At 71.8% G+C, this 57,671-nt stretch carries 53 protein-coding genes; 29 read left to right on the top strand and 24 right to left on the bottom strand.

Annotated elements, in window-relative coordinates:
* The 4 genes from DEJ06_RS11070 to DEJ06_RS11085 form a co-directional block, all read right to left on the bottom strand.
* On the bottom strand, nt 1-651 hold a 651-nt coding region (locus tag DEJ06_RS11070; RefSeq protein ID WP_111039378.1), incomplete at its 3' end, for a DedA family protein.
* Nucleotides 652-744: 93 nt separating this feature from the next.
* The gene (locus tag DEJ06_RS11075) at nt 745-1,629 is read right to left on the bottom strand and encodes a glycosyltransferase family 2 protein (RefSeq protein ID WP_111039319.1); all 885 of its coding nucleotides are present in this window, start codon (nt 1,627-1,629) and stop codon (nt 745-747) included.
* Nucleotides 1,626-3,119, bottom strand: a complete 1,494-nt coding sequence (rfaE2, locus tag DEJ06_RS11080; RefSeq protein ID WP_110863763.1) for a D-glycero-beta-D-manno-heptose 1-phosphate adenylyltransferase — start codon at nt 3,117-3,119, stop codon at nt 1,626-1,628. The genes DEJ06_RS11075 and rfaE2 overlap by 4 nt, the downstream gene beginning before the upstream one ends.
* Complete coding sequence (locus DEJ06_RS11085) at nt 3,116-4,633, bottom strand: aldehyde dehydrogenase (protein ID WP_111039320.1); 1,518 nt, start codon at nt 4,631-4,633, stop codon at nt 3,116-3,118. The genes rfaE2 and DEJ06_RS11085 overlap by 4 nt, the downstream gene beginning before the upstream one ends.
* A gap of 134 nt (nt 4,634-4,767) precedes the next feature.
* Between DEJ06_RS11085 and DEJ06_RS11090 the strand changes: the two genes are divergently transcribed.
* Nucleotides 4,768-5,856: a glycosyltransferase family 9 protein gene (locus DEJ06_RS11090; protein ID WP_111039321.1), complete on the top strand. Its 1,089-nt coding sequence runs from the start codon at nt 4,768-4,770 to the stop codon at nt 5,854-5,856.
* Nucleotides 5,857-6,413: 557 nt separating this feature from the next.
* On the opposite strand, the gene DEJ06_RS11095 is transcribed toward DEJ06_RS11090, so the two are convergent.
* From DEJ06_RS11095 to DEJ06_RS11125, 7 genes are all read right to left on the bottom strand, one after another.
* On the bottom strand, nt 6,414-7,118 hold the full coding sequence (locus tag DEJ06_RS11095) for an SDR family oxidoreductase (RefSeq protein WP_027465581.1): 705 nt from the start codon (nt 7,116-7,118) through the stop codon (nt 6,414-6,416).
* 62 nt (nt 7,119-7,180) lie between these two features.
* Nucleotides 7,181-8,614: a PfkB family carbohydrate kinase gene (locus DEJ06_RS11100; RefSeq protein WP_258372422.1), complete on the bottom strand. Its 1,434-nt coding sequence runs from the start codon at nt 8,612-8,614 to the stop codon at nt 7,181-7,183.
* Nucleotides 8,611-9,234 (bottom strand): SIS domain-containing protein, encoded by a 624-nt coding sequence (locus DEJ06_RS11105; RefSeq protein ID WP_111022892.1) that lies wholly within the window; start codon nt 9,232-9,234, stop codon nt 8,611-8,613. Before DEJ06_RS11105 ends, DEJ06_RS11100 begins: the two co-directional genes overlap by 4 nt.
* The gene (locus DEJ06_RS11110) at nt 9,231-10,559 is read right to left on the bottom strand and encodes a glycosyltransferase (RefSeq protein ID WP_111039322.1); all 1,329 of its coding nucleotides are present in this window, start codon (nt 10,557-10,559) and stop codon (nt 9,231-9,233) included. Before DEJ06_RS11110 ends, DEJ06_RS11105 begins: the two co-directional genes overlap by 4 nt.
* Nucleotides 10,556-11,557: a glycosyltransferase gene (locus tag DEJ06_RS11115; RefSeq protein WP_111039323.1), complete on the bottom strand. Its 1,002-nt coding sequence runs from the start codon at nt 11,555-11,557 to the stop codon at nt 10,556-10,558. The genes DEJ06_RS11110 and DEJ06_RS11115 overlap by 4 nt, the downstream gene beginning before the upstream one ends.
* Before the next feature lie 87 nt (nt 11,558-11,644).
* Nucleotides 11,645-12,724, bottom strand: coding sequence for a glycosyltransferase family 9 protein (locus DEJ06_RS11120; RefSeq protein ID WP_111039324.1), 1,080 nt, complete (start codon nt 12,722-12,724; stop codon nt 11,645-11,647).
* On the bottom strand, nt 12,721-13,278 hold the full coding sequence (locus tag DEJ06_RS11125) for an HAD-IIIA family hydrolase (protein WP_111039325.1): 558 nt from the start codon (nt 13,276-13,278) through the stop codon (nt 12,721-12,723). Before DEJ06_RS11125 ends, DEJ06_RS11120 begins: the two co-directional genes overlap by 4 nt.
* Nucleotides 13,279-13,378: 100 nt before the next feature.
* On the opposite strand from DEJ06_RS11125, the gene DEJ06_RS11130 reads away from it, so the two are divergent.
* From DEJ06_RS11130 to DEJ06_RS11140, 3 genes are all read left to right on the top strand, one after another.
* Nucleotides 13,379-14,362, top strand: a complete 984-nt coding sequence (locus tag DEJ06_RS11130; RefSeq protein WP_111039326.1) for a glycosyltransferase family 9 protein — start codon at nt 13,379-13,381, stop codon at nt 14,360-14,362.
* 50 nt (nt 14,363-14,412) lie between these two features.
* Nucleotides 14,413-14,769 carry a PRC-barrel domain-containing protein gene (locus DEJ06_RS11135; RefSeq protein WP_027465587.1) on the top strand — a complete coding sequence of 119 codons (357 nt, stop codon included), beginning with the start codon at nt 14,413-14,415 and terminating at the stop codon, nt 14,767-14,769.
* A gap of 186 nt (nt 14,770-14,955) precedes the next feature.
* The gene (locus DEJ06_RS11140) at nt 14,956-15,912 is read left to right on the top strand and encodes an SGNH/GDSL hydrolase family protein (protein ID WP_146245837.1); all 957 of its coding nucleotides are present in this window, start codon (nt 14,956-14,958) and stop codon (nt 15,910-15,912) included.
* Here the strand turns inward: DEJ06_RS11140 and DEJ06_RS11145 are convergent.
* Nucleotides 15,869-16,738 (bottom strand): universal stress protein, encoded by an 870-nt coding sequence (locus DEJ06_RS11145; RefSeq protein ID WP_111030082.1) that lies wholly within the window; start codon nt 16,736-16,738, stop codon nt 15,869-15,871. The two genes, DEJ06_RS11140 and DEJ06_RS11145, sit on opposite strands and share 44 nt — an antisense overlap.
* Nucleotides 16,739-16,914: 176 nt before the next feature.
* On the opposite strand from DEJ06_RS11145, the gene DEJ06_RS11150 reads away from it, so the two are divergent.
* Nucleotides 16,915-17,394 carry an NUDIX domain-containing protein gene (locus DEJ06_RS11150; protein WP_258372421.1) on the top strand — a complete coding sequence of 160 codons (480 nt, stop codon included), beginning with the start codon at nt 16,915-16,917 and terminating at the stop codon, nt 17,392-17,394.
* Nucleotides 17,395-17,602: 208 nt separating this feature from the next.
* Complete coding sequence (locus DEJ06_RS11155) at nt 17,603-19,690, top strand: collagen binding domain-containing protein (RefSeq protein ID WP_111039328.1); 2,088 nt, start codon at nt 17,603-17,605, stop codon at nt 19,688-19,690.
* Between the two features lie 911 nt (nt 19,691-20,601).
* Here DEJ06_RS11155 and DEJ06_RS11160 read toward each other — a convergent pair.
* Nucleotides 20,602-21,963 (bottom strand): MFS transporter, encoded by a 1,362-nt coding sequence (locus DEJ06_RS11160; protein WP_111039329.1) that lies wholly within the window; start codon nt 21,961-21,963, stop codon nt 20,602-20,604.
* Between the two features lie 229 nt (nt 21,964-22,192).
* Entirely contained in the window at nt 22,193-22,843 is a 651-nt protein-coding gene (locus tag DEJ06_RS11165) for a hypothetical protein (RefSeq protein WP_146245838.1), read from the bottom strand.
* A 354-nt stretch (nt 22,844-23,197) separates the two neighbouring features.
* On the opposite strand from DEJ06_RS11165, the gene DEJ06_RS11170 reads away from it, so the two are divergent.
* Entirely contained in the window at nt 23,198-23,413 is a 216-nt protein-coding gene (locus DEJ06_RS11170; RefSeq protein WP_027465592.1) for a hypothetical protein, read from the top strand.
* On the opposite strand, the gene DEJ06_RS11175 is transcribed toward DEJ06_RS11170, so the two are convergent.
* Together DEJ06_RS11175 and DEJ06_RS11180 are read right to left on the bottom strand one after the other, a co-directional pair.
* Complete coding sequence (locus tag DEJ06_RS11175; protein ID WP_111039331.1) at nt 23,410-24,147, bottom strand: membrane protein insertase YidC; 738 nt, start codon at nt 24,145-24,147, stop codon at nt 23,410-23,412. The genes DEJ06_RS11170 and DEJ06_RS11175 overlap by 4 nt on opposite strands.
* 61 nt (nt 24,148-24,208) lie before the next feature.
* On the bottom strand, nt 24,209-24,502 hold the full coding sequence (locus tag DEJ06_RS11180) for a hypothetical protein (protein ID WP_110863747.1): 294 nt from the start codon (nt 24,500-24,502) through the stop codon (nt 24,209-24,211).
* Between the two features lie 66 nt (nt 24,503-24,568).
* Here DEJ06_RS11180 and ybaK point away from each other — a divergent pair, with 66 nt between their 5' ends.
* The 17 genes from ybaK to DEJ06_RS11265 all read left to right on the top strand — a co-directional run bounded on the left by ybaK (nt 24,569) and on the right by DEJ06_RS11265 (nt 43,202).
* Nucleotides 24,569-25,054: a Cys-tRNA(Pro) deacylase gene (gene ybaK / locus DEJ06_RS11185; protein WP_071244681.1), complete on the top strand. Its 486-nt coding sequence runs from the start codon at nt 24,569-24,571 to the stop codon at nt 25,052-25,054.
* A gap of 96 nt (nt 25,055-25,150) precedes the next feature.
* Nucleotides 25,151-27,757: an ATP-dependent Clp protease ATP-binding subunit gene (locus tag DEJ06_RS11190; protein WP_111039332.1), complete on the top strand. Its 2,607-nt coding sequence runs from the start codon at nt 25,151-25,153 to the stop codon at nt 27,755-27,757.
* Between the two features lie 830 nt (nt 27,758-28,587).
* Nucleotides 28,588-28,821, top strand: a complete 234-nt coding sequence (locus DEJ06_RS11195) for a hypothetical protein (RefSeq protein ID WP_146245839.1) — start codon at nt 28,588-28,590, stop codon at nt 28,819-28,821.
* Nucleotides 28,822-29,055: 234 nt separating this feature from the next.
* The gene (locus DEJ06_RS11200; RefSeq protein WP_111039334.1) at nt 29,056-29,598 is read left to right on the top strand and encodes an adenine phosphoribosyltransferase; all 543 of its coding nucleotides are present in this window, start codon (nt 29,056-29,058) and stop codon (nt 29,596-29,598) included.
* Nucleotides 29,599-29,721: 123 nt separating this feature from the next.
* Complete coding sequence (gene thrS, locus DEJ06_RS11205) at nt 29,722-31,743, top strand: threonine--tRNA ligase (protein WP_181436744.1); 2,022 nt, start codon at nt 29,722-29,724, stop codon at nt 31,741-31,743.
* Nucleotides 31,743-32,393 (top strand): HIT domain-containing protein, encoded by a 651-nt coding sequence (locus DEJ06_RS11210; RefSeq protein WP_258372420.1) that lies wholly within the window; start codon nt 31,743-31,745, stop codon nt 32,391-32,393. The genes thrS and DEJ06_RS11210 overlap by 1 nt, the downstream gene beginning before the upstream one ends.
* Before the next feature lie 13 nt (nt 32,394-32,406).
* A complete protein-coding gene (gene pdxS / locus DEJ06_RS11215; protein WP_071403847.1) occupies nt 32,407-33,327 on the top strand; it encodes a pyridoxal 5'-phosphate synthase lyase subunit PdxS in 921 nt (306 codons plus the stop codon).
* Nucleotides 33,317-33,928, top strand: coding sequence for a pyridoxal 5'-phosphate synthase glutaminase subunit PdxT (gene pdxT / locus DEJ06_RS11220; RefSeq protein ID WP_111030092.1), 612 nt, complete (start codon nt 33,317-33,319; stop codon nt 33,926-33,928). The genes pdxS and pdxT overlap by 11 nt, the downstream gene beginning before the upstream one ends.
* A 119-nt stretch (nt 33,929-34,047) precedes the next feature.
* Nucleotides 34,048-34,815 carry a YebC/PmpR family DNA-binding transcriptional regulator gene (locus DEJ06_RS11225; RefSeq protein WP_017887357.1) on the top strand — a complete coding sequence of 256 codons (768 nt, stop codon included), beginning with the start codon at nt 34,048-34,050 and terminating at the stop codon, nt 34,813-34,815.
* 2 nt (nt 34,816-34,817) lie between these two features.
* Nucleotides 34,818-35,465 carry a crossover junction endodeoxyribonuclease RuvC gene (gene ruvC, locus DEJ06_RS11230; RefSeq protein ID WP_035808297.1) on the top strand — a complete coding sequence of 216 codons (648 nt, stop codon included), beginning with the start codon at nt 34,818-34,820 and terminating at the stop codon, nt 35,463-35,465.
* Nucleotides 35,462-36,082, top strand: coding sequence for a Holliday junction branch migration protein RuvA (ruvA, locus tag DEJ06_RS11235; RefSeq protein ID WP_071403844.1), 621 nt, complete (start codon nt 35,462-35,464; stop codon nt 36,080-36,082). Before ruvC ends, ruvA begins: the two co-directional genes overlap by 4 nt.
* A complete protein-coding gene (ruvB, locus tag DEJ06_RS11240; protein WP_111039335.1) occupies nt 36,079-37,122 on the top strand; it encodes a Holliday junction branch migration DNA helicase RuvB in 1,044 nt (347 codons plus the stop codon). The genes ruvA and ruvB overlap by 4 nt, the downstream gene beginning before the upstream one ends.
* Nucleotides 37,123-37,212: 90 nt before the next feature.
* Nucleotides 37,213-37,614: a preprotein translocase subunit YajC gene (yajC, locus tag DEJ06_RS11245; RefSeq protein WP_111039336.1), complete on the top strand. Its 402-nt coding sequence runs from the start codon at nt 37,213-37,215 to the stop codon at nt 37,612-37,614.
* Between the two features lie 91 nt (nt 37,615-37,705).
* Nucleotides 37,706-39,457 carry a protein translocase subunit SecD gene (gene secD / locus DEJ06_RS11250; protein WP_111039337.1) on the top strand — a complete coding sequence of 584 codons (1,752 nt, stop codon included), beginning with the start codon at nt 37,706-37,708 and terminating at the stop codon, nt 39,455-39,457.
* Nucleotides 39,457-40,461 (top strand): protein translocase subunit SecF, encoded by a 1,005-nt coding sequence (secF, locus tag DEJ06_RS11255; RefSeq protein WP_071403841.1) that lies wholly within the window; start codon nt 39,457-39,459, stop codon nt 40,459-40,461. The genes secD and secF overlap by 1 nt, the downstream gene beginning before the upstream one ends.
* On the top strand, nt 40,461-40,808 hold the full coding sequence (locus DEJ06_RS11260) for a rhodanese-like domain-containing protein (RefSeq protein WP_111039338.1): 348 nt from the start codon (nt 40,461-40,463) through the stop codon (nt 40,806-40,808). Before secF ends, DEJ06_RS11260 begins: the two co-directional genes overlap by 1 nt.
* 69 nt (nt 40,809-40,877) lie before the next feature.
* A complete protein-coding gene (locus tag DEJ06_RS11265; RefSeq protein WP_228513657.1) occupies nt 40,878-43,202 on the top strand; it encodes a bifunctional (p)ppGpp synthetase/guanosine-3',5'-bis(diphosphate) 3'-pyrophosphohydrolase in 2,325 nt (774 codons plus the stop codon).
* 138 nt (nt 43,203-43,340) lie between these two features.
* Here the strand turns inward: DEJ06_RS11265 and DEJ06_RS11270 are convergent, their stop codons facing one another.
* The 3 genes from DEJ06_RS11270 to deoC form a co-directional block, all read right to left on the bottom strand.
* On the bottom strand, nt 43,341-43,913 hold the full coding sequence (locus DEJ06_RS11270) for a type IV toxin-antitoxin system AbiEi family antitoxin (protein WP_181436743.1): 573 nt from the start codon (nt 43,911-43,913) through the stop codon (nt 43,341-43,343).
* A 193-nt stretch (nt 43,914-44,106) separates the two neighbouring features.
* Nucleotides 44,107-45,060: an ROK family protein gene (locus tag DEJ06_RS11275; RefSeq protein ID WP_111039382.1), complete on the bottom strand. Its 954-nt coding sequence runs from the start codon at nt 45,058-45,060 to the stop codon at nt 44,107-44,109.
* A gap of 133 nt (nt 45,061-45,193) precedes the next feature.
* Nucleotides 45,194-45,925, bottom strand: a complete 732-nt coding sequence (gene deoC / locus DEJ06_RS11280; protein WP_111039340.1) for a deoxyribose-phosphate aldolase — start codon at nt 45,923-45,925, stop codon at nt 45,194-45,196.
* Between the two features lie 43 nt (nt 45,926-45,968).
* Between deoC and DEJ06_RS11285 the strand changes: the two genes are divergently transcribed.
* The 4 genes from DEJ06_RS11285 (at nt 45,969) to DEJ06_RS11300 (ending at nt 50,133) form a co-directional block, all read left to right on the top strand.
* Nucleotides 45,969-47,501 carry an SDR family oxidoreductase gene (locus tag DEJ06_RS11285; protein WP_258372419.1) on the top strand — a complete coding sequence of 511 codons (1,533 nt, stop codon included), beginning with the start codon at nt 45,969-45,971 and terminating at the stop codon, nt 47,499-47,501.
* On the top strand, nt 47,498-48,082 hold the full coding sequence (locus tag DEJ06_RS11290; protein WP_071403838.1) for a GDSL-type esterase/lipase family protein: 585 nt from the start codon (nt 47,498-47,500) through the stop codon (nt 48,080-48,082). Before DEJ06_RS11285 ends, DEJ06_RS11290 begins: the two co-directional genes overlap by 4 nt.
* A gap of 158 nt (nt 48,083-48,240) precedes the next feature.
* Entirely contained in the window at nt 48,241-48,531 is a 291-nt protein-coding gene (locus DEJ06_RS18620) for a DUF6804 family protein (RefSeq protein ID WP_051596789.1), read from the top strand.
* Between the two features lie 48 nt (nt 48,532-48,579).
* A complete protein-coding gene (locus DEJ06_RS11300) occupies nt 48,580-50,133 on the top strand; it encodes a stealth conserved region 3 domain-containing protein (RefSeq protein ID WP_111039343.1) in 1,554 nt (517 codons plus the stop codon).
* A gap of 588 nt (nt 50,134-50,721) precedes the next feature.
* Here the strand turns inward: DEJ06_RS11300 and DEJ06_RS11305 are convergent.
* From DEJ06_RS11305 to DEJ06_RS11325, 5 genes are all read right to left on the bottom strand, one after another.
* Nucleotides 50,722-51,681 (bottom strand): phosphodiesterase, encoded by a 960-nt coding sequence (locus tag DEJ06_RS11305; RefSeq protein WP_111039344.1) that lies wholly within the window; start codon nt 51,679-51,681, stop codon nt 50,722-50,724.
* Between the two features lie 167 nt (nt 51,682-51,848).
* On the bottom strand, nt 51,849-53,537 hold the full coding sequence (locus DEJ06_RS11310) for a ubiquinol-cytochrome c reductase cytochrome b subunit (protein ID WP_071403835.1): 1,689 nt from the start codon (nt 53,535-53,537) through the stop codon (nt 51,849-51,851).
* Nucleotides 53,537-54,601, bottom strand: coding sequence for a ubiquinol-cytochrome c reductase iron-sulfur subunit (locus tag DEJ06_RS11315; RefSeq protein WP_027465615.1), 1,065 nt, complete (start codon nt 54,599-54,601; stop codon nt 53,537-53,539). The genes DEJ06_RS11310 and DEJ06_RS11315 overlap by 1 nt, the downstream gene beginning before the upstream one ends.
* A 33-nt stretch (nt 54,602-54,634) precedes the next feature.
* Nucleotides 54,635-55,444 (bottom strand): cytochrome c, encoded by an 810-nt coding sequence (locus DEJ06_RS11320; protein WP_071403834.1) that lies wholly within the window; start codon nt 55,442-55,444, stop codon nt 54,635-54,637.
* A 21-nt stretch (nt 55,445-55,465) separates the two neighbouring features.
* Entirely contained in the window at nt 55,466-56,104 is a 639-nt protein-coding gene (locus DEJ06_RS11325) for a heme-copper oxidase subunit III (RefSeq protein WP_027465617.1), read from the bottom strand.
* Between the two features lie 70 nt (nt 56,105-56,174).
* On the opposite strand from DEJ06_RS11325, the gene trpD reads away from it, so the two are divergent.
* Entirely contained in the window at nt 56,175-57,230 is a 1,056-nt protein-coding gene (gene trpD / locus DEJ06_RS11330; RefSeq protein WP_111030102.1) for an anthranilate phosphoribosyltransferase, read from the top strand.
* Nucleotides 57,231-57,671 lie beyond the last annotated feature (441 nt).

Raw genomic sequence — 57,671 nt, forward strand, 5'->3', positions numbered from 1 at the left:
GGCGGGGGCGGGGGTGGCAGCGGCAGTGGCAGCAGCAGCGCGGGCCTCGCGGGCTTCGCGCCTGCGGCTGATGGTACCGAGCACCCGGTCGACCGCGATCCCGAGCCCGGCGGCGACCACCATCGACACCAGGGCCGCGACGATCGGTTCGTGCAGCACGCTCGACGCGGCCAGGGCGATGCCGATCGACACCGCCGACCACGCCAGACCCGCGATCGCGCTGATCGCCAGGAACCGGCGGTAGGGCAGGCCGGTCGCTCCGGCGGTCATGTTGACCGCGACCCGGCCGACGGGGATGAAGCGCCCGGTCAGGATGAGGCTGGCGGAGCGGCGCTGCATCTGCCGCTCGGCGAACGCGAAGGCCGCCGCGATCCGTGGTCGCTTCGAACGGGCCAGCCGGGCGAACCCGATCCGGCGTCCGATCCAGTACGCGATCGAGTCGCCGGCGATCGCTCCGAGGGCGGCGGCGACGAGCACCACGGCGAGGACGGGCTGCCCGGACGTCGCGGCGATCGCGGCGATCGCGACCAGGGCGGACTCGCTCGGCACCGGCGGGAAGAAGCCGTCCACCAGGCACAGTACGAAGAGGACGACGTAGACGAGCGGGCTCGCGGCCAGCTCGACGACGAGCGGGGTGATCTGGTCGAACACGGGGTGCTCCCTCCCGCCGACGGAACTCGTCGACGAGGACGACGCTACGGAGCCGACGTGCCGCGGCCATCCCGCGGCGGTCTCGACCACCCCCTACCGCGGTATGACGTTCCCGTCCGCGAAGACCACGTCGGGTGCGTCCACACGGCGGTCGACGACGGTGGTCGGGGCCTCCAGGTGCACGGCACCCGAGGGCATGATGCCCGCACCGCCGAACCGTTCCATCACCCGCCACTGCGCGACGACGTCCTCGCCGGCGTGCTCGGGCGGCAGGGTGTCCCAGAACCGGAAGCCACCGACCTCCTCGAGCGCACGGCGGTCGTAGAGCGCGCAGGCACCGACCCACGCGACGCGGTAGGGCACCCACTCGCCGGGGTGCAGGTCGAGGTCGGCGGCGACGTGCGTCGGGTTCGCGGCGTTGTGCAACGACCAGCGGTCGAAGCCGGGGGTCCCGCGGCGCACCACCTCGGGCACGACGGGGCCGTCCCACCGTTCGAACACCGAGGTCTCGTGGGGGCGTCGGTCCTGCAGGTACGACAGGCCCTGCACGGCGCTGCCGACGAACCCGCAGCCCAGGGTGTGCAGCGCGTCGAGCATCCGCGCGATCGACCCCGGCTCGAGCCAGACGTCGTCGTCGAGGAACAGCACCGCGGCTGCCTCGGCGTGGTCGAGCAGGAACTGCCGGTGCTCTGCCAGGCCGCGCCGTTCCGGGTGGGTGAGGAGCGTGACGGGCCGGCCCTGCGCCTCCAGGACGCGGAGCATCGCGGCGACCGCCGGCGCGCTGGCGGCGTCTCCGTCCGCGGACTGGTCGCTCAGCACGACGCGCAGGTCGACCTCGGTCTGGGCGGCGAGGCCGGCGAGCGTCGTGGCGAGCTCGGCCGGCCTGCCGACGGTCGGGATGAGCACGTCGACGTCGACCGTGCTCGTGTCCGCTGGATCGGGGGCCTTCGCCCAGGACCCGGACCAGCGGGCGGTCACGGTGCCGGGTCCGGTTCGGGCCGCGCAGCGGCTTCGCGGATCCGGCGCACGACGGCGCTGGTGGAGTGCTCGGGCACGTAGTCGACCATGACGACCTCGCCGCCGTAGCCGCGCACGACCTCGGTCTCGGTCAGCATCTCGGGGGAGTAGTCCCCGCCCTTGACGTAGACCTCGGGGCGCAGCCGCTCGATGAGCGGGATGGGGGTGTCCGTCGCGAACACCGTCACCAGGTCGACGCAGGCCAGCGCGGCGAGCACACCGGCGCGGTCCTCGGCCGGGTTGATCGGCCGCTCCGGGCCCTTCAGCCGGCGCACCGAGTCGTCGTCGTTCAGGGCGACGACGAGCAGGTCGCCCAGGTCACGGGCCTGGCGCAGGTACGTGGTGTGCCCGCGGTGCACGACGTCGAAGCAGCCGTTCGTGAAGACCACGCGGCGGCCGGCCTGGCGAGCGGCCTCGACGGCGGTGGCGAGCTCGTCGTGGTCGACGACGGTCGCCGCCGGGGCGGTCACCGAGTCGAGCAGGGCGGCGGCGGTGCAGACGGACGTGCCGGCCTCGCGGACGACGACGTCGGCAGCGGCCTGGGCGACCGCGACGGCGTCGCGCAGGGGTGCCTGCACGGCGAGGGCGACGGTCGCGGCGGCGCAGAAGGTGTCGCCGGCACCGGAGGCCTGCTGCTCCGAGGCGGGCGTCGCACGCGTGCGGAACCCCTGGTCGGAGCCGGGCTCGAGCAGCACGGTGCCGTCGCGGTCGAGCGTGACCACCGCGGCCCGGGCCCCACTGCGGGCGAGCACGTCGGCACGGGCCGCGACGACGGTGCCGACGCGGTCCGCGCCGGTGCCGAGCTCCGTGCCGAGCAGCGCGGCGGTCTCACCGGCGTTCGGCGTGACGAGGTCGGGGTGCAGCGCTGCCCAGCGGGTCAGGTCGTGCGCGTCGACCACGACGGCGCCGGGGCGGTCACGGTCGAGCATCGGCACGACGTCCTCGGCGCGGACGCCCAGGCCGTAGTCGCACACCACGGCGGCGTCGGCGCACCGGATGGCACGGGCCACCGAGCGGGCGAGACGTTCGCCGTGCTCGGCGGTCGGGGTCGCGGCGAGCTCGTCGACCCGGACCACGACGCGGTCACCGCCGACCACGCGCGACTTCGTCGTGGTGCGGGCACCGGGGATCTCGACCAGGAACGACGTGTCGACGCCGGCTGCCTCGAGCCGCTGGCGCAGGACGTCACCGGCCTCGTCGTCGCCGATGAGCCCGACCATGCGGACCCGGGCTCCGAGGGCGCGGGCGTTCACGGCCGTGTTCGCCGCGCCGCCCGGCACCGCGATGGTCTCGGTGACGCGGACGACGGGGGCCGGGGCCTCACGGGAGACCCGCTCGGCCTCGCCGACGGTCCAGCGGTCGAGGATGCAGTCGCCGATGACGACGACGAGGGGCTCGCGGTCGTCGATCGTGGCGACGAGGTCACGGACCAGCCGGACGTCGGCGGTCATCGGGTGCCTCCCACGGTGTCGGCGCTGCCGGCGGTGGCGCCGGCAGCGGCTGCCGGGCCGGTGTCGGTGGCGGTGCTGCTGGTGGCTGCGGTGCTGCCGGCTGCTGCGGTCGACGGCTCGGCGGTGCGGCGCGGCGGTGCGGCCTCAAGGTGCACCACCGTCGTGGTCGTCATCTCGTCGAGCAGGTGCGGGCCGTACCCGAACCCGGCGCCCGAGGCGCCGCGGGGCTGGGCGCTGCCGCCCGGAGCGCCACCGAACACGGCGTTCACCTTGACGGTGCCGACGGGCAGTTCGGCCGCGGCTCGGAGCGCGTGCGCGGTGTCGTTCGTGAGCACCGTGGCCGCGAGGCCGTAGCGGTCGGCCGCGGCGAGCCGGAGGCCCTCCGCGAAGTCCGACACGACGCGCACCGGGGCGATCGGGCCGAAGGTCTCCTCGGTCAGCACGAGCATGTCGTCCGTGCAGTCGGTCAGGACGGTCGCCGGGTAGAACGATCCGAGCCCGCCGGGCGTGACGCCACCGGTCCGAACCGAGGCGCCGCGGGCGATCGCGTCGTCGACGTGGTGCTGCACGAGCTCGCGGAGCCGGTCGTCCACGAGCGGCCCGAACTCGGCGGCGGGTGCGGCCGTGCGGCGCTCCGCCTCGGCGACGAGCGCGGCGACGAAGGGCTCGGCGACGTCCTGGTGCACGTACACCCGCTCGACGCTGGTGCAGATCTGTCCGGTGTTCGCGAACGCGCCCAGGGCGACCTGTGCGGCGGCCCACTCCGGGTCGACGTCGGCGTCGACGATGACCGGGTCGTTGCCGCCGTTCTCGCGGATGACGTGGGCGCGGGTGGTCGCGGCCACCTCGCTCAGGCGGTCACCGGTCGCGGTCGACCCGACGTGCGCGTAGACGTCGATGCCCTCCTGCGCCAGGAGCAGCTCGCCGGTGGTCGCGTCGCCGTCGACCCCGATGAGCACGCCGTCCGGCAGGACCTCGGCGAGCAGCGCGTTGAGTCGGGCGAAGGTCGCCGGGCAGCGTTCGCTGCCCTTGTGCACCACGGTGTTGCCCGTGACGATCGCTGCGCCGAGGATCCCGCAGGCCACGGCGACCGGGTCGTTCCACGGCGTCAGGGCGAGCACCACGCCGCGCGGGTGCGGCACCGACCAGTCGGCGGCACCGAACTGCCCGCGCAGGGCCTCACCACGGTGCACCGGCCCGAGCTCGGCGTACTGCACGAGCGTGCCGATGCCGGCCTCGACCCCACCGAGGGCGTCGCCGGGCACCTTGCCGGTCTCGCGGGTGTTCAGGTCCGCCAGCTCCTGCGCGTGCGCACGGAGGTGCTCGGCCGCGGCGTGCAGCAGGGCACCGCGCTCGGCCGGCGCGGTCCGGGCCCAGGCACCGGCAGCGGCACGGGCGCGGGCGACGGCGTTGCGGACGTCGTCCTCGGTCGAGCGGCGCACGGTGGACGCGATCGATCCGTTCACGGGGTCGGTCACCACGAGGTCGTCGGCGGCGGGGGGTGCGATCGTCATGGGGTCCTTCCGGAGGCGGGCGGGGCCTCACACGGTGCTCGTGCTCCGCTGTGTGCGGTCACGGCATCGCGCTTCTCGTCCATCCGGGGCCGCTGCTGGACGTCCGGACGGGTCCGACCGGTAGACGTGGAGCTGTGCAACAGATCGGTGTGGGCGGAGAACGGTTCGACGGGGTCAGCGAGATCGCGGTGCTCCGCGGCGGGGGACTGGGCGACCTGATGTTCGCCCTCCCGGCGGTCGAGGCCCTGGCCGCCGCGTACCCCGGAGCCCGGATCACGCTGCTCGGGGCGCCGTCCGCGCGGCCGGTGCTCGAGGGCCGGAGCGAGGCCGTGCACGCCTACGAGGAGCTCCCCGTCGTGCCAGGGGTCCGGGACTCCGGCGAGGGCGCACCGACCGAGCAGGACTTCTTCGAGCGGCTGCACGGGCGCTTCGACCTCGCGGTGCAGCTGCACGGCGGCGGCCGGAACTCGAACCCGTTCCTGCTCCGGCTCGGGGCCCGTCACACCGTGGGCACCGCCACCGAGGACGCCGAGGTCCTGGAGCGCTGGGTCCGCTACGTCTACTACCAGCACGAGGTCGTCCGGGCGCTCGAGGTGGCCTCGCTGGCCGGTGCCGAACCGGTCACCCTCGACCCGCGACTGCACGTCCCCAAGGCCACGCGGGCCGGGGTCCGACAGCGCCTCGGCGTGCGGGGACGGCTCGTCGCGATCCACCCCGGCGCCACCGACCCGCGTCGCCGCTGGAGCCCCTCGCGCTTCGCCGAGGTCGCCCGTGCCCGGCTCGCCGCCGAGGACGACGTGGTGCTCGTGGGTGACGACTCGGACGTCCCGGCGTCGTCCGCCATCGTCGCGTCGCTGCCGCCCGAGTTGCGGGAGCGCGTGCACGACCTCACCGGGTCACTGCCGCTGCGCGAACTGCCCGACGTCCTGGCCGCCGCCGACGTCATGGTCGGCGACGACTCCGGCCCGCGGCACCTCGCCGTCGCCGTGGGCACCCCGACCGTCGGGGTGTTCTGGTTCGGCAACGTGATCAACGCCGGGCCGTTCGACCGCGGTCGGCACCGCGTGCACCTGTCCTTCGTGACGCAGTGCCCGGTGTGCGGCACCGACGTCACCCAGGTCGGCTGGACCGCCGAGCGGTGCGAGCACGACCCGTCCTACGTGGACCAGGTCGAGCCGGAGGCCGTCCTCGCCGACGTCGAGGACCTGCTCCGCACGCTCTGACGAGCCTCGCACCGTGCGAGCTTCGGTCTCGTGCGCGCGCCGTCACCCCGTGCGCGGTTGCCCGCTGCGTGCGGCGCTGCAAGCGCGCACCCAGCCGTCAACGCTGCACCAGGCGACGCACCGCGTACCGTGCACGGGACCCGGCACGCGGACAGACGGGAGGCGCGCTGCCAGCCTGCAACGCGCCTCCCGGCCGCACCGTGCGCACGCCGTCGCCCCGTGCGCGGTTCACCGCTGCGTGCGGCGCTGCAAGCGCGCACCCAGCCGTCAACGCTGCACCAGGCGACGCACCGCGCACCGTGCACGGAACGCGACCGGACGCCGGACGGGAGGCCCGCTGCCAGCCCGCAACGCGCCTCCCGGCCGCACCGTGCGCACGCCGTCGCCCCGTGCGCGGTTGCCCGCTGCGTGCGGCGCTGGAAGCGCACACCCAGCCGTCAACGCTGCACCAGGCGACGCACCGCGCACCGCGCACCGTGCACGGGACCCGGCACGCGGACACACGGGAGGCGCGGTGCCAGCCGGCACCGCGCCTCCCGTCCGTCAGCGGCGAGCGGCTACGGCCAGCTCGGCTCCGTCGCCGGCATGATCGACAGCTCGCGGATCTCGCAGCCGGCCGGCTGCGACAGCGCGAAGATGATCGAGTTCGCGACGTACTCCGGCTCGATGAGCTGCGCGTCCGGGCCCGGCTTGTACTGCTCGGTCCGGTCGGCGAAGAAGTTCGTGCGCATCCCGGCGGGGATGATGTTGGTCACGCCGATGCGACCGGCGGTCTCGGCGGCCAGCGCCTGCGAGAACCCGCGGACGCCGAACTTCGACGCCGAGTACGCGGTGCCGTCGCCGACGCCGCGCAGGGCGAGCGACGAGGAGATGGTGACGACGCGGCCGTGCGTGGCCTCGAGGGCGGGCAGGGCGGCGCGCACGGTCGAGGCGGTGCCGATCAGGTTGACGCCGACGATCTGCTCCCACTTGCCGGACGAGATCGCGTCGATCGGGGCAGGGGTGTCGATGCCGGCGGCGGTGACGACGGCGTCGAGGCCACCGTGCCGCTCGGCGGCGTCACGGACCGCCTGCTCGACGGCATCGGTGTCCGAGACGTCCACGGCGACGGCGTCGACGCCCTCGGGGACGGCGTCGATCCGCAGGTCGAGGACGATCGGGGTGCCGCCGGCCTCGGTGACGGCGGCCACGACGGCGGCTCCGAGTCCGGAGGCGCCGCCGGTGACGAGGACGCGGCCGATGGGGGTGGTGGGGACGGGCATGGATGTCCTTTGCGTAGTGGTGCGGGAAGTGGTCGAGCGGGTGTGGAGCGGCGAGCGGACGCTCAGCCGACGCGTTCGATCGCGGCGGCGAGCCGGGTGGTCGAGCGGCCCGGGTGGAACGGCACGGTGACGACTCGGCCACCCCACTCGGCGAGGGTCGCCGTCTCGGGCAGTTCGCTCGCGGTGTAGTCGCCGCCCTTCGCCCAGACGTCCGGGCGGAAGCGGCGCAGGGCCTCGTCGGGGGTGGACTCGTCGAACACCACGACGGCGTCGACGCAGTCGAGTGCCAGGAGCAGCTCGACCCGGTCGTCCTGGGTCATGATCGGCCGGTCCGGGCCCTTCAGTGCGCGGACCGACGAGTCCGAGTTGAGGCACACGACCAGGCAGTCGCCGAGTGCACGGGCGGCCGACAGGGTGCGGGCGTGCCCGGCGTGCAGCAGGTCGAAGCAGCCTCCGGTCGCGACGACGGTTCCGCCGGCGCTTCGGACGTCGTGCACCAGGCGCATGGCGTCCCGGTCGGCCCCGGGCACGGCGAGCGGCGCGGGGCCGTCGTCGGCGAAGAGCGCGGTGACGCCACCGGCGGCCAGGTACTCGGACGCGGCGACCACGCCGGCGGAGACGGCCTCGGGGACGTCCGCGCCGGACGCCAGTGCGACGGCGACGCCCGCGGCGAGCCGGTCGCCAGCACCGCAGGGGTCCCCGGCGCTGACGGACGGAGCCGGCACGAAGCGGCTGTCACCCTGGGCGTCGGCGAGCAGCGCACCGCGGTCACCCATCGTCACGGCGACGGCGCCGGCCTGCCACTGCTCGACGAGCCGGGCGGCGGCGACGGTCGCGAAGGGCACACCGTGTCCCTCGACGTCGGTGAAGCGTCGCGCCTCGGCAGCGTTCGGGGTGGCGACGGTGGTGCCGGGGACGGGGGCGGCGCCCTTGGGGTGCGGGTCCCAGACCACCGGCAGGCGCTCGGCCGCACGGGTGAGGGCGTCACGGAGTGCCGGGGCAGCGGCGACCCCGCGGCCGTAGTCGGCGACGACGATCGCGTCGACGCCGTCGAGGGCTGCGGTCATCGCGTCGGAGGCCTCGGGCACGGGCGGGGTCGCGCAGCCCTCGTCGATCCGGACGAGGGCGTGGTCGACGACGCGCACGCGGGTCTTCACGGGGGTCGGGACTCCGGAGGGCCCGGCGACGATCGTGACCTCGGGGAGCAGGTCGCGGATCTCCTGGGCACGGCCGTCGTCGCTCAGGACGGTGACCAGGGTGACGTCGTGGCCGTCGCGGGCGAGCATGGTCGCGACGAGTCCGGCGCCACCGGCACGGCGGTCGTCGGTGGCGACGTCCACCACGGGGACGGGGGCGTCGGGGCTCAGACGCTCGCTCGTGCCGGACACGTCGACGTCGAGCAGGGTGTCCCCGACGACGGCGATGCGGAAGCGCGGGGCGGCGGCACGGCCACCGGCGGCCCCGGAACGCGGTGCGACGGCAGCGGGCCCGCTCATCGACGGCCCCCGCGACGCAGCGTCGGCTCCATGGCCTTGCAGAGCGCGTGCACCAGGACGAGCTGCGCCTCCTGCACGTTGGCGGACGGCCCCTCGATGCAGATCGCGTCGTCGACCAGGTCGGCGAGTGGGTTCGGCCCGGACCCGGTCAGCGCGAGGGAGCGGGCACCTACGGCACGTGCGGCCTCGGCGGCCCGCAGCAGGTTCGGGCTCTTGCCGCTCGTCGACAGCAGCACGAGGACGTCGCCGGCCCGGGCGTGCGCCGACACCTGCCGCGCGAACACCTGGTCGTAGCCGTAGTCGTTCCCGATGGCGGTCACGGCGGAGGTCTCGGCGTGCAGCGAGATGGCCGAGTACGCCGGCCGGTCGCCCTCGAAGCGGCCGGTGAGCTCGGACGTCAGGTGCTGCGCCTCGGCAGCGGAGCCGCCGTTGCCCGCGGCGAGCAGCCGACGCCCGGCGACGAGCCGCCCGGCGATGTCGTCCGCCCACTCGGCGATGTGGTCCTTGTGGTCGACGAGGGAGGCGATCACGGGGACCGACGCCGCGACGTGGTCGACGACGACGCGGGCGCTGTCCGTGACGGCGCGGTCCTCGAGCCCGGTCTGCTGGTCGATGGTCATCGTGCGGTCCTCTCCGTCGACTGCGCGGCGCGGGTGACCCGGCCGGCGTGGGTGGTGCGCGAGCGGCCGGCAGCGGGCCCGGTGGTGCTGGCGGACGACGTCGTGCCGGCGAGCAGGCGCTCGTAGACGCGCTCGCTGTCGGCCGCGACCTTCTGCCAGGTGTAGCGGGACTCGGCGCGCTGTCGACCGGCACGGCCGTACGCCTCGCGGCGCTCCGGGTCGTCGAGCAGTGCGCCGACGGCCTCGGCGACCGCGGTCTCGTCGCGCGGCGGCACGTGCAGGCCGGTGGCGTCCTCGACGACGGTGTCGATGAGCCCGCCGACGCTCGACGCGACCACCGGGCGGCCGCAGGCCATCGCCTCGAGCGGCACGATGCCGAACGGCTCGTACCAGGGGGCGCAGACGACGACGTCGGCGCTGCGGTAGACGGCGGGCATGTCGTGCTGCCCGAGCTGCCCGCGGAACGTCACGTGGTCGCGCACGCCGAGCGACCGGGCGAGTGCGTCGAGGCGCTGGTACTCGGGGTCGTCCACCAGGTCGGCACCGGCGACACCGGCACCGCCCACGACGACGAGTTCGACGTCACGGCCCTGTTCGACGAGCGCGGCGAGTGCGGCGATCGTCGTCCCGACGCCCTTCCGCTGCACGAGTCGTGAGGCGGTGAGCACCCGGAGCGGACGGTCGCGCTGCTCGACGGGGCCGTCCGGACGGAAGAGCGACACGTCGACGCCGCACGGCACCACGGAGATGCGGTGCAGCGGGACACCGAGGGCCTTGAGCTCGAACGCCTCGTCCGAGCAGGTCGCGACGACCTGGTCGACGCTCCGGCCGACGGCGGGTTCGACCCACTCGCGCTCGGCTGGGCTGGTGTCCGCGGCACCCTGGTGCCGGCGCTTCACGACACCCAGGGCGTGGAAGGTCTGCACCACCGGGATCCGCACCCCACCGGTCCGGGCCTGCGCCTGCGTCACCGCGTCGAGGGCGGCGTGGCCCGACATCCAGAAGTGCGCGTGCACCACGTCGGGACGGTCGAGGAACCACTCGGCGGCGAGCACCGACGCGAACGTCCCCATGAACGGGAACAGCTCGTCCTTCGGCACGGCACGCGCGGGACCGGCGTCGACGTGCACGACGTCCACACCGGGGCGCAGGGGCACGCGGACGGGCTGCGACGCGTCGTCGCGTCGCGTGTAGACGGTCACGTGGTGGCCGCGGTCGGCCAGTGCACCGGACAGTTCGGCGACGTGGACGTTCTGCCCACCGGCGTCGACCCCGCCGAGCACGGCGAGCGGACTCGCGTGCTCGGACACCATGGCGATCTTCATCGCAGGCTCCCTTCGAGCGCGGCTCCCGCCGCACGGTTCCGTCGCGCACCGCGCGCGACGGCGTCGTCGAGCAGGTCGTCCCAGTCGGCCAGGAACCGACCGAGCGCGTGCCGTGCGAGCACGGCCTCACGCGCCACGAGCCCCCGTCGGCGCGCCTCGTCCGGGTCCTCCAGCAGCAGCCTGGAGGCCCGCACCAGCTCCTCGACGTCGGTCGCGATCGCCCCGGCCTCACCCGGGACCGTGCGGGCCGCGTCCGTCGTCGCGAGCACCAGGACCGGCATGGCCATGTGCATCGACTCGATGAGCGACAGGCCGAGCGAGGTCCAGCGGTTCGGGTGCACGTAGGCCCGCCGTTCGGCCAGCGCCGCGTGCATGGGGTCGGCCTTGACGTCGCCCTGCGCGAGCACGCGGTCGCCGAAGCCGAGCTCCGGCAGGCGTTCGGTACCGATGCCCCAGACGTCGACCGGGGCGACCTCGGCGAAGCGGGGGAGTAGGTCGGTGCCGACGACACGGTTGCGCCGGACGGGTTCGTTGATGACGACGCCGAGGCGCTCGAGCGCACCGGTGTACAGCGGGCCGGGGTCGACGACGCCGTGCTCGACGACGGTGGTCCGGGTGGTCCCGCAGTCCCACATCAGGGCGTTCCAGTGCGTCACGTGCGCGATCGTCAGGTCGTCGCGGTCGCGCATCGGGTGCAGGCTGTTCGGCACGTCGACCCGGGGGGCGTTGTGCTCCACGAAGACGATCGGGACGTCACGGCCACCGAGCAGACGACGGGCTTCCTCGAGCTCCTCGGTGCGCTGCAGGACGACCACGTCGACCTCGGCCTCGGCGATGTCGGCCGGGTCGATCTCGATCGCGGAGTCCGGCCAGGCGCGCCCGCCGCGGCCGAGTCCCCAGGCGTCGCGCGCCGGGGTGGTCGGGATGAGGTACTCGTGCTGGCCGCGGACGAAGGCGTCCATCCAGCCGCCGTGCACGTGCCACACGAGGATCCGCATGCAGGGCCTTCCGGTCGGTGTCGATGGGGTCGCTCCCCACCGCCGCCGGAGCAGCAGGAGAAGGAGCAGGAGAAGCAGTGGCGCACGCTACGCAGCGCCTTCTGGGCCGCCCCGCAGACTTCTCCGGTCAGTCCGCGAAACGCGGTCGAGGAGCCGCTCGTGGGCCTCCAGGACGTCCGCGATGCGCACTCCGGACAGGCACGGGTGGCCGGGGACCGGGCACTCGCGAGCTCGGCTGAGCCGGCACGGTGCGGCCTGGTCGCCGAGCAGTTCGACGAGCGGGGCGTACGGCGCCCACTTCACGGCGGGGACGACCGGCGAGAACAGACTCACGATGGGCGCCCCGACGGCCGCGGCGAGGTGGGCCGGACCGGTGTTCCCGACGACGACGACCTCGGCGCCGGCGAGGACGGCCGCGAGTTCGGCGGGGCTGGTGCGGCCGCCGAGGTCGATGCCGGTGTCGCCCGCCACGGCGGCGGTCAGTGCGCGTTCGCCGGGGGAGCCGGTGACGACGACGGGGACGCCGCGCTCGGCGTAGGCGGCGACGAGCGCACGGTGGTGGGACTCCGGCCACGACCGTGCCGGGACGCTGGCTCCGGGGTGGACGACCACGTAGCGGTCGAGGCCGGCCACGGGCGGGGGCAGGACGGCGTCGTGGCGCACCGCGAGCCTCCCGTCGTCGTCCGGCGGCAGCCGGAACCCGGCCGCCTCGGCGATCCGCAGCGCGCGCTCGGGCTCGGGGAGGTCCTCGGGCAGGTCCTCGCCGGGGCGCAGCCGCACGTCGAGCAGCGACCCGGGGTGGTCGACCGAGGCCCCGGAGACCCGAGGGACCCCGGCCAGGCGCAGGAGCAGCGCGAGGGGCAGGGGCGACTGGTGGAAGGACGTCAGGACGACGGCCTCGTCGGGCTGTTCCTCGGCGACCAGCGCGCGGAACTCGGCGAGCAGGGCGTCGTCGATCGGGCGTGCGGTCTCGGTGACCCACGGTGCCGCCCACACCCGCACCCGGTCGATGCCGGGCAGCAGGTCGGCGGCCGGCGCCCCCTGCGGTCCGCACAGCATCGTCACGTGCGCGGCACCGGCGGCGACCGCGCGCACCGCGGGGCCGGCGACCAGGACGTCGCCGAAGGAGTCGAGCCGGGCGACGAGGACGCGCCGACCCGCGCTCACGCCCGGTCCGCCACGCTGCCGACGTGCTCGAGCACCAGGGTGACGGCCTCGTCCAGGTCCGCGGCGACGGTGTCGGCCTCGTCGATCTCCTGACGGCGGGTGCGCGGGGTGGGCACGAGGATCCCCTGCGCGCCGGCGTTCCGGGCAGCCTGCACGTCGGCGCCGATGTCACCGACGACGACGATCGACTCCGGCGGGATGCCGAGCCGCTCGGCGGCGTCGAGGACCATCCCGGGCCGGGGCTTCCGGCAGGCGCAGTCGTCGCCGGCGTCGTGCGGGCAGACGCACCATACGTCGAACGGGCCGACGAGCTCGTCGACCCGGGCGTTGGTGGCGTCGACCTGTTCGCGCGTGGCCATGCCCTTCGCGATCACCGACTGGTTCGTGACGACGCCGAGCTGCAATCCGGCGGCACGCGCCCGGTCGACGGCGCGGCGGGCACCGGGGACGGGGACGACCAGGTGCGGGTCGGCGTTGTACGGGACGTCCACCACGAGGGTGTCGTCGCGGTCGAGGAGCAGGCCGCGGATGACGCGGTCCGGTGCGAGGGCCATGCTCCGTGACTACCGGTCCACGGCCGGGGACCGCCCCAGGAAGAGCCGCGGAGCGCGGTCCCGGCAGGACCGTCAGCGTGTCGGGTCTACCGTCGCGGCGGTGACCGCCCTCGAGAACCTGCCCGACCCCGACGGACGCCCGGAACTGCTCGTCCTCCGTGCCATCAAGCTCGGCGACCTGCTCGTCGCCGTCCCCGCACTGCACGCGCTCCGCCGCGCGTTCCCCGACCACCGCATCACCCTGGCCACCACGGCGTGGCTGGCGCCGGTCGTCGAACTCGTGCCGGCGGTGGACGTCCACCTGGCCCAGCACGGTCTCGACCACCCGATCGCGGTGCCGCACGGTGCCGTCGACATCGCCGTCAACCTGCACGGCGCCGGCCCGGAGTCCTCGGACCTCGTCGCCGCGCTCGCCCCGCGCCGGGTGATCGGGCACGCCGACCCGACCCACGACTACGAGGGCCCGGAGTGGCCGGACGACGTGCACGAGCGCGACCGCTGGGCGGACCTGCTCACGTGGCACGGCATCCAGGCGGACGCCACCGAGGTGCACATCGACCGCCCCGCCGAGCCGCCGGTGGTCGCCGACGCGGCCGTCGTGCACGTGGGCGCCTTCCACGGTGCGCGGCACTGGCCGACGGACCGCTTCGCCGACGTGGTGCGCGGACTGCGTGCGCGCGGTGCCGACGTGGTCCTGACAGGAGGCTCGGACGACGTCGTGCGCGCCCGTGCCGTCGCCGACGCGGCTGGCCTGGCGCCGGAGGCGGTCCTGGCCGGCACCCTGGATCTGCAGGCCTTCGCCGCGGTGATCGCCGCGGCGCGGCTCGTCGTCACGGTCGACACCGGCGCTGCGCACCTGGCGACCGCGTACGGGGTGCCGTCGGTCGTGCTGTTCGGCCCGGCCCCGCCCGAGGCGTGGGGCCCGCCGTCGACCGGCCCGCACATCGTGCTCACCGACGCCTCGGTCCGTCGCGGCGACGTCTTCGCCGAGGACCCGGACCCGGCGATCCTGGCCGTGACCGCGGACGACGTGCTCGACGCGGTGGACCGGCTCCGGGTGACCGCTCAGGCGGCCGGGCGGTAGCGTCGACCGAGAGCCACCCGGACCTGCCGGACGCTCGGAGGGAGTCCTTCGTGTTCGAAGCCGCGAACATCCGTGACTGGATCGGTCTGCCGGTCGTTGACGAGGCCGACGACAAGGTCGGCACGCTCGAGAGCATCTACTACGACACCGCCACGTCCGAGCCGGCGTTCGGTGCCCTGACCACCGGCATGGTCGGGTTCCAGAAGCTCGTCTTCGTCCCGCTGTTCGGCGCCACCGTCGCCCCGAAGCACCTGCGTGTGACGTTCCCGAAGAAGCTCGTCAAGGACGCCCCGTCGATCTCGACCGATGGCGAACTCGACGCCGCGACCGAGCCCGAGCTGTTCCAGCACTACGGGCTGGAGTACCGCACCGGCAGCGGTGGCGAACGCCGACTCGGACGCCGCTGAGCCCGTCCCGCCCCACCCGACCGACCCCACCCGACCGACCGATCCGCCGCACCCGCCCGGAGGCCGCAACTGCTCCGCACCGCCCGTACGACGCTGCTCGCCGCCCTGGCGGCGGTCGCCGTCGTCGGGCTGGTGGTGGCCGGGGTCGCGGCACCGGGGCCGGTGGAACCCGCGTCGGCCGCGCCGATGTGGCCCGTCCCGCAGCCCTACCCGGTGCCGGACGACCCCACCGAATCGCTCGCCGGCCTCCCGCCCGGCAGCGAGTACGTCGCCCTCGGTGACTCGTACTCCGCCGGCTACGGCCTCGGCGACCGGACCCGGCTGCCCACGAGCGCGTGCGTGCAGTCGGCCCGTGACTACCCGCACCGGCTCGCGGCGCGGTTCGGCCTGGACCTGACCGACGTCACGTGTGCGGGCGCCACCAGCGAGGACGTCACGACCGGACACCAGTTCACGGGCGTCCCCCCGCAGATCGAGTCGCTGTCGTCGCGCACCCGGCTCGTGACCCTGACCATCGGCGGCAACGACGCGGACCTGTTCGGCACCGCCGCGTCGTGCCTGGCGATCTCGGCCGACGGCCCGGTGTTCTCCGGACGTGACGCGCCGTCGTGCGAGAGCACGCTCGTGCAGGACGGTGAGGACCAGCTCAGCGTGAAGATCCAGTCGCGGGTCGCGCTCGGGATCGCCGACACCCTCGCAGCGGTGCAACGGGCCGCGCCGAACGCCGTCGTCGTGTTCCTCGGGTACCCGGCGATCTTCCCGGACGCCGAGCACACCCCGGCGAAGGGCTGCTTCCGCTCGGCGCTCGACCTCGGCACGCTCGCGGGATCGTTCCCCTCGGACACCTTCCCCTTCACCGACGACGACGTGGCGTACCTGCACGGCGTGCAGGAGGAGCTCGACGCGGTGTCCGCATCCGCCGCCGACGCCGCCGGGGTGCGGTTCGTCGACGTCCTCGAACGCACCGAGGCCCACTCGGCCTGCGCCCCGGCGGACGAGCGCTACGTCGCCGGCGTCAGCCTGACCGGCTCGAGCGACCTGCGACGGATCGACCTCAAGGCCGGCGCCCTGCACCCGAACGGTCGCGGTGTCGCGTACCTCACCGACCAGATGGCCGACGCGATCCGGGAACTCGCCGGCTGACCCGTCCGGACCCCGCGCTGTCCGTGTGGGCCGCCGGAGGGACGACGCACACCGGAGCCGCCGTCTCGCGGACGACGTCGTGGAGCAGTGCGCCGGACAGCACCCGCACGTGCCCCCGTCCGAGCACCACGAGCGACGCCCGCCGGGTGCGCGATGCGATGGCGTGCCCCGGGTGTCCCTCCACGAGCAGCGGCCGGATCCGCACCGCCGGGAACCGCGCGGTCAGGTCCTCGGTGACCCGCTGCAGCAGTTCGGCGTTCCGGGCGCGCCACCGCAGGGGATCCTCGGCGAAGTCGGTGAGCCCGGTCCGGGTCAGCACGGGCATCTCCCACGCCCGGAGCAGCGTCAGTCGTCGGTGCAGCCGGACGGCCTCGGCCACGGCGATCGAGACGGCCCGTTCGTCGATCGGTTCCTCGACGGCCAGCACCACGTCGCCGTCGATCGGGTGCGGGCCCTCGGGGACGATCACGGTCGGCACGGCCGCACGGACCGCGACCCGCGCCGGGTCGCCGCCGGCGGTCGAACCCCGTCGGCTCCGGAAGGTCCCGATCACCAGGAGGTCACCGCCGTCCGACTCCTCGACCAGGGCGGTGGCGAACGGCCCCGCGTGCCGGTGCACCTCGACGGTCACTCCGGGCAGGGCGGCGCGCGCGGCCTCGGCCAGGCGGTCGGCCACCGGTCCGGGGCCCTCGATCGCCGGGTCGGCACCGATGATCCGGATCCGCTCGATCCCGCTGTCCGCGCGGGCGGCGATCCACCGCAGCGCCTCGTCGTGCGGCATCGCGGCGTCCGCGGCCAGCGTCACCGTCGTCCATCGTTCGTCCATCCCGATCGGCCTCCTCCATCGCAGGTCCTCCGGGGGCGTCACACGGCGCTCCGTGCGACACACGGTACTCCCGGCGCGGACGTGGGGAACCGGCGGTGGAACCGGGCACGTCGGGTGGTGCGCGGCGCGTGTGTGGTGATCCGGGCCTCCCGGCCGGGTCTGCGTAGTCTCGGGACGTGGTCGTGAGCGCCGGACTGTTGCTGCACCGGACCGGTCCGTCCGGGCCCGAGGTCTTCCTCGCGCACATGGGCGGACCGTTCTGGCGGAGCCGGCCGCGTGGCTGGTCGATCCCGAAGGGGCTGGTCGAGGCGGGCGAGGAGCCGCTCGGCACCGCGCTGCGCGAGTTCGCCGAGGAGATCGGCGTGCCCGCACCGGTGACCGCGGCCGACCTGACCGACCTGGGGGAGTTCCGGCAGGCGTCGGGCAAGCGCGTGCGGGTCTTCGCGGCACGGGCGTCGGGGTTCTCGGTCGACACCGTGCGGAGCAACACCGTGCGGCTCGAGCTGCCGCGTGGGTCGGGGCGGTTCGTGGAGGTACCCGAGGTGGACGACGCGCGGTGGGTCGGCCTCGACGAGGCGCGGGAGCTGGTGGTGGCCGGCCAGGTCGCTGCGCTCGACGCCCTGGTGGCGCTCGGTTGGGGTGCTGGCGGTTCCTGACGCGCCGTTCGGTTTGGTCGAGGGGTCACGAACTGTCGTCCGGCGGCCCTCCAGCCGACACTTCTCGGCCACCCGGCGACCGGCACGCGGCAGGTCGTGACCACTCGGCGAGACCTTCTCGGCTGTGTCGGACACCGGACACGAGCCGCGCCCGCTGGATAGTCTGAGGGGGTGTCGGGTTCTCCGGCGCCACAGCAGGGGAGTACACATGCGGCGCTGGCGCGCGGTCACGGCTGGGCTGACGGCCCTGGCACTCGGAGCAGGACTCGCGATCGGCGGCGCGACGAGTGCGTCGGCGGAGCCGGTCGGCAACTGGGGGACCTTCACCCTCAGCGGAGCGAGCCGGGCCTACACCGGCACGATGACGCTCGCCGGGTTCCCCGAGACGACCTTCACGTCGGACTCCCGGCAGTCGACCGTCGTCAGCGGGGCATCGACCTGGCAGTCGGCGTCGACCCCGTCGGGCGCGGTCTACGGGACGAGCCGCGGCAAGACCTACATGAACCAGCGGCCGAACGTCGACTCGCCCACGACCGGCGCCTCGACGACCACCTACACGTTCGCCGAGCCGACGCCGGGTGCCCAGAGCTGGTCGTTCGTGCTCGGCGACGTCGACGCCGATCGGGCGACCATCTCGGCCACCGTCTCCGGGGGCGGTGCCGCGACCGCGGAGCAGCTCGGCTACGTGAGCTCCTACAACTCGTGCTCGGCCGCCGTCGCCGGAGGGCCGTCGTGCACCGCCGACCCCGACGGTACGACCGGGCAGGACCTGCCCTCCTGGGACCCCGCCACCCGGACCCTCACGGGCAACACCGGCGCGGTCGACACCGCCGGCGCCACGGCCTGGTTCACGCCGACCGTCTCGCTCACCAGCCTGACGATCACGTACCAGCAGCGCAGCGGGTTCCCGGTGTACCAGACCTGGTTCGCCAACCGCACCGCCGCGATCACCGGCACGGCGACCCTCGACGGAGCGCCGATCCCCGGGGCGATCGTCCGCGTCACCGCTCCGCGCGGCACCGTCTACACGACGACCACCAACCCCGACGGCACCTACGCGTTCCCGCAGCTGCCGGTCATCGCGAACTACCGCGTCGAGATCACCCCGCCGGACGGGGCCGAGGGTCCTGACCAGCCCACGAGGGTCTCCCTCGCCCAGGCAGGCTCACCGGGCGGCGTGGACCAGCAGGCCGACTTCGCGTTCACGTCGCCGGAGGACACCGTGTCTGTCATCGGCACCGTGGTCGACGAGGACGGCCGACCGGTCTCGAACCTCGAGGTCGTCATCACCGACCCGGACTCCGGGGACGTCCTCGTCGACACCACGACGAACAGCGACGGCGTCTACACCGGCTCGGACCTGCCGGCGGACACCGACCTCGACGTGTCCGTCGCCGACGAGCCGCCCGTGACCATCACGACCGGCGACGGCGACGTGGCACCCGCGGTCCCCGACGAGATCGACGCCCCGGCCGCCGTCGTCGCGACGGTCGCGGGTGTGGTCTCGCTCGACGGTGCACCCGTGCCCGCCGGCGCAGTGGTCGAGCTCGTCGACGGCGCAGGCGCCGTGGTCGCATCGACGGTGACCGATGCCGACGGTCGCTACGTCTTCGTCACTGCGGCGGGCACGTACACCGTCCGGACCGATCGACCGGAGCCGGGGGCGACCGGGGCGACCTCGAACACCGGTGTGACGGCCGTCGCCGGCGAGCGTGCTGCGTCCGACCTGCCGTTCGCCTCCGCCGCCGCAGCCGCCGAGGTCACGACCGACCAGCCCGGCACGGTCGTCGACACGAACGGCGAACCCGTTCCGGACGTCGAGGTCGTCGCGACTCCGACGGACCCACAGTCCGGCGAACCCGTGTCGGTCGTGACGAACGACGACGGTGCGTTCGACCTGACCGGCCTGGAGCCCACGACCGAGTACGTCGTCTCGGTCGACGTCGAGGGGGCAGAGACGGCGACCGTCGTCACCCCGGAGTCCGGGGCTGCGACGCCGCTGGCGTTCGTGGTGCGGGCCGCGGCGGGTCCGGCGCCGGCTCCAGCTCCGTCGCCGTCGCCGTCGCCGAGTGGCTCTCCTTCGGCGGCTCCGACCGGCCCCGCTGCCGGCTCGGGCTCTGGCTCCGCGCCGGTCTCGGGCCAGGGCGACGCGGGGGACGGTGGACCGCTGGCGTACACGGGCGCGGACCTCGGGCCGGGGCTCATCGCCGCCGGGGTGCTCGTGCTGCTCGGTGCGGCGCTGCTGACCTACCGCGCGGTGCGCAACCGCCGCCGCACGGACCACCTGCAGGACTGACCGGGCTGCGGCCGGGGTGGCGGCGGCCGCGGTCGCGGTCGCACAACACGCCGCCCGCGGCCGCCGAGGGGCCACGAACCGTCGCCCGCCGACCCGTCAGACGACAGTTCGAGCGACACCGACGCCCCGCCAACGGCATGTCGTGACCACTCGGCGCCGGGCCGCCCGCCTCCACCGCGGTCGCACAACACGCCGCCCGCGTCAGCCGAGCGGCCACGAACCGTCGCCCGCCGACCCGTCAGACGACAGTTCGAGCGACACCGACGCCCCACCAACGGCATGTCGTGACCACTCGGCGCCGGGCCGCACGCCTCCGCGGCGGTCGCACAACACGCCGCACGCGTCCGCCGAGGGGCCACGAACCGTCGCCCGCCGACCCGCCAGACGACAGTTCAAGCACACCCGGCGCCCCGCCAACGGCATGTCGTGACCACTCAGCGCCGGGCCGAACGTCCCCGCCGCGGTCGCACAACACGCCGCCCGCGTCTGCCGAGGGGCCACGAACCGTCGCCCGCCGACCCCGCAGACGACAGTTCAAGCGACCCCGACGCCCCACCAACGGCATGTCGTGACCACTCGGCGCCGGGCCGCACGCCCCCGCCGCAGTCGCACAACACGCCGCCCGCGTCCGCCGAGGGGCCACGAACCGTCGCCCGCCGACCCGTCAGACGACAGTTCGAGCGACACCGACGCCCCGCCAACGGCATGTCGTGACCACTCGGCGCCGCGCCGAACGTCCCCGCCGCGGTCGCACAACACGCCGCCCGCGTCCGCCGAGGGGTCAGAAACCGTCGCCCGCCACCCCTGCAGACGACAGTTCGAGCGACCCCGACGCCACGCCAACGGCATGTCGTGACCACTCGGCGAACGCCCCCACGAACGCGCCCGCGGCCCCCGCCCCGCGCCAGCCCCTAGCGCGTCCGCGGCCGCCGCACCGAACCCGTGACGACGCCGATCGACCCCGTGACCGTCTGGATCGCCCGCCCGACGACCGGCACCGACGTGGTGACGACCGCGAGCGACGACGTGATGGCCTCGATGGACGAGGTCGACAGGTGCTCCTGCGCGTGCGAGTGCACCGGGAACCCACGGCGCGCCAGCACGACGACCCCGAGCGCCCCGACCAGCACCGCGGCACCGGCGAACGGCAGGTACTGCAGCCCGACGATCCCGAGGGCCTGCCCGCCGAACGCCGCGCCACCGGCGATGCCGATGTTCGACGCGCCGTTGACCAGCGCGCCGGCGATGTCGGGGGAGACGCCTCCGGCACGGATCGCCGCGGCCATGAAGAGCGTGCCGGTCGTGCCGTTCGCGGCCATCCAGACGCCCGCGACGACCATCGTCCCGATCAGGGAGCCGTGCACGAACGGCATCGTCGCGAAGGCCACGACCATCACGGCGACCGAGGCGATCAGCGTCTGCCGGGGCGCACGGTCGACGAACATGCCGGCGAGCCAGAGCCCGACGACACCGGTGCCACCGAGCACGAGCAGCGCCCCGCTGACCATGCCGGCGTCGAGCCCGGCGTCGATCGCGTACGGCCCGATGTAGGTGTAGACGACGTAGTGCCCGCCGAACAGCAGCATGTCGGCGATCACGACGGACAGCAGTCCGGTGCGCGCCCAGGCCTTCGGCGACCCGATGTGCGGCGACGAGGCACCGCGGACGGCGGGCAGGAACAGCAGGGCGACGACCGCGAGTGCCGCTGCGGCGACCCCGACGGAGAACACGGCCTGGCGCCAGCCGATGTGCTGCGCGACCCAGGTCGCGACGGGCACACCGAGCACGAACCCGAGCGAGCTGCCCGAGTACACGAACGCGATCGCGCGCCCAGCCAGCCGCGGTGGCACGATCCGGGTGGCGTACGCCGAGGCGACCGAGAAGAACAGCGCGTGCGCGATGCCGCCGACGACGCGTCCGGCGCAGACGACCGCGAAGGACGGCGCGAACGCGACCATCAGGTTCGACACGGTGTAGCCGACGAGCGTGGCGACGAGCACGGTCTTGCGGGGCAGCTTCGCGGTGAACGCGGTGAGCGGCAGCGCGAGGAGCGCGACGGCCGCGGCGTACACGGTGATGACGATGCCCATGGTGGCCTCGGTCACGCCGAGGTCGGCGCTCATCGTGCCGAGCAGCCCGACGGGCATGAGCTCGGTGGTGATGGCGAAGAACGTGGCCAGTCCGAGCACGGCGATGCCGACGATGGACTGGCTGGTGACGGTGATCGGCCGCGTGTGGGTCGACACGGCCGAGGTGGTGGTGTTGGTGGACACGCTGCTGACCTCCTCCGAGGCACGGTGGAGCGCGCGACGATGCCGATCGTTCTGACGGCGGTGACCGGGAGGGTCTGCGGGGCGCGCTCGCTGGCGGATGTGGATGATGTGGGTACGACTCCACGACGAGTGCGCTCATCCAGTGTTGCACGATGGAACGACTCTCGCGAGGGCATCCAGCAAATACATCGGAGCGCTCCAACGAAACACTCAGGTACTGATCGCCCGCTCAGTACTCGTTCGTCACCCGGCCCTGGACCCCGCCGCCGCGCAGCTCGATCGTCAACGTGCCGCTCCTGGACTGCGCCGACATGGACACCGATCCGTGCAGCGCCGCCTGCCGCGGGAAGCACGCCGTCGACGACTCGATGCGGTCCGCCGTCGCCACCAGGCAGATCGTCGACCGGTCCGTCCCGATCCCGGCCCAGACGTTCCAGGGGGTCTCGGCGGTCCCGCCGTCGAGCGCCCGGTTCGTGAAGACCAGTCGCGTCGTGTGCAGGCTCACCGGCGCAGCGACCGGCCCCGGCAACTGGTCGGCGTACGTCTGCGGGACGTCGAGCAGCTGTTCGAGCGTGATCGTCCCCGCCGTCGGCGTGACGCTCGGCGCTGCGGCGACGTCGGGCTGCGCGGTCCCGACGAGCGTCCCGGCGGCGAACGCGACGCCCACCGCCGCAGCCGCGCCGCCCGCGATCCAGGCGCGTGGTCGCTCCGTCCACAACCACCGCCGCCACCGGGTCCGTCCGGTCGGCTCGGCCTGGAGGCCCGGCTCGTCCCCGCCGTCGCCCCGCGCGTCGTCGACGTGCTCGCCCCCACCGCCGTCGGTCGCCTCCGACACGTCGGCGCCGGCAGGCACCGCCGCCGCGCTGGCGGGGAAAGACACGGGCACCGCGTCAACGGGCAAGGACACCGGCACGGGCCCTGGACCCGACCGCGTCACGGACGGGACGGACGTCCGGACCGGACCCGGGCCTCCCGGCAGGAGATCCCGCGCCGTCGCGACCGCACGTGTGCGGGGTCGTCGTCCGCGTTCCAGGTCCTGCAGCGCGATCCGGGCGCGCGCCGCGTCCGCCGGGCTCGATCCGGATCCCCAGGCGACGGCCTCGAGCCGTGCCCGTTCCGCTGCCACGTCGTCGTGGGCCATGCGCACTCCCGCTCTGCCGGTCGCGTGGACAGGTCCATCGTGGCACCGCCGAGCCGTGCGCGCGCACCCAGAACGAGGGAGTAGGCGTGGTGCATGAGCACCGACCCCATGCCGCAGCACGACGCCGACGCCGAGACCCTCGAGCCGCTGAGCCACGACACCCAGTCCGGCGAGGCCGACTACGTCGCGACCAGCCCCGGCGGCGCCGGCACGGAACGTCACGTACCGACCGCCGACGAGGAGCAGGGCCGCGGCACCGAGTACGACCCGGTCGACCAGGGACCGCAGCAGGAGGGCCAGGGCGGCTAGCGGACCACCCGTCGCAGCACGGCGCGTTCGCCGGAGGTCCAGGCCGCACTCGTCACGACGTACAGAGCGGCGGCGAGCGGTGCGATCGCCGCGAACACGACCGTGACGAACGGCACGTACCGACCCACGGCGGCGGTCGCGGCGGCGCCGGGGACGCCCGGCTCCGGTGCCGGCACCGGGTTCCAGTGCGCGTTGGACCGGCGGCTGAGCTCGACGACGACCGCGAGCACCGCGAGCAGGACCAGCACCACCCAGGCGTGCACCCACAGCGGCGACGTCAGGGTGACGACGAGCGAGTGGCCGAGCGGGACCCCGACGAGCGTCGCCTCCAGCAGGGCGTTTGTGGTGCCGCCGATCGAGGCGTGCGTGAACAGGGCGTAGACGAGCGACACGACGGGTGCCTGCGCCAGGACGGGCAGGCAGCCGGCCAGCGGCGAGACCTTCTCGTCGGTGTACAGCTGCTGCATCGCCCGCTGCAGGCGCTGGGTGTCGCGGCCGTACCGCTTCCGCAGCGCCGCGAGCTGGGGTGCGAGGCGCCGGCGGTCCCGCTCGGCCCGCACCTGCAGCACGGACAGCGGGACGAGCACCATGCGGACGGCCAGGGTGAGGAGCACGACGGCGATCGCCGCGGCGAACGAGCCGGCCACGGGGGAGAGCGCCGCGGTGAGGGCGGTGACGAGGTCAGCGCCGCCGTGCAGCAGCGGGCCGACGAGGGGCAGGGTGGACAGGTCCATGACGGTTCCGATCGGTGGTGGGTCAGCGGGGTGCGCGAGCGGCCCGGCCACCGGTCGGTGGTCAGGCCGGGGTCGCGACCCCCGGTGCCCGTGAGCGGACGTGGCCGTCGGCGTCGGGGTGGCTCCACCCGATCCGGGTGACCAGGTCGGGTACCGCCGACCGGTCCGACACGGACGCCGATCCGACCCCGAGGACGGCCGCGAGCACCGCGACGAGCAGCCGGGCGACGACGACGGTCACGGCGACCGCGGTCAGCCCGAGTGCCGCCACGGCCAGCAGGGGCAGTACCCCGGCGGCCGGGTCGCCGAGCACCAGCGCGGCGGTGGCGCGGAGCAACAGCAGGACGGCGGTCATGGTCCGTTCAGCGTAACGCCCGCGTGCCGTCGAGGACCGGAAGGTGCGGCGGGGGAGGATCACGGCATGACCGCAGGTTCGCCGAGCACCCCAGCGACCGTCGCGCTCGAGGCGGCCGGGGTCCCGTACACGCCGCACGTGTACGAGCACCACGAGAGCGCCACCAACTTCGGAGAAGAGGCGGCCGCCGCCCTCGGGCTGCGCGAGGAGCAGGTCTTCAAGACCCTCGTCGTCTCCGTCGACGGCACCCTCGCCGTCGCGATCGTGCCGGTGGCGAACCGGCTCGACCTCAAGGCGATCGCCGCCGCGGTCGGGGGCAAGAAGGCGACGCTGGCCGATCCCGCCCTCGCTGAGAAGCGTACGGGCTACGTCGTGGGCGGCATCAGCCCGGTCGGCCAGAAGACCCGGCTCCGCACCGTGCTCGACGAGTCGGCGCTGTCGTACGCGAGCATCTTCGTGTCCGGCGGACGTCGCGGCTTCGACGTCGAGGTGGCACCGACCGACCTCGCACGGATCACCGAGGCGGTCGCCGCACCCATCGCGCGGACCTGAGTCGAGTCGCCGCAAGTTTTTTCGGCACCCGGGAATGACCCGGGCCCTCCTGCGTTGCATTGAGTCGAAGGCACTCAAGTTCCCCAGGAGGTCCCTTTGCCAGAGACGTTCGGCCCGACCGGTAGCAACGACTCGTTCGACGAGTTCCTCGCCCGCCTGCTCGCGGCACAGCGCACCGGTGACCAGCAGCGCGTCCGCGCGTTCGGTCGACCGGTCGACATCACCCGGCTGCTCAGCCGCCGGACCCACGAGCTGCTCCAGCACACCGCCGAGTACGCGGTCGCGCAGGGGCAGCGCGAGATCGACGCACTGCACATCCTGCACGTGCTCGTCCGCACCGAACCGTTCGACGCCGTCGTGCGTTCCGCCGGGGTCGACCCCCAGCGACTCGCCGAGGAGATCGAGCAGCGCCTGCCGATGGCGCACGAGCCGCTGGCCGAGCAGACCGGCCGCCCGGCACTGACCGGCACCGCCCAGCGCATCCTCGTCGAGGCGACGCAGGCAGCGCGGGGCTTCGGCAGCACCTACACCGACCCCGAGCACGTCTTCTTCGCGCTCGTGATGGACCAGGAGACCGTGACCGGCCAGCTGCTCGCCAGCGCCGGGATCACCCCGCAGGTCATGCAGGACTACGCCCAGCAGGCCGCGGCAGCAGCACGAGAGGGGCGCCCCATGCCAGGAACGAACGACGCCGTCGGCACCGACCAGGCCACCGACAGCGACACCCCGACACTCGACCAGTTCGGCACCGACCTGACCGAGCGCGCCCGTGACGGGCACGTCGACCCGGTGATCGGCCGCGCCGACGAGATCGAGCAGACCGTCGAGATCCTGCTCCGTCGCACCAAGAACAACCCGGTGCTGATCGGTGAGCCCGGCGTCGGCAAGACCGCGATCGTCGAAGGCCTCGCCCAGCGCATCGTCGACGGTGACGTCCCCGCCCTGCTGCAGGGCAAGCGGGTCGTCGCACTCGACCTGCCCGGCATGCTCTCCGGCACCCGCTACCGCGGCGACTTCGAGGAGCGCCTCACCAAGGCGATGGACGAGATCGCGTCGCACGCCGACGAGCTCATCGTCTTCGTCGACGAGCTCCACACCGTGGTCGGCGCCGGTGGCGGCGGCGAGGGCGGTTCGATGGACGCCGGCAACATCCTCAAGCCCCGGCTCGCCCGCGGCGACCTGCACCTGGTCGGCGCGACGACGCTCAACGAGTACCGCCGGATCGAGAAGGACGCCGCGCTCGAGCGCCGGTTCCAGCCCGTCACGGTGGGGGAGCCGAACGTCGAGGACGCCGTCGCGATCCTGACCGGCCTCGCCCCGCGCTACGAGGAGCACCACGGCGTCGCCTACACGCCCGAGGCACTCCGCGCCGCCGTCGAGCTCTCGCACCGGTACGTGACCGACCGACACCTGCCGGACAAGGCCATCGACCTCATCGACCAGGCCGGTGCACGCCGTCGCCTCGCCCTGTCGGGCGACGTCGACGTCGAGGCTCTGCGTGCCCAGGTCGCCGACCTGACGGCCCGCAAGGACCGCGCGGTCGCCGAGGAGCACTACGAGGAAGCGTCCGACCTGCGCGACGAGATCGTCGGACTGGAGGCCCGGATCACCGCCGCCTCGTCGGCGGACGCCCGCCGCCCCTCCATTCCGGAATCCGCGGACACGTCGATCACGGAGGCCGACATCGCCGCCGTGGTGTCCCGCGCCACCGGGATCCCGGTGACCCGCCTCGGCTCGGCCGACAAGACGCGGCTCGCCGCGCTCGAGTCCGAGCTGCACGACCGCGTCGTCGGCCAGGATGACGCCGTGCGGGCGATCGCGAAGGCGGTGCGGCGCAGCCGGACCGGCATGGGTGACCCGCGTCGTCCGGTGGGCAGCTTCCTGTTCCTCGGCCCGACGGGCGTCGGCAAAACCGAACTCGCGAAGGCCCTGGCGTCGTCGCTGTTCGGTGACGAGTCCGCCATGCTCCGCTTCGACATGAGCGAGTTCGGCGAACGCCACACCGTGTCCCGCCTGGTCGGTGCCCCTCCCGGGTACGTCGGCTACGACGAGGCCGGCCAGCTCACCGAGCGTGTCCGTCGCAACCCGTACTCGGTGATCCTGCTCGACGAGGTCGAGAAGGCCCACCCGGACGTCTTCAACCTGCTGCTGCAGGTCCTCGACGACGGCCGGCTCACCGACGGGCAGGGGCGGACGGTCGACTTCCGGAACACCGTCGTCATCATGACGTCGAACATCGGCTCGGAGTTCCTGGCCTCCCGCTCGGGAGCGCTCGGGTTCTCCCCGGTCGGCGCGACGGACGGCTACGCCGAAGACGACCTGCGGGCCCGCGTCATGGGCAAGCTGCGCGAGGCGATGCGGCCCGAGTTCATCAACCGCATCGACGAGATCGTGCTGTTCCGCAAGCTCGACCGGTCCCAGATCGCGTCGATCGTGTCGCTGCTGCTGCAGGACACGGCGCTCCGGCTGGTCGCCCAGGACATGCTCCTGTCGGTGTCCGACGCGGCGGTCGACTGGCTCGCCGAGCACGGGTACGAGCCGGAGTACGGCGCACGCCCGCTCCGTCGGCTCATCCAGCGCGAGGTCGACGACCGCATCGCGACCCTGGTGGTCGAGGGTGGGGTCACCGCGGGTGACACCGTGCGGATCGACGTCGAGGGCGATGCCCTGACGGCGAGCGTCGCGGAGCACGCGGCGGTCTAGTCCGGTCGCACGCACACGAAGGCCCGGTACCGATTCGGTACCGGGCCTTCGGCCCGCGCGGACAGCCGCGGTGCGCGCCGCCGCCGCCGCGCTCCGTGCGTGCTCCGTCACACGGTGCGAGGTTGCCCGCACCGTGCGCGCCTGCCATCCCGCACCGAGCGCGCAGGCTGCCACCGGCCCGCGGACGACGCACGGTGCAGCCGGGAGGCCCGGCACCGGTGTGCGACGGGAACTCGGCACGCAGCCTGCTCGTCGCCACGAGAACACCAACCTCGCACCGTGATCAGCCTGTTCGGGAATGCAATTCCGGATGTTTTCCGGAAAAGGGGTTGCGCTCGGAATTGCGGTGCCGATAGTGTTCACTCGTCGCGAACGGTCGAACATTCGACCCGGACGACTCCGCCAGCTCGAGACCGAAAGGGGGCCGACCATGATGATCTCCGCAACCACTCCGTTCCGTGGAATCCGTGGACGCGTCGGTACCCCGTTCCGCGTCCGCTGACCCGGGGCGTCCCACTCTCCTGACACCTGTGCCTCCGGGCACCGTGCGCTGAGCCGATCAGGCTCGCGCAGCACCGGTTCGTTCGTCTGCTGAACGGTTCGTTGACTCGTCGATGCGTGCCGTCCGATCTGCGCGGACGACGCCGGAAGAATGTCGGTGGACAGTGCGACGCTCTCGGTGTCGACGAGCATTCCGCGATCGTTGTCCGAACATTTCCGGACCATCCCGGAGTGCATTCTCACGCATTCATTTCCTGCTGCCCGCAACCCGGGCGGATTCGTCCTGCCCGACACCCGGGCAGCTCTGCCGTGCCCTGAAGGGGAACACCGTGTCCACGAAGACCACCACCCGTCCACCCGATACCCGCGCGGTGCGCCGCCGGGTCTCACCCGCCGACCGCATCGCACTCCGAGTCGGGATGTCGCTCATCATCTGGAGCCGACGCACCCGCAAGGAGCGGCCCGAGGTCGACCTCGCCACGCTGGCCCGCATGGAGCGCGAACGCCAGCAGCGCGAGGCCGACTGGATCACCCAGGGCGCCGCCATGCGGATGTGGCGCTGACCCGCGGCGCTGCGTCGCTGTCCTCGGCGTCACGCGCGCACCGTGCGTCGTTCCGAAGCCCGTGCGGACTGAACGGCTCGGTGCGAGGAAACAACCTCGCACCGAGCCACCTTCGGCGAACCGTCCGACGGAACCCGCACCGTGCCGCGAACGGTTGGCCCCGCACGAGGCGACCACCCTCGCACCGTGCGCCGACGTGTCGGACGCACCCCGGGCCTCCCGTACCGTTGGCGGGTGACCGAAACCGCAGCTGCACTCGTCGAACGCCTCACCGCCCTCGTACCGGACTTCCCGAAGCCGGGGGTGCTCTTCCGTGACGTGACGCCCGTGTTCTCGGACGCCGTCGCGTTCGGCCGCGTGTGCGAAGCACTCGCGGCACCGTTCGCGGTCGGAGCCGGGTTCGACGCCGTCGCCGGCATCGAGGCCCGCGGCTTCGCACTGGCCGGGGGCATCGCCACCCAGCACCAGGTCGGCGTGCTCACCGTGCGCAAGGCGGGGAAGCTCCCCGGCGAGGTCCTCAGCGAGCAGTACGCGCTGGAGTACGGCGAGGCCGAACTCGAACTGCGCCCAGGCCAGCTGCCGGTCGGCACGCGGGTGCTCGTCGTCGACGACGTCCTGGCCACCGGCGGGACCGGCGCTGCGACCATCACGCTGCTCGAACGCGCCGGGTACCAGGCCATCGGCTTCGCCGCCCTGCTCGAGCTCGACGGCCTCAACGGGCGTGAGCGTCTCGAGCCGCGCCTGCCCGTCGCGACGCTCGGCGCCGTCCCGGCCTGATCACGGGCAACCGCGCGGTCGGGGCGGCATCCGTTCTCTCCACAGGTGCGTCCCCGGCGTCCGCACGCGAGCACGTCTCGCACTAGTCTTGACGCACCATTTCGATCGAGGAGTCCCATCATCGTGACCGAGTCAGTCGCACCCGCGCCCGCCGAGCTTCCCCAGGCACCCGAGCCCCGGACCGCGACGACGACCACGACCGGCACCGAGCTCTTCGACGGTGAGCGCGGTATCGTCGCGATCCGTGTCGACGGTGTCCTGAAGGACCTCGCGGCGGACGTGCAGGCCGGCGAGACCGCCGAGGCCGTCACCCTGCAGGAGCAGGACGGGCTCGACATCCTCCGCCACTCTGCCGCCCATGTGCTGGCGCAGGCCGTGCAGCAGATCAACCCGGACGCCAAGCTCGGCATCGGGCCGCCCGTCACCGACGGCTTCTACTACGACTTCGACGTCGCCGAGCCCTTCACCCCCGAAGACCTCAAGGCGATCGAGAAGGGCATGGACCGCATCGTCAAGCAGGCCCAGCGCTTCCGTCGCGTGGTCGTCACCGACGAGCAGGCACGCGAGCTGATGGCGGGGGAGCCCTACAAGCAGGAGCTCATCGGCCTCAAGGGTGCAGCGTCCGACGGTGACTCCGGCGAGAGCGTCGAGGTCGGTGCCGGCGAGCTCACCGTGTACGAGAACGTCGACCCGAAGTCGGGCGAGGTGCTCTGGCAGGACCTCTGCCGCGGCCCGCACGTCCCGCACACCCGCTGGATCGGCAACGCCGCCAAGCTCATGCGCGTCGCCGCCGCGTACTGGCGCGGCTCCGAGAAGAACCCGCAGCTGCAGCGCATCTACGGCACCGCCTGGCCCGACAAGGACCAGCTCAAGGCGTACCTCGTGCGCCTCGAGGAAGCCGCCAAGCGCGACCACCGCAAGCTCGGCGCCGAACTCGACCTGTTCTCGTTCCCCGACGAGATCGGTTCCGGCCTGGCGATCTTCCACCCGAAGGGCGGCATCATCCGCCGCGAGATGGAGGACTACTCGCGCCGTCGGCACGAGGAGAACGGTTACTCGTTCGTCTACACGCCCCACATCACCAAGGGCGACCTGTTCGAGACCTCCGGGCACCTCGGATGGTACAAGGACGGCATGTTCCCGGCCATGCACATGGACGAGGCAAAGGACGAGGACGGCAACGTCACCCGGCAGGGCGCCGACTACTACCTCAAGCCGATGAACTGCCCGATGCACATCCTGGCGTACCGGTCGCAGCCCCGCTCCTACCGCGACCTGCCGCTCCGGATGTTCGAGTTCGGCACGGTGTACCGCAACGAGAAGTCCGGCGTCATCCACGGCCTCACCCGCGTGCGCGGCCTGACCCAGGACGACGCGCACATCTTCACCACGCAGGAGAAGATGAAGGAGGAGCTGACCACGACCCTCGCGTTCGTGCTCTCGCTCCTGCGCGACTACGGCCTCGACGACTTCTACCTCGAGCTGTCGACGAAGGACCCGGAGAAGTACGTCGGTGACGACGAGGTCTGGGACGTGGCGACGGAGACGCTGCGCCAGGTCGCCGAGGAGTCCGGTCTCGAGCTCGTGCCGGACCCGGCCGGCGCCGCGTTCTACGGCCCGAAGATCTCCGTGCAGGCCCGCGACGCCATCGGACGCACCTGGCAGATGTCGACCGTACAGCTCGACTTCAACCTGCCCGAGCGCTTCGGCATCGACTACACCGCGGCCGACGGCTCGCGCCAGCGTCCGGTGATGATCCACCGCGCGCTGTTCGGCTCGATCGAGCGCTTCTTCGGGGTCCTCACCGAGCACTACGCGGGCGCGTTCCCGGCGTGGCTGTCGCCCGTCCAGGTCGTCGGCATCCCGGTCGCGGCCGAGTACGGCGACTACCTCGACGAGGTCATCGCGAAGCTCCGCGCCCACGGCGTCCGCGCCGAGGTCGACCACTCGGACGACCGCATGCAGAAGAAGATCCGCACGCACACCAAGGCGAAGGTGCCGTTCCAGCTCATCGCCGGTGGCGACGACCGCGATGCCGGCGCCGTCAGCTTCCGCTTCCGCGACGGCCGCCAGGACAACGCGGTGCCCGTCGACGAGGCCGTGGACCGCATCCTCACCGCGATCCGCGAGCGCGCGCAGGTCTGATGGCCCTCCCAGGAGGCCCGGAGCAGGCCGGTGGCACCGGTCACGTCGACGACGTGGCCGGTCCCGCCGCCGCGGGCTCCGAAGGCGCGGACACCGATCCGCTGGTGATCCGCGACGCGGCCACGGGCGCAGCCGTCCCGGACGCGTTCCAGCGGCTCTGGAACCCGCACCGGATGGCCTACATCGACGCCGGCCGCGAAGGCCGGGGACGCGGGCACGACGACGACTGCCCGTTCTGCGAAGCCCCGCGGAAGTCCGACGAGGACGCCCTGATCGTGGCCCGGGGCGAGCACGCCTACGTGCTGCTCAACCTGTTCCCGTACAACAACGGGCACCTGCTCGTCTGCCCGTACCGGCACGTCCCGCTCTACGACGAGGCGACGCCGGACGAACTGCGCGAGATCGGCGAGCTGACCCAGACCGCGATGCGGGTCCTGCGCGAGGTCTCGCACTGCGACGGCTTCAACATCGGCATGAACCAGGGCGAGGTCGCCGGTGCCGGCGTGGCCGCACACCTGCACCAGCACATCGTCCCGCGGTGGCAGTCGGACGCGAACTTCTTCCCGATCATCGCCCGGACGAAGTCCATGTCGCAGTTGCTCGGCGAGACCCGTCGACTCGTCGCCGACGGGTGGCCCCGGGCGCACTAGACTGGTCGGCATCATGAGCGACAGCACCAGCACCTCCGGCACCCCTGGCACCTCGATCACCGGCTCCGACCGCGTCAAGCGCGGACTCGCCGAGATGCTCAAGGGCGGCGTGATCATGGACGTCGTCGACGCCGAGCAGGCCCGCATCGCGGAAGAAGCCGGTGCGACCGCCGTCATGGCCCTCGAGCGCGTCCCCGCTGACATCCGTGCGCAGGGCGGCGTCGCCCGCATGTCCGACCCCTCGATGATCGAGGAGATCATCGCCGCGGTGTCGATCCCCGTCATGGCGAAGGCCCGGATCGGCCACTTCGTCGAGGCGCAGGTGCTGCAGGAGCTCGGCGTCGACTACATCGACGAGTCCGAGGTGCTGTCGCCGGCCGACTACCTCAACCACATCGACAAGTGGAAGTTCACAACCCCCTTCGTCTGCGGTGCCACCAACCTGGGCGAGGCGCTCCGTCGCATCACCGAGGGCGCGGCCATGATCCGTTCCAAGGGCGAGGCCGGCACGGGTGACGTGTCCGAGGCCACCAAGCACATCCGCACCATCACCAAGGAGATCGCGGCGCTCCGCAACCTGCGTGACGACGAGCTCTACGTCGCCGCCAAGGAGCTCCAGGCCCCGATCGACGTCGTGCAGGAAGTTGCCCGCACCGGCAAGCTCCCCGTCGTCCTCTTCACCGCCGGTGGTGTCGCCACCCCGGCCGACGCCGCGATGATGATGCAGCTCGGCGCCGACGGTGTCTTCGTCGGTTCCGGCATCTTCAAGTCCGGCGACCCGGCAGCGCGTGCCGCCGCGATCGTCAAGGCGACGACCTTCCACGACGACCCCAAGGTCATCGCCGAGGTGTCCCGTGGTCTGGGCGAGGCGATGGTCGGCATCAACGTCGCCGACGTCCCCGCACCGCACCGCCTCGCCGAGCGTGGCTGGTAGTCCGACGAGCGGCGCTCGGCCCCGCATCGGGGTCCTGGCGCTGCAAGGTGACTTCCGCGAGCACATCGCCTCGCTGACCGAGCTCGGCGCCGACGTGGTGCCGCTCCGTCGCCCCGAGGAGATCGAGACCCTCGACGGCGTCGTGATCCCCGGGGGCGAGTCGAGCGTGATGGACAAGCTGTCCCGCGCGTTCGGCGTCGCCGAGCCCCTCGCCGACGCGATCCGCGGCGGCCTGCCCACCTACGGCACCTGCGCCGGCATGATCATGCTGTCGTCGCGGATCACCGACGGCATCAGCGGCCAGCAGACCCTCGACGTGCTCGACACCACCGTGCGCCGCAACGCGTTCGGTGCGCAGAACGACTCGTTCGAGATCGACATCCCGATGCCCGACCTCGGAGAGGCCCCGGTGCACGCGGTGTTCATCCGGGCCCCCGTCGTGGAGCAGCGCGGCGACGACGTCCACGTCCTCGGTGCGCTGCCCGACGGCCAGGTCGTCGCCGTGCAGCAGGGCAACGTCATCGCGAGTGCGTTCCACCCCGAGGTCGCCGGCGAGGACCGCTTCCACCGCCGGTTCCTCGACCTGGTGCGCAGCGCCTGAGGCGTGACCGTCCACCCGCCGCACCGACGGGACGGAAGCCGCGCCGCGCCTCCAGGCCGGTGTTCGGCCCACAGGGCCGCTAAACTGAGCGGGACTTTCCGCAAGACGCAAGGAGAACCGTGTCCGGGCATTCCAAGTGGGCAACGACCAAGCACAAGAAGGCGGTCATCGACCAGCGCCGTGCCAAGTCGTTCGCCAAGCTGATCAAGAACATCGAGGTCGCCGCGAAGATGGGCGGTGCCGACATGTCCGGCAACCCGACCCTGGTCGACGCCGTGCAGAAGGCGAAGAAGACCTCGGTCCCCAACGACAACATCGACCGCGCCGTCAAGCGCGGTGCGGGTCTCACGGGCGAGACCATCGAGTACACGACGATCATGTACGAGGGCTACGGCCCCAACGGCGTCGCGATGCTCATCGAGTGCCTCACGGACAACAAGAACCGTGCCGCGGCCGAGGTCCGGACGGCGATGTCGCGCAACGGCGGCACCATGGCCGACCCGGGCAGCGTCGCCTACAACTTCTCGCGCAAGGGCGTCATCTCGGTCACGAAGACCGACGGCCTCGACGAGGACACCGTGATGACCGCGGTGCTGGACGCCGGTGTCGAGGACGTCATCGACCAGGGTGGCGGCTTCGAGATCATCACCGAGGCCAGCGACCTGGTCGCCGCCCGCACCGCCCTGCAGGACGCCGGCATCGACTACGACTCCGCCGACGCCGAGTTCGTGCCCGGCCTCAAGGTCCCGGTCGACGCCGAGACCGCCCGCAAGGTGTTCCGCCTGATCGACGCGCTCGAGGACTCGGACGACGTGCAGAACGTCTACTCGAACTTCGACATCCCCGCGGACGTCCAGGCCGAGCTCGACGAGGACGAGGGCGAGTAACCGTGCTCCGTGTGCTCGGGGTGGACCCCGGGCTCACCCGGTGCGGCGTCGGCGTCGTCGAGGTCGCACCGAACCGGCGCGCACGGCTCGTCCACGTGACGGTCGTGCGCACCCCGCCGGACATGCCGCTCGAACAGCGGCTGCTCCGCATCGCCGACGGCATCGCCGCCGAGATCGACGAGCACCACCCGGATGCGGTCGCCGTCGAGCGGGTGTTCGCGCAGGCGAACGTCCGCACCGTGATGGGGACCGCGCAGGCGGCCGGCCTGGCGCTGCACGCCGCGGCCGCCCGCGGCCTGCCCGTCGGCCTGCACACCCCGTCCGAGGTCAAGGCCGCCGTCACCGGCTACGGCAACGCCGACAAGCGTCAGGTGCAGACCATGATCGCGCGCGTTCTCGGTCTCGACGAGGCCCCGAAGCCGGCCGACGCCGCCGACGCGCTCGCGTTGGCCGTGTGCCATGCCTGGAGGCTCGGATCACCCGACGCCGCCGGCTCGCGTGCCACGAACCTCACCCCGGCACAGCGTGCCTGGCGGGACGCCCAGGGCGGCACCGTCGACTCGCCGCTGGCCCGCGCGGCCGCCGCCGCGGCCCGCCCGCAGCGTGGCAGGTCGGCGTCGTCGGTGGGCGGCCCTAGGCTCGGAGCATGATCGCGAGTCTCCGGGGCACCTGCATCGACATCGCCGGTTCGGCCGTGGTGATCGAGGTCGGGGGAGTCGGGTACGCCGTCACCGTGACCCCCGCACACGCGCTGACGATGCGCCACGGTTCCGAGGTGTTCGTGCGGACCGCCATGATCGTGCGCGAGGACGAGCACCTGCTCTTCGGGTTCGAGTCGACCGACGCCCTGCAGGTGTTCGACCTGCTCCGCGGGGTCTCCGGCGTCGGCCCGAAGTCCGCGATGGGCGTCCTGGCCCACATGGACCCGGCGCAGATCGCGAACGCCGTCGCGAACGAGGACGACGGTGCCTTCCGCAAGGTCTCCGGCATCGGCCCGAAGACCGCCAAGCTCATCATCGTCGCGCTCTCCGGCAAGCTCGTGGCCTTCGAGCAGGCAGCCGTGGTCGCGGCAGCACGGGGGACCGCAGTGCACCCCGCCGCGGTCGACGTCGTCTCGGCGCTCATCGGCCTCGGCTGGCGCGAGGACGCGGCACAGTCCGCGGTCGACGACGCCGTCGCCAACGAGCCCGGTGCCGCCGCGATGGGCACCCAGGCCCTGCTCCGCGCCGCCCTCGGCGCCCTGCGACCCGCGGCAGCCGGCCGGTGAGCGGCATCACGTCCGCCGGCGCCGAGTCGCCGGAGGAACTCGCGTTCGAAGGTGCGCTCCGTCCGCGCTCGCTCGACGAGTTCGTCGGGCAGCGCAAGGTCCGCGGGCAGCTCGACCTGCTCCTCAAGGCCGCGGGCATGCAGGAGCGCACGCCCGACCACATCCTGATGGCGGGTCCTCCCGGCCTCGGCAAGACCACGCTCGCGATGATCGTCGCGCACGAGACCGGCCGACCGCTGCGCATGTCGAGCGGGCCGGCGATCCAGCACGCCGGTGACCTCGCCGCCGTGCTGTCGTCCCTGGTCCCGGGCGAAGTGCTGTTCATCGACGAGATCCACCGCATGGCCCGCTCGGCAGAAGAGATGCTCTACCTGGCGATGGAGGACTTCCGAATCGACGTGATGGTGGGCAAGGGTGCGGGTGCCACGAGCATCCCGCTCGACCTCGCACCGTTCACGCTCGTCGGCGCCACCACCCGGGCTGGCCTGTTGCCGAACCCGCTGCGCGACCGCTTCGGGTTCACCGCCCACCTCGAGTTCTACGAGAAGGACGAGCTCGAGCAGGTCCTGATCCGTGCGGCCCACCTGCTCGAACTCGACATCGACCGGACCGCCCTGCGCGAGATCGCCGGACGCTCCCGCGGCACCCCGCGCATCGCGAACCGCCTGCTCCGCCGGGTGCGCGACTACGCCCTCGTGCACCGCACCACCGACGGCATGGCCGCGGTCCAGGGTGCACTCGACCTGTACGACGTCGACGAACTCGGGCTCGACCGGCTCGACCGGGCCGTGGTCGAGATCATGCTGACCCGGTTCGACGGGGGCCCGGTCGGTCTGAACACCCTCGCCGTCTCCGTCGGCGAGGAATCCGAGACGATCGAGTCGGTCGTCGAACCGTTCCTCGTCCGGGTCGGTCTCGTGACGCGCACGCCCCGTGGGCGCATCGCCACACCACGTGCGTGGCGGCACCTCGGCCTCACCCCGGGACAGGCCGACGGCGGGCAGCCGGGGCTCTTCGACGACCAGGACACCGACGACTGAACGCCGATCAGTCGAGTGACATGCCACGGACACCGGCGTGCCCTAGACTGCTACGGCCCGAAACCGAGCAACCAGAGAAGGCAACGCATCATGGGTCAAGAAGTCATCCTCATCGTCATCGTCGTGGCGTTCGCGGCCTTCATGTTCTACAACAGCCGCAAGCGCAAGAAGCAGCAGGCCGAACTCGTGGACAAGATGGTCCCGGGCGCCAAGGTCATGCTGTCCTTCGGCCTCTACGGCACGCTCCTCTCCGTGAACGAGGAGAAGGTCACCGCTGACGTCGAGATCGCACCGGGGACCATCGTCACCGTGCACCGCCAGACCCTGTCGCGCGTCGTCGACGACAACGCGTCCGACGTCGAGACCACCACGACCACCGAGGACGAGCCGAAGCCCGTGGCCGAGCTCAACGGTGAGCCGGTCTACGGCGAGCGTGTCGACACCGACCGCGTCGACGAGACCGACGTCACGAAGCGCAAGTCCGACGACTGACGCCCTCGGCCGCCGGGTCGTCTGACCCGGCGGCTTCCCTCTGCCGTCGCACGGTGTGCCGACGGTCCTGAACAGAAAGACGAGACGACCGGTGGCACGATCGACACCCGTCAAGAAGGCGCTGCGCTCGCTCACCTGGTTGGTGATCCTGATGGCGATCCTCGCCGGCGTGAACACCGCCGCGTCGATCCTCGCCGGCTCTTCGAAGGACGACACCGACAAGTGGTACCAGGGCGCGAGCTGGGTGCCGGAGCTGGCTCTGGACCTGCAGGGCGGCACGCAGCTGACCCTCGCGGCGCAGAACACCGAGGGCGACTCCGTCACCTCGCAGCAGCTGCAGCAGGCGGTGAACATCATCCGCCAGCGCATCGACGCCACCGGTGTCTCCGAGTCCGAGATCAACACCCAGGGCGCGAACAACATCGTCGTCTCGATCCCGGGTCGCCCCGACAAGGCCACGATCGACCGCATCGAGGCCGCAGCCAAGCTGACCTTCCGCCCGGTGCTCTTCACCGAGGCCGCGACGAACTCCGCCGTCGGTGACGACGGCAAGGACACCGCATCGGCCACGCCGTACTCGCCGCCGGCCTCGCTCGCCGCGACGCCGAGCGCGAAGCCGACGAACGCGAGCGACCTGAACTGGGTCACGCCGAAGTTGCAGGACCTGTACACCAACTACAACTGCGCCGCTCCGGACGACGTCACCACGGCGCCCGACGACGAGCCCCTGGTCACGTGTGACCAGGACGGCGCGGGGAAGTACATCCTCGGTCCGGTCGAGGTCTCAGGTGCCGACATCAGCAACGCCACCTCGGGTCTCGCCACCGACTCGCAGGGCACGTCGACGGGCCAGTGGGCCGTCAACCTGACGTTCAACGGCGAGGGCTCGAAGGACTTCCGCACCGTCACGAACCGTCTCGTCTCGCTCCAGCAGCCGCAGAACCAGTTCGCGATCGTGCTCGACGGTTCGGTCATCACCGCACCGACGACGAACTCCGCGATCACGAACGGCAAGGCGCAGATCACCGGCTCGTTCACGGCCGAGTCGTCGAAGACCCTGGCGGACCAGCTCAAGTACGGTGCGCTGCCGATCAACTTCCAGGTGCAGTCGAACGAGAACATCTCCGCGACGCTCGGCACCGCGCAGCTCATCGGTGGCCTCGTCGCCGGCCTGATCGGTCTGATCCTGGTGATCATCTACTCGGTCATCCAGTACCGGGCCCTGGCGTTCGTCACCGTGCTGTCGCTCGGGATCGCCGCCGTGCTCACCTACCTGGTGATCGCGATCATGTCGTGGCGCGTCGACTACCGCCTCTCGTTGGCGGGTGTGGCGGGTCTCATCGTCGCCATCGGCATCACGGCGGACTCGTTCATCGTCTACTTCGAGCGCATCCGTGACGAACTCCGTGACGGCCGTGCCCTCGAGAGCGCGGTCGAGTCCGGCTGGAAGCGTGCCCTCCGCACGATCCTGGCGTCGGACGCGGTGAACTTCCTCGCCGCCGTGACGCTCTACGTGCTCGCGGTCGCCGACGTGAAGGGATTCGCGTTCACGCTGCTCCTCACGACCCTCATCGACATCGTGGTGGTCGCGCTCTTCACCCACCCGATGATGCAGCTCATCGCCCGCAGCCGGTTCTTCGGCGAGGGGCACCGGTTCAGCGGTCTCGACCCGGCAGCACTCGGTGCCGTCTACCGGGGGCGCGCACAGTTCCGCGCACCCGTCGTGGACGGCAAGCGCCAGCGCAGTGCCGGTGAGGCACAGCGCCGACAGACGATCGCGGAGCGGAAGGCCCAGCAGGCCTCCGGCGACAACGGCTCGACGCCGGACGGGAAGGACGACTGATGGCCAGCTTCAGCCAGTTCGGCAGCGACCTCTACACGGGGAAGCGGTCGTACGACATCATCGGGCGCCGGAAGACCTGGTACCTCATCGCCCTCGCGATGATCCTGATCTCCCTGGTCACCCCGTGGCTCCGTGGCGGGTACCAGCTCGGCATCGAGTTCACCGGCGGCTCGGAGTTCACGATCTCCGACGTCAAGACGCTCGACCAGAACATCGCCACCGAGACCGTCGAGGACGTCGTCCCGGAGTCGATCCCGCGCGTCTCGCAGCTCGGCACGCACGGCATCCGGGTCCAGACCGGGCAGCTCACCGACCGGCAGACGACCGAAGTGCAGGACGCCCTGGCGAAGGCCTACGACGTCCCGGAGAGCCAGGTCGCCGCGACCTTCATCGGCGCGACGTGGGGTGCCGACGTGCTCGCGCAGGCCATCCGTGGTCTCGTGATCTTCCTCGCCCTCGCCGCGGTCTTCATGACGCTGTACTTCCGCACCTGGAAGATGTCGCTGTCCGCGATGGCGGCGCTGCTGCACGACCTGCTCATCACGGCCGGTGTGTACGGCATCGTCGGGCTCGAGGTCACGCCCGCGGCGGTCATCGGCTTCCTGACGATCCTCGGGTACTCGCTCTACGACACCGTGGTGGTCTTCGACAAGGTGCGTGAGAACACCGCGCAGGAGTCGATCCGGACGTTCAAGCAGTCAGTCAACCTCGCGGTCAACCAGACCCTCGTCCGATCGATCAACACCTCGGTCGTGGCACTGCTGCCGGTCGCGGCGATCCTCTTCATCGGGTCGTACGTGCTCGGCGCCGGTACGCTGCGCGACATCTCGCTCGCACTGTTCATCGGCATCATCGTCGGCACCTACTCGACGATCTTCATCGCGTCGCCGATGTACGCGCAGCTGCGCGAGAACGAGCCGAAGATCAAGGAGTCGGACGCCAAGAAGACCGCGGCGGCCGAGAAGCGCCGGCGTGAGGTCGACGCAGCGGAGGCGAACGTCTGATGCCCATCGAGATCCAGGAGATCGACGTCGCCGAGGCCCAGCGCCGCATCGACGCCGGAGCCCGCCTGTTCGACGTCCGTGAGCAGGGGGAGTGGGACGAGGTCCACGCTCCCCAGGCCACGCTCGTGCCGATGTCGGAGTTCGTGGACCGCTGGCAGGAGATCGACGGCGGCGACCAGCCGGCCATCATCGTCTGCCACTCCGGCGGCCGTTCGTCGCGCATCGTCGCGGCGCTCGAGCAGTCGGGGGTCCGGGCCGTCAACCTCTCCGGCGGCATGCTCGCCTGGGAGCAGGCGGGGGCACCGGTGGAGCGCGACGCCCAGGGCGAACCGCGTCACGGGCACTGACCGGGGACGCGTAGTCTTGTCGGATCGAGCTCGGATCGAGCTCTCGGACCGAGTCCTGGGAGGCGCATCATGACGGACACCCGCGAAGAGCCGTCCGCGCCGAGCCGCCCGGGTTCCGCCCCGCGGCCCTCGAGCCCGATCGGTCCGAACACCACCGGCAACCTCGGTTCCCTCCGCTCGCTGCTGCCGCGCCTGTTCTCGCGCGCCCAGCCGGCCGGCGCCGTGGACACACTGATCCGCACGGTCCGCTCGCACCACCCCAAGGCCGACGTGACGCTCATCGAGCGGGCGTACTCGGTCGCCGAGCGCGCGCACGACGGGCAGAAGCGCAAGTCCGGTGAGCCGTACATCACGCACCCCGTCGCGGTCGCGCAGATCCTGGCCGACCTCGGCATCGGCACGATCACCATCGCGGCCGCCCTCCTGCACGACACGGTGGAGGACACCGACTACCAGCTCGATCAGCTGCGAGCCGACTTCGGCGACGAAATCGCGATGCTCGTCGACGGCGTCACGAAGCTCGACAAGGTCAAGTACGGCGACAGCGCCCAGGCCGAGACCGTCCGCAAGATGGTCATCGCCATGTCGAAGGACATCCGCGTCCTCGTCATCAAGCTCGCCGACCGCCTGCACAACGCCCGCACGTGGGGCTTCGTCGAGTCGACCTCCGCCACGCGCAAGGCGAAGGAGACGCTCGAGATCTACGCGCCGCTCGCGCACCGGCTCGGCATCCAGATGATCAAGCTCGAGCTCGAGGACCTGTCGTTCGCCGTCCTCCACCCGAAGCTCTACGTCGAGATCGACAGCCTGGTCAAGGAACGCCAGCCGAAGCGCGAGCAGTTCGTCCAGAACGTCATCGGGACCCTGAAGAAGGACCTGAAGGCCGCCAAGGTCCGCGGCGACGTCATGGGTCGGCCGAAGCAGTACTACTCGATCTACCAGAAGATGATCGTGCGGGGTCGCGAGTTCGACGAGATCTACGACCTCGTCGGCATCCGCGTGCTCGTGCCGACCGTGCGCGACTGCTACGCCATGCTCGGCTCGGTGCACGCCCGCTGGACCCCGCTGCCCGGTCGCTTCAAGGACTACATCGCGACCCCCAAGTTCAACCTGTACCAGTCGCTGCACACCACGGTGCTCGGACCGCAGGGTCGTGCGGTCGAGATCCAGATCCGCACGCACGAGATGCACCAGCGCGCCGAGTTCGGTGTCGCCGCCCACTGGAAGTACAAGCAGCGCGCTGCCGGCCGCGACGCAGGCACCTCGTCGACCACGGACGACCAGGACATGGCGTGGCTCGCCCACATCACCGACTGGCAGGCCGAGACCAGTGACCCGGGCGAGTTCCTCGACTCCCTGCGCTACGAGATCGGCGCCAAGGAGACCTACGTCTTCACGCCGCAGGGCAAGGTCATCGGGCTCCCCGCCGGTGCCACCCCGGTCGACTTCGCCTACGCCGTGCACACCGAGATCGGCCACCGCACGATGGGTGCGAAGGTCAACGGCCGCCTGGTCCCGCTCGAGAGCCAGCTGTCCAGTGGCGACGTCGTCGAGATCTTCACGTCGAAGAACCCGGACTCCGGCCCCTCGCAGGACTGGCTGCAGTTCGTCCGCAGTCCCCGCGCGCGCAACAAGATCAAGCAGTGGTTCACCAAGGAGCGCCGCGAAGAGGCTATCGAGCAGGGTCGCGACGCCATCGCCCGGGCGATGCGCAAGCAGAACCTGCCGCTCCAGCGCATCATGAGCCAGGACAGCATCGCCGAGGTCGCCTCGTCGATGCGGTACGAGGACGTCTCCGCTCTGTACGCCGCCATCGGCGAGGGCCACGTCTCGACGCAGTCGGTGATCGAGAAGGTCCTCGGCAACGTCCAGACCGAGACCGAGACGGACGAACCCGAACTCGCGTTCCCGCGCCAGGTCACCAGTCGGCAGCTGCGCACGAGCGACAGCGGCGTGCTGGTCCGCGGTGCGCCCGACATCCTCGTGAAGCTCGCGAAGTGCTGCACGCCGGTGCCGGGCGACCAGATCGTGGGCTTCATCACCCGCGGCCAGGGTGTCTCCGTGCACCAGTCGTCCTGCACCAACGTGAAGTCGCTCATGAACGAACCCGACCGGATGATCGAGGTCGAGTGGGCCCCGTCGTCGAAGTCGGTGTTCCTCGTGCAGATCCAGATCGAGGCGCTCGATCGGTCGGGCCTGCTCAGCGACGTCACCCGGGTGCTGACCGACCACCACGTGAACATACTGTCCGCGACGGTGTCGACCTCGTCCGACCGTCTCGCGCTGAGCCGGTTCGTGTTCGAGATGGGCGACACCATCCACCTCGACCGCGTGCTCAACGCGGTGCGACGCATCGACGCCGTCTACGACGTCTACCGCGTCAGCGCCGGCTAGCGGCAGGGCCCCGCGCGGCCCGCCCGCCGACCGGTCACGAACTGTCGCCTGCGGCCCTGCCAACCGACGGTTCATGACCACTCGGCGAACGTGAGCGGGGTGTTGTGACCACCCGCGCCCGCACCCAGCGCGCAACCCCTACCGCACAGCACCCCCAGCCACGCCCTGCAGCCCCCGCAACCGCCGTTCGGCCTGCCGCACCATGGGGATCGTCCCGAGGGACCTCAGGCGCGCCTGCAGCTCGGCAGCCGTGACCGCCCCGATCGCGAGCAGCCCGTGCACGGCCGTCGCCTCGGCCTCCCCGAACGCACCGGCCGTCGGCCCCGGCGTCCGGAGCAGGTCGACCGTGGTCCGCGCCGGCAGCGTGACCCGCAGCCCCGAGCGCTCGACGGTGTCCGCGAAGTCGATCCGGACCTCTCGCAGGCGGACGTCCGGCCCGACGTGCACGCGCACCTGCGGCGGGATGCAGGCCTCGAGCGGCGCCGGGGGCCGGGACACCGCACCCCAGATCCACGCGGCGGTCAGCGTGCAGGCGATCAGGCGCGCGTCCCGCAGGACCCAGGCGGCAGCGGCGGCGCGCAACGACGGCGTCTGCGGCTCAGCGGGGGAAGCCCAGCAGGGACCGACGGCGACCAGCTCGCCGGCCAGGACCGCCGCACGCAGCTCGGGCTCCGGCCAGTCGTCACTGGTCAGCAGTCGCGGGCGGGGCACCCGCACATCCTGCCCGACCTGCGCACGCGACCGACAGGCCTGTGGACAAGGCACGCACCGACCGGGAGGCCCGTGGCGGGCCCGCACCGCGCCTCCAGGCCGTTGCCGGTCACGTCCACGGCGTGGGCCGCGTCGACGACGCGACCAGCCACGGCCGCGCGCCGGATCGAGCCCGACCGGACGGGACGCGCGCTCAGCGCAGGACGTCGGCGCGGTGCACGAGGGCAGCGGCACCGATGAGCGGACCGTCCTGGGACAACCCGGTGGGCACGATCTGCACCTTCGTGACGAACCCGAACTCGACACGCTCGGCCACGGCCTGCCGGGCGTACTCGAACAGGTCCGGCGTGACGTGCGAGAACCCGCCGCCGATGGCGACGATCTCGAGGTCGACGAGGCTCGTGGCGGCGGCGATGGCCTGCCCGAGCGCGCGGCCGCTCCGCTGGACCGCGGCGACGGCGATCTCGTCGCCCGCGGTGTAGGCGGCCGAGAGCTCCTCGCCGGTCGTGCCCGCGAAGCCCTGACGACGTGCCCAGGCCACGGTCTTCGGGCCGCTGGCGATCGCCTCGAGGCAACCGGTGCCGCCGCAGGCGCAGGGGTCGTCGTAGCCGCCGCACTCGACGTGCCCGATGTGGCCGGCGTTGCCCGTCGGTCCGCTGACGGTGCGACCGTGCAGGATGAGCCCGCCGCCGACGCCGGTGGAGACGATCATGCCCATGACGTGCTCGTAGCCCTGGGCCGCGCCGACCCAGTGCTCGGCGAGGGTGATCGCCAGGCCGTCCATGCGGAGCGTCACCGGGACGTCGTCCGGCACGAGCGCCGCGATCCGGTCGCGCAGCGGGTGGCCACGCCAGACCGGCATGTTGAGCGGGGAGACGAGGCCGTGCTCCTCGTCGACCGGGCCAGCGGAACCGACGCCGACGCCGACGAGCGTCGCGTCGGCGGGCAGCGCGCCGAGCGCGGCCGTGACGACCTCGTCGACGGCGGCCTGCAGCTCGTCCGAGGTGCGCTGCGGCCCGGTGGGGCTGCGGAACCGGGTCGCCGGCAGCACGACGCCCTGGTCGGTGACGAGCGCGGCCTCGACCTTCGTGCCGCCGAGGTCGACGGCCAGGGCGAGGGCGGGGGACTGGGGTGCGGTGCTGGACATGCGCGCTCCGATGCGGCGGTCTGGAGGCCCGGTGCGGGTCGCCGACGCGTCGTCGCGTCCGGTGGGCACCGGCCTGGTCGTGGTGGGTCGTGCTGGGTGCGCGGGCTCAGCCAGGTCGGCTCAGCCCCGTGGGTCAGTAGGACGTCGTGTCGTCGCCGAGCGCCGACGCGGCGCCCGTCTCGGCGCGGTGCGCGACCTCGTCGAGGATGCGGGCCGAGGCGCTCGTCCCGATGCGGTTCGCGCCCGCCTCGACCATCTCGAGCAGGGTGTCGAGCCCGCGGACGCCGCCGGAGGCCTTCACGCCGGTGTCGGCACCGACCGTGCGGCGCATCAGGGCGATGTGCTCGGCCGTCGCGCCACCGCCGGCGAACCCGGTCGAGGTCTTCACGAAGGCGGCGCCGGCGGTCTGTGCCGCACGCGAGGCCGCGACGATCTCGTCGTCGGTCAGGAACGCGGTCTCGAGGATCACCTTGACGACGGTGTCGCCGGCGGCGTCGACGACCGCACGGACGTCCTGCTCGACGCCCTGCCAGTCACCCGACTTCGCCGCGCCGATGTTCTGCACCATGTCGAGCTCGAACGCGCCGTCGGCCAGTGCCTGCAGCGACTCGGCGACCTTCGCCGCGGTGGACGTGGTGCCGTGCGGGAAGCCGATCACGGTGCCGACGCCGACGCCGGTGCCCGTGAGGCGCTCGACGGCGTGGGCGACGTCGCTCGGACGGACGCAGACGCTGAAGACGCGGTGGGCGGCGGCTTCGTCGAGCTGGGCGTCGACGTCCGCGCGGGTGAGTTCGGGCTTCAGGATCGCGTGGTCGATGAGGCCACGGACGGCATCGACGGTGACGGGGAAGGCTGCGTTGTCCACCCGGCAAGCCTACCCGTCAGGCGTGCCGCGTAGCGTGCAGGGCATGCAGGTCCTCGTCACCGGCGCCACCGGGTACATCGGTGGTCGTCTCGTCCCTCGTCTCCTCGAAGCCGGCCACTCCGTCCGGGTGTTCGTGCGCAACCCCCGGAAGCTCCAGGACGTCCCGTGGAGCAGTGAGGTCGACGTCGCGGAGGGCGACCTCCAGGACGCCGAGGCGGTGCGCGCCGCCGTCGACGGGGTCGAGGCGGTCTACTACCTGGCCCACGCGATGGGGGCCGACGGCGACTTCGAGTCGGCCGAGCGCGAGGCCGCCGAGACCATGGCACGCGAGGCGAAGGCGGCCGGCGTCAGCCGGTTCGTCTACCTCGGCGGGCTGCACCCTGACGGCGAGCTGTCCAAGCACCTCCGCAGCCGCAAGGAGGTGGGGGAGATCCTCCTCGGATCGGGCGTGCCGACGGTGGCGTACCAGGCCGGGGTCGTGATCGGCTCGGGCAGCACCTCGTTCGAGATGATCCGGCACCTGACCGACGTCCTGCCGTGGATGCCCGCGCCGCGCTGGGTCCGCAACCGCATCCAGCCGATCGCGGTCCGCGACGTCCTGTACTACCTGGTGGCCGCACTCGACGTCCCTGCCGACGTCAACCGCACCTTCGACATCGGCGGCCCCGACGTCCTGCGGTACGGCCAGATGCTGAACGGCTACGCGGTCGAGGCGAAGCTGCCCCAGCGCCCGATCACGGTCCTGCCGGTGCTCACCCCGCGCCTCGCCGCACACTGGTTCAACGCCGTCACCCCGATCCCGCGCAAGCTCGCGACGCCGATCATCGAGTCGCTGCAGTTCGAGTGCGTGCAGCGCGAGCACGACATCGACGACGTCGTGCCGCAGCCCGAGGGCGGGCTCACCTCGTACCGTCGGGCCGTCCGCCTCGCGCTGAACAAGATGCGCAGCGGTCAGGTGCAGACGAGCTGGCGCAGCGCGACGCTCTCGAGCGCCTCGGCCGACCCGATGCCGAACGACCCCGACTGGGCCGGGCACACGGTCTACGTCGACGACCGGAAGCGGCACTCCAGTGCCTCCGCCGAGGACGTCTGGCGTGTCGTCGAGTCGATCGGCGGCGACAACGGCTGGTACTCGTTCCCCCTCGCCTGGGTCGCCCGCGGCTGGATGGACAAGATCGCGGGCGGTGTCGGCCTGAACCGCGGCCGGCGTGACCAGCAGCGCCTGGAGCAGGGCGACGCGCTCGACTGGTGGCGCGTCGAACGACTCGAGCGCGGCCGGTACCTGCGACTCCGAGCCGAGTTCAAGTCGCCCGGTCGTGCCTGGCTCGAGATGACCGTCACACCGAACCCCGACGGCGGCAGCGACTACCACCAGCGGGCCATCTACTTCCCGCAGGGGCTGGCCGGGCGGCTGTACTGGTACGGCATCCTGCCGTTCCACGGCATCATCTTCCCCGGTATGGTCGAGCGCATCACCGCCGCCGCCGAGCGGGAGTCCGACCACACCGGGTCCACGCAGCGCAACCGGACGCAGCAGACCGGGACCCCCGAGCCGGCGCACGAGGAGGCAGCATGACCGACGACCGCAGCCCCGTCCTCTTCCTGGGGGACAGCATCACCGAACAGGGCGACTGGGACACCTGGCTCCCCGACGAGCACACGCTGAACCAGGGCATCGGTGGCGACACGACCGACGGCGTGCTGACGCGCCTCGACGCCGTCGTCGCCGAACAGCCCGAGGTGATCGTGCTGCTCATCGGCACGAACGACTTCGGCAACCACCGCGCCAGCGCCGAGCACGTGGTCCGCAACGTCGAGACCATCCTGGTCACGCTCCGCCGCGAGCTGCCAGGCGTGCGCCTGCTGCTCGTGTCGATCCTGCCCCGGCAGGCCGAGTACGCCACGAAGATCGAGCAGGCCAACCGGCACCTCCGTCAGTTCGTCGCCACGTGCCACGCGCAGTACCTCGACGCCTGGCCCGCCCTGGCCGACGGCGACCACCTGGACGCCCGCTTCACCGAGGACGGCCTGCACCTGACCGAAGACGGCTACCGTGCGCTGGTCGGCGAGCTGGTGCCGGCGCTCGAGCGCGTCCGCGACCTGCCGCCGATGTCGCGGTCGATCCAGGCGATCGACCTCGACGGCTCCGCGGACTGATGGCCGCACGCAAGGGGCGGCCCCCGGTGGGGTCGTCCCAGCACGGCGTGCCCGCAGGGTCCCCTCGACCCGCAGGGGCACCGCGACCCGCAGCCACCGCACCGGCCAGCGGTACCCGTGCCACGCCGCCCTTCACCCGGCCCGCGCTGGCGCCGTCGATGATCGCGGCGATCGTGCTGCTGGCCTGTGTCGCCATCGTCGACTCGTCGGGCTTCGTCTTCGCCCGCTGGGGCGTCACGGTGCTCGCGTTGATCGTGCTGGTCTTCAGCGTGCGCGGGAAGGTCTGGTGGGCCGCCCTGCTCATGGCCGCCGTCGCCGTCTGCTGGAACCCGCTCGTCACGGTGCCGATCCCCGGACAGGTGTGGGCGGCACTGCAGCTGGTGGCCGCCGCGCTGTTCATCGTGGTGGGCATCGTGGTCAAGGTGCCCCGCGAGTCGGACGGACGGTAGGATCGGCAGGTCGGGTACAGGACCCGGCCGCACACCCGAAGGGCATGGATGAACGACGAGACCGAGCCGGTGACCGAGAGTCCTCTGCTGAACCCTCGACCGTCCTCCGGCGGTCTCGACCGATCCGACGTCGTCGTCCGCAAGGGGCGGCTGACCCTGATCAACGGACACCTCACGCCGCAGCAGTCGATGATCGAGGACCTGCTGTTCCTCGACGACGCGCTCACCGCGGCTGACGTCGACCACCTGCTCATCCGCGGCAACGACCAGCGCCCGGTGATCGCCCTCGACGAGCGTGACCGCCAGCGTGCCGAGAGCGCCGTGATGTCCGCGGCCGTCAACGAGCCCTTCTACGCGAAGCCCCCGGGCAAGCCGGCCGTGCTCGTGCAGGACGACGGACTCGGCTCCATCGAGGAACCCGTGCTCCGCGTGTTCCGCCCGCGGCTCGAGCCGCTCGGACGCCTGCGTTACGGCGCCGAGACGAGCGTCCAGCTCGAGTTCTGGCGCGTCACCGACATCGAGGTCCTCGCACCCGTCGAGAACGCCCTGATGCGTCGCAGCCTGCCGATCGACGAGTTCGTCCTCGTCGACATCGAACGCTACGGCCGCACCTGGCGCACCGTCGAGCACATGTTCGACGATCATGTCTCGGACATCCGGTTCCCGATCGACATCGTCTTCTCGTGGGTCGACGGCAACGCCATCGAGTACCAGCGCGCCCGCCAGGCCGCACAGTCGAACGCCGTCCTGGGCGAGGGCGACGACGCCCCGGCCCGGTTCCGCCAGATCGACGAGCTGAAGTACGCGCTCCGCTCGGTGCACACCTTCGCACCGTGGATCCGCCAGATCTACATCGCGACGGACTCCCCGGCGCCGCACTGGCTCGCCGAGCACCCGAAGGTCCGCATCGTCCGCAGCGAGGAGTTCTTCGCCGACCCCTCCGTGCTGCCGACGCACAACTCGCAGGCCGTCGAGTCGCAGCTGCACCACATCCCGGGCATCAGCGAGCACTTCATCTACTCGAACGACGACATGTTCTTCGGGCGCCTCGTCGACCCCTCGGTGTTCTACAGCCCGGGATCGGTCACGAAGTTCATCCTCGCGTCGACCCGGATCGGCCTCGGCTCCAACAACCCGGCACGCAGCGGTTTCGAGAACTCCGCCCGCGTGAACCGTCGCCTGCTGCAGCAGCGCTTCGGTGCGGTGACGACCCGGCACCTCGAGCACGCCCCGACGCCCCTGCGCGCCTCGATCATGACCGAGATGGAGCACGAGTTCGCCGACGAGTTCGCGGCCACTGCGGCCTCACGCTTCCGCGCCGCCGACAACATCTCGGTGACGAACTCGCTGTACCACTACTACTCGCTGCTCACCGGCCGGGCGATCATCCAGGAGAACGCGGCCGTCGGGTACATCGACACGACCATGGTCTCCGGACTCAAGGCCCTCGACGAGCTGCTGAAGAAGCGGAACGTGGACTTCTTCTGCCTGAACGACGGCAGCTTCCCCGAGGTCAGCGACGAAGAGCGCACGCAGCGCGTGACGGGCTTCCTGGAGCGCTACTTCCCGTTCCCCGCGCCGTGGGAGCGCCCCAGCGCTTAGGACGCGCCAGCGGCCTGCTGGGGCGCTCCGGGCGAGCCTGCGAGCCCGGACCCACGCGGCGTCTAGGACGCGCCAGCGGCCTGCTGGGAGCGTCCCAGCGCTTAGGACGCGCCAGCGGCCTGCTGGGGCGCTCCGGGCGAGCCTGCGAGCCCGGCGCCGGAACCCAGCCACGAGGTTCGACGCACCCGCACGCTCCACCGGTCACGACTCCCCGCCACCCCCACGCCGAGCGGTCACAGCCCGTCGCCTGCGCCGCCCACAGCCGACGGAACATGACCACGCGACGCAGCACCCGCGGTGAGTCGCGACCACCCCGCGGGCCGGGAGGCGCGGGTCGGGCCCGCCACGGGCCTCCCGGCCGCCGCGCGTGCCCGTCGGGACGTACACGACGCCGCGCGGTCAAGACACCCCGTTGACTGCCCGCCGAGCGGTCACGAACTGTTGATTGCCGAGCCGCCAGCCGACGGAACGTGACCACTCGCCGCGCACTGACGGGGAGTCGTGACCGCACGCGCCAACGCTTGGTGAGCAGAAGAGGTCGGGTCCGCATGGCAGACCCGACCTCTTCTGCACTCGGAGTGCGCGGGGCTACCGGTGGATGGGGGAGACGGGCACCGAGTCGAGCGTGAACACCGGGATGCTCGAGGTGACCGGTGCCGGCTCGACGGCCGCGGGGATCGTCACGCCGTGCGCCGCGAGCTTCGCCTCGGTCTCGAGCGCGGAGACGGGCTGTCCGACGGTGGCGTAGTGCCCGATCGGGACGACCGAGTGCACGACGTTGTGGCCGTAGACGTGCACGAGGTTGAACGACTGCGCACCGTCTCGTCCGCGGGTGCCGCCCTGGAACTCCGTGAGGTCCTGGGTGTAGCAGGTGGCGCTGGCGACGGACACCGGGATGCCGGCGAACACCGCACTGGTCGAGTAGTGCAGGTGCCCGGCGATGATGGCGAGGACGTCACTGCCCTCGACGACCTCGGCCAGGGCCTGCTGGTCGCGGAGCTCGACGAGGACGGTGAGGTCCTGGACGCTCGGCACCGGCGGGTGGTGCATCGCGAGGATGGTGCCGTGCGGCGCGGCCTCGGACAGGACCTCGGCGAGCCAGTCGAGCTGCTCGGGGGAGACCTCACCGTGGTGGTGACCCGGAACGCTCGTGTCGAGGGTGATCACGCGGAGGCCGTTGACGTCGTAGACGAAGTCGACCGGGCGATCGGTGGGCTGCAGGCCGAAGAGCTCCTGGCGGAAGGCACCGCGCTCGTCGTGGTTGCCCATCGCCCAGATGACCTGTGCACCGATGCGCTGGGCGGCCGGTTCGAGGATCTCGCGGACACGGGCGTACGCTCCCGGCTCGCCCTTGTCGGCCACGTCGCCGGTGACGACGATCGCTTCGGGACGCGTGCCCGAGGCCTCGATGTCCTCGACGATCTGCGAGAGCCGAGCGGCGGAGTCGACATCGCCGTACAGGTTGCGGTCCCCGGAGACGAGGTGAGTGTCGCTGAGGTGGAGGAGGAAGTGGTTCGGCCTGGGGTGTTCGGCCGTCCGGCTGTCCATCGGGGTCTCATTCCGTTGGCGGATGCGTGGTGCAACACGTTGCCACACCGTCCTGGACGAGTCCAGCACGCGAGAGTGAACCAGCCGTGAACTGGGGGCGGCGTGTTGCCCTGTGCACGAAGAAACCCCCGCCACTTCGTGACGGGGGTTGCTTCGTGCGCTACCGATCAGTGATCGCCGGGGCCGACCTGGGGAGCCTGGTGGCCGCCCTCGAGGTTCGGGCCGTGGTGCGCGGCGTGTGCTGCCTCGAGCTCTGCCTTCGAGACCGGTTCGATGCGGTCTTCGAAGAAGAAGCGGGAGACGCCGGCGCGGACCTTCTGCAGACCCGTGATCTTGCCCTTGGCGTTCGGGCGGATCATCAGCGGCTTGTACTCGTTGAACTGCAGGAGCTTCCAGCGCTCGTACTCGTCGAGCTGCTCGTGCACCTCGATGTACTCGCCGTGGGGGAGTCGGACGATGCGGCCCGACTCGTAGCCGTGCAGGACGATCTCGCGGTCCTTCTTCTGGAGGGCGAGGCAGACACGCTTCGTGATCCAGAAGGCGATGAACGGACCGAGGACCGTCGTTGCCTGGATCACGTGGATCACGTGTTCGATCGACACCAGGAAGTGCGTCGCGATGATGTCCGACGAGGCTGCTGCCCAGAGGCTGGCGTAGAGCGTGATGCCAGCGGCACCGAACGCCGTGCGCGTCGGGGCGTTGCGCGGGCGGTCGAGGATGTGGTGCTCACGCTTGTCGCCCGTGACCCACGCCTCGATGAAGGGGTAGAGCAGGATCGCCAGGATGAGCAGCACCAGGACCGCGATCGGCGCCAGGATGTTGAACGACACCGTGTAGCCGAACCACACGACCTCCCAGTGCGGCGGGACCAGTCGGAGCGCACCGTCGGCGAAGCCGATGTACCAGTCGGGCTGGGTACCGGCGGACACCGGGGAGGGGTCGTACGGGCCGTAGTTCCAGATCGGGTTGATCGTGAACAGCGACGCGATGAGGGCCAGGATGCCCGCGACGATGAAGAAGAACCCACCGGCCTTCGCGGCGAACGCCGGGAGGATCGGGACACCGACGACGTTCTCGTTGGTCTTGCCCGGACCGGCGAACTGCGTGTGCTTGTTGATCACGACGAGCACGAGGTGGACACCGAGCACCGCGACGAGGATCGCCGGTAGCAGCAGGATGTGCAGCGTGTACAGGCGGCCGACGATGTCGGTCCCCGGGAACTCACCACCGAACAGCAGGTAGGCGATCCAGACGCCGATCACCGGGACACCCTCGATCATGCCGACGATGATCCGCAGACCGTTTCCGGAGAGCAGGTCGTCGGGGAGCGAGTAGCCGGTGAAGCCCTCGGCCATGGCGAGGACCCAGAGCAGGAAGCCGAAGACCCAGTTGAGCTCACGCGGCTTGCGGAAGGCGCCGGTGAAGAACACGCGGGCCATGTGCAGCATGATCGACGCCACGAACAGCAGGGCTGCCCAGTGGTGGACCTGGCGGACGAAGAGCCCGCCGCGGATGTCGAACGAGATGTCGAGCGTGGACTGCAGGGCCGTCGACATCGCCACGCCCTTGAGCGGGACGTACGAGCCGTTGTAGACGACCTCGGTCATGGACGCCTGGAAGAAGAACGTCAGGAAGGTCCCGGAGAGCAGCACGACGACGAAGCTGTACAGCGCCACCTCGCCGAGCATGAAGCTCCAGTGGTCCGGGAAGATCTTGCGGCCGACTTCCTTGACGAGGCCCGAGATGCTGGTGCGCTCGTCGATGTAGTTGGCGACCCCGCCGATGATGCGGGATCCGCGCTCCGGCGCCGGCTTGTTCGTCGACGTGTTCGGTGCGGTGGTGGTGGTGCTGGTCATCAGCGTTCACGCTCCCAGAAGGACGGTCCGACCGGCTCGTGGAAGTCGCTCTGGGCAACCAGGTAGCCGTCGTCGTCGATCGCGATCGGAAGTTGGGGGAGGGGGCGTGCTGCCGGACCGAAGATGACCTCGCAGTTGTTCGAGACATCGAAGGTGGACTGGTGGCACGGGCACAGCAGGTGGTGCGTCTGCTGTTCGTAGAGCGCGACGGGGCAACCGACGTGGGTGCAGATCTTGGAGTACGCGACGATGCCGTCGTAGCCCCAGTTCTCGTGGCCCTTGGACGGGTTGAGGTCCTTCGGGTCGAGACGCATGAGGAGGACGGAGGCCTTGGCCTTCTCCTCCAGCATGTGCTCGGACTCGAGCATGCCCTCGGGGATGACGTGGAACACCGAACCGATGGTGACGTCGGAGGCCTTGATCGGCAGACCCGTCGGGTCCTTCGTCAGGCGCAGGCCCTGCTTCCAGAAGGTGTGGCGGAGCAGCTCGTTGGGGTCCTCGGCGGGAGCGAGGTCACGGACCAGGACGATGCCGGGGAGCGGGAACGCGGCCAGGGCACCGATCATCGAGTTGCGGATCAGCTTGCGACGGCTGAAGCCCGACTCCTTGTCGGCGAGCTGGAACGCCTCGACCGCCTTGGCGCGGGTCGCGTCGGTGCCGCGGGTGCCGTGGCGGAGCTCGGTGATCTCACGGTCGACGACCAGGGACTTCGACCAGTAGACGGCGCCGAGGCCGAGGGCGAGGAGCGCGAGGGCGATCGACAGGCCCAGGAAGAGGTTCGCGGTGCGGACCGTCCCGAAGTCGCTCGGGTCGATCGGGAAGGCGACGTACGCAGCGATCGACAGGACGCTGCCGACGATCGACAGGTAGAAGTACGCGGCGACCTGGCGCTCGGCCAGACGCTGCTTCTTCGGGTCGACGTCGGTGCGACGCGGACGGTGCGGCGGCTCGCCCGGGTTCTCGAACGGGTCGACGGGGAGGACCGCGATCCCGGGGGAGGTGGTCGTGCCGTGCTTCTCGACAGCCGAGGACGAGTTCAGCGTCTCGTCGTCGTGCTCTGCCATGGTGTTCCCTTCAGTGTCGTTCGACACGGACGATCAGTTGGACTTCGCGGTCAGCCAGACGGTCATCGCGACGACCGCGCCGAGTCCGAAGATCCAGATGAACAGACCCTCGGCGACCGGCCCCAGGGAGCCGAGTGCGAAGCCACCGGGGGACTTGTTGTCCTGCACGTACTTGAGGTACGTGATGATGTCGGCCTTCTGCTCCGGCGTCAGGTTCAGGTCGTTGAAGACCGGCATGTTCTGCGGACCGGTGAGCATGGCCTCGTAGATGTGCTTGCCGGAGACCGTCTCGAGGTTCGGGGCGTACTTGCCCTCGGTCAGCGCACCGCCGGCGCCGGCCACGTTGTGGCACATGGCGCAGTTGATGCGGAACAGCTCGGCGCCTTCGGCAGCGTCGCCGTCCTCACCGTTGGTGAGCTCGGTGGACGGGACCGACGGGCCGGGGCCGAGGGAGGCGACGTACTGCGCGAGCGCGTCGACCTGCTCGTCCGTGAACTGCGCGGGCTTCTCTTCGGCCTGCGGACCCTGAGCGGCCATCGGCATGCGGCCGGTGCCGACCTGGAAGTCGACCGACGCGGCGCCGACACCGATGAGGGACGGGCCCTCGCTCGTGCCCTGCGCGGAGAGACCGTGGCAGGTGGCGCAGTTCGAGGCGAAGAGCTTCTCGCCCTCGTTCACCTGCGACTGGCTCGAGGCGGCGACGGTGTTCGTGCTGTCGTCGGCGTTCGCCGTGGAGCTGAACAGTGCGTACGCGCCACCGGTGGTCATGAGACCCACGACGATGAGCGACACGGTCGCCATCGGTGAACGGCGGCCCTTCTTGGACTTGGTTCTGTTGAACATGTGCTGGGGGGTGTCCAGTTCCTACTTGAGAAGGTAGATGACGGCGAAGAGGAAGATCCACACGACGTCGACGAAGTGCCAGTAGTACGACACGACGATGGCGGTGGTCGCTTCCTTGTGGCCGAAGTTCTTGGCGGCGAAACCGCGGCCGAGCGTCAGCAGGAAGGCGATGAGGCCACCGGTCACGTGGAGCCCGTGGAACCCGGTGGTCATGTAGAACGCCGAGCCGTAGGCACTGGAGGAGAGCGTCACGCCCTCGTGCCAGAGGTTGGCGTACTCGAAGATCTGGCCGCAGACGAAGATCGCACCCATCGCGTAGGTGACGAAGAACCACTCCGTCATGCCCCAGTGGCGCGGGTTCCAGCTCGTCCGGTGCACCTGGAAGCGCTCCGCAGCGAACACGGCGAACTGGCAGGCGAAGCTGGACAGCACCAGGATGATCGTGTTCACGGAGGCGAAGGGCACCTCGAGCTTCGCGGTCTCGGTCGCCCAGAGCTCAGGGGACGTGCTGCGGAGCGTGAAGTAGATCGCGAACAGGCCGGCGAAGAACATGACCTCGCTGCCCAGCCACACGATCGTCCCCACGGCCACGGCGTTCGGCCTGTTGAGGGCCGGACCGCTGGCTGATCTGGAGAGAGAGGTGCTAGTCACGTCCTCCATTATGGCCGAAACCCCCGACAGTGTTTTCGCAGGAGACTGGCGGGTCTCTCGAATTCACTACGATCGAGCCATGCCTGACGCACTTTCTTGGCCAGCAGTGATCAGCGCGCTCATGGCGCGCGAGGACCTGACGATCAGGCAATCCACATGGGCCATGGAGGAGATCGTGCACGGGCGCGCCACCCAGGCACAGATCGCAGCCTTTGCCGTGACGCTCCGCGCGAAGGGCGAGACCGTCGACGAGGTCGTCGGGTTCCGCGACGCGATCCTGGACGCCGCGGTTCCGCTCGACGTCGACCCGATGGCGCTCGACATCGTCGGGACCGGTGGCGACGTGGTCGGCACCGTGAACATCTCGACCATGGCGGCCATCGTGATCGCCGCCGCCGGGGTCCCCGTCGTCAAGCACGGCAACAAGGCCAGCTCGTCGAAGTCCGGCTCGAGCGACGTGCTCGCCGCCCTCGGACTCGATCTCACGATGGACGCCGCGCGTGTCGCGGACACCTTCCGGCGTGTCGGGCTGACCTTCGCCTTCGCCAACGCGTTCCACCCCGGTTTCGCCCACGCAGGCCCGGTGCGGCGCGAGATCGGCGTGCCGACGGTGTTCAACTTCCTCGGCCCGCTGGTCAACCCCGCACGGTGCGAGGCCAACGCCGTGGGGGTCGCCCAGCTCGACCTCGTCCCGATCATCACGGGCGTGTTCCAGACGCGCGGAGCGACGGCCCTCGTGTTCCGCGGCGACGACGGACTCGACGAGCTGACCACCACCGGGCACAGCCACATCTGGGAGGTCACGGGCGGCCGCGTCACCGAGCACGACCTCGACCCGCGGGACCTCGGCATCGCCCGGGCACGCACGGAGGACCTGCTCGGCGGCGACCCCGAGCACAACGCCGGCGTCGTCCACCGGGTGCTCGCGGGGGAGACCGGACCCGTCCGCGACATCGTCCTGCTGAACGCCGCGGCCGGCCTCGTCTCGTTCCGGCTGGCACAGGACCCGAACGAGTCCGACCGGCCGATCCTGCAGCGCTTCCGCGAGCAGCTGGTCGTCGCCGCCGAGGCGGTCGACTCAGGCGCCGGTGCGCGCAAACTGGCTGATTGGGTCGGCGCAGCTCCCGCCGCGTAGTCCACGCCGCCCTGCGCACCGTGCGCGGTGCGTCACCCGGTGCGAGCCTGACGGCTCGGTGCTGCGCCACGAGCGCGCACCCGGCAGCCACCGCTGCACCCGGTCAACAAGCCCGCACCGTGCCGTTCCGGCGACCCCCTGCCGGACTGGAGGCCCGTGGCGGGCCCGCCCCGCGCCTCCAGTCCGCACCGTGCGCGGTCTGCGATCCCGTGCCGCTTCCGCGCAAGCCGCACCGTGCGCGGTGCGTCAGCCGGTGCGAGCCTGACGGCTCGGTGCTGCGCCACGGGCGCGCACCAGGCGGTCACCGCTGCACCCCGTCAACAAGCCCGCACCGTGCCGTTCCGGCGACCCCCTGCCGGACTGGAGGCCCGTGGCGGGCCCGCCCCGCGCCTCCAGTCCGCACCGTGCGCGGTCTGCGATCCCGTGCCGCTTCCGCGCAAG

Origin of the sequence: Curtobacterium sp. MCLR17_051, assembly GCF_003234395.1 — a bacterium.
In the GTDB taxonomy this organism is placed as follows: Bacteria; Actinomycetota; Actinomycetes; order Actinomycetales; family Microbacteriaceae; genus Curtobacterium; species Curtobacterium flaccumfaciens.

Bases quoted from the DNA above. Each gene is read 5' to 3' on its own strand.
- yajC (WP_111039336.1), top strand. From the start codon at position 37,213: ATGGGTCAAGAAGTCATCCTCATCGTCATCGTCGTGGCGTTCGCGGCC.
- ybaK (WP_071244681.1), top strand. From the start codon at position 24,569: ATGACCGCAGGTTCGCCGAGCACCCCAGCGACCGTCGCGCTCGAGGCG.
- ruvA (WP_071403844.1), top strand. From the start codon at position 35,462: ATGATCGCGAGTCTCCGGGGCACCTGCATCGACATCGCCGGTTCGGCC.
- DEJ06_RS11170 (WP_027465592.1), top strand. From the start codon at position 23,198: ATGAGCACCGACCCCATGCCGCAGCACGACGCCGACGCCGAGACCCTC.
- DEJ06_RS11140 (WP_146245837.1), top strand. From the start codon at position 14,956: ATGTGGCCCGTCCCGCAGCCCTACCCGGTGCCGGACGACCCCACCGAA.
- pdxS (WP_071403847.1), top strand. From the start codon at position 32,407: ATGAGCGACAGCACCAGCACCTCCGGCACCCCTGGCACCTCGATCACC.
- DEJ06_RS11325 (WP_027465617.1), bottom strand. From the start codon at position 56,104: ATGGAGGACGTGACTAGCACCTCTCTCTCCAGATCAGCCAGCGGTCCG.
- DEJ06_RS11285 (WP_258372419.1), top strand. From the start codon at position 45,969: ATGCAGGTCCTCGTCACCGGCGCCACCGGGTACATCGGTGGTCGTCTC.
- DEJ06_RS11300 (WP_111039343.1), top strand. From the start codon at position 48,580: ATGAACGACGAGACCGAGCCGGTGACCGAGAGTCCTCTGCTGAACCCT.
- DEJ06_RS11100 (WP_258372422.1), bottom strand. From the start codon at position 8,614: ATGAGCGGGCCCGCTGCCGTCGCACCGCGTTCCGGGGCCGCCGGTGGC.
- rfaE2 (WP_110863763.1), bottom strand. From the start codon at position 3,119: ATGACCGCCGACGTCCGGCTGGTCCGTGACCTCGTCGCCACGATCGAC.
- DEJ06_RS11305 (WP_111039344.1), bottom strand. From the start codon at position 51,681: ATGGACAGCCGGACGGCCGAACACCCCAGGCCGAACCACTTCCTCCTC.
- DEJ06_RS11085 (WP_111039320.1), bottom strand. From the start codon at position 4,633: ATGACGATCGCACCCCCCGCCGCCGACGACCTCGTGGTGACCGACCCC.
- DEJ06_RS11210 (WP_258372420.1), top strand. From the start codon at position 31,743: ATGGCCCTCCCAGGAGGCCCGGAGCAGGCCGGTGGCACCGGTCACGTC.
- DEJ06_RS11105 (WP_111022892.1), bottom strand. From the start codon at position 9,234: ATGACCATCGACCAGCAGACCGGGCTCGAGGACCGCGCCGTCACGGAC.
- DEJ06_RS11110 (WP_111039322.1), bottom strand. From the start codon at position 10,559: ATGAAGATCGCCATGGTGTCCGAGCACGCGAGTCCGCTCGCCGTGCTC.
- DEJ06_RS11310 (WP_071403835.1), bottom strand. From the start codon at position 53,537: ATGACCAGCACCACCACCACCGCACCGAACACGTCGACGAACAAGCCG.
- DEJ06_RS11320 (WP_071403834.1), bottom strand. From the start codon at position 55,444: ATGTTCAACAGAACCAAGTCCAAGAAGGGCCGCCGTTCACCGATGGCG.
- DEJ06_RS18620 (WP_051596789.1), top strand. From the start codon at position 48,241: ATGATCGCGGCGATCGTGCTGCTGGCCTGTGTCGCCATCGTCGACTCG.
- DEJ06_RS11290 (WP_071403838.1), top strand. From the start codon at position 47,498: ATGACCGACGACCGCAGCCCCGTCCTCTTCCTGGGGGACAGCATCACC.
- DEJ06_RS11145 (WP_111030082.1), bottom strand. From the start codon at position 16,738: ATGGACGAACGATGGACGACGGTGACGCTGGCCGCGGACGCCGCGATG.
- DEJ06_RS11180 (WP_110863747.1), bottom strand. From the start codon at position 24,502: ATGACCGCCGTCCTGCTGTTGCTCCGCGCCACCGCCGCGCTGGTGCTC.
- DEJ06_RS11125 (WP_111039325.1), bottom strand. From the start codon at position 13,278: ATGGCCCTCGCACCGGACCGCGTCATCCGCGGCCTGCTCCTCGACCGC.
- secF (WP_071403841.1), top strand. From the start codon at position 39,457: ATGGCCAGCTTCAGCCAGTTCGGCAGCGACCTCTACACGGGGAAGCGG.
- DEJ06_RS11155 (WP_111039328.1), top strand. From the start codon at position 17,603: ATGCGGCGCTGGCGCGCGGTCACGGCTGGGCTGACGGCCCTGGCACTC.
- DEJ06_RS11175 (WP_111039331.1), bottom strand. From the start codon at position 24,147: ATGGACCTGTCCACCCTGCCCCTCGTCGGCCCGCTGCTGCACGGCGGC.
- DEJ06_RS11315 (WP_027465615.1), bottom strand. From the start codon at position 54,601: ATGGCAGAGCACGACGACGAGACGCTGAACTCGTCCTCGGCTGTCGAG.
- trpD (WP_111030102.1), top strand. From the start codon at position 56,175: ATGCCTGACGCACTTTCTTGGCCAGCAGTGATCAGCGCGCTCATGGCG.
- DEJ06_RS11115 (WP_111039323.1), bottom strand. From the start codon at position 11,557: ATGCGGATCCTCGTGTGGCACGTGCACGGCGGCTGGATGGACGCCTTC.
- DEJ06_RS11095 (WP_027465581.1), bottom strand. From the start codon at position 7,118: ATGCCCGTCCCCACCACCCCCATCGGCCGCGTCCTCGTCACCGGCGGC.
- DEJ06_RS11260 (WP_111039338.1), top strand. From the start codon at position 40,461: ATGCCCATCGAGATCCAGGAGATCGACGTCGCCGAGGCCCAGCGCCGC.
- DEJ06_RS11265 (WP_228513657.1), top strand. From the start codon at position 40,878: ATGACGGACACCCGCGAAGAGCCGTCCGCGCCGAGCCGCCCGGGTTCC.
- DEJ06_RS11275 (WP_111039382.1), bottom strand. From the start codon at position 45,060: ATGTCCAGCACCGCACCCCAGTCCCCCGCCCTCGCCCTGGCCGTCGAC.